This is a genomic window from Legionella shakespearei DSM 23087, from assembly GCF_000373765.1.
In the GTDB taxonomy this organism is placed as follows: Bacteria; Pseudomonadota; Gammaproteobacteria; order Legionellales; family Legionellaceae; genus Legionella; species Legionella shakespearei.
The window spans coordinates 46,826-91,547 of the sequence record NZ_KB892385.1; the positions used below are offsets into that span (position 1 = coordinate 46,826).

The following is a 44,722-nucleotide window of genomic DNA, read 5'->3' on the forward strand; positions in this document are numbered from 1 at the left end:
GGATTTCTGGTGCACGATAAAGTAAATAAGAAAGCACGGAAACCGAGCCGCGACCGTTAGGAAGCGGAACAGTTATACTGGCACGTACTTTGTTTTTTGTACCTGTCATGGAGTGAGTGATAGCAGGCTCCGTGCCTTATAAAAGTTCCGCTCCCTAACGGTCGCGGCTCGGATTGGGTATGATTTATTTATAAAAGCCCACTGCATATTCCTTTGAAGAGTTGGTATCAGATAGTTGGGCATTTACCAGTTTCTGAAGGGACTCTACTTGTTGGGTCAATTGAAACACGGTGTTTTCGAGTTGTTTTACTTTGTGAGTTAACGTACTCATTTTCTCTGCTTCACATGAAAATTCGCGGTTTTTTATACGGTTTAAACTGCTTTTAATGGCAGTAAAACATTTTAGTTCTACTTCATTATAAAAATGTTCTGGCTCAATCGTAGACAAGAAATCAATTATTTTGTTTAACTGCTGTTCTGATAATGTTACTGAAGCATTTCTTTGATCTTGCAGTTTTAACCCTTTAATCAAAATAAAGAGCTCTTTTGATTTAGCATGCATAAGCTCAGATAAAGGAAGCTTGTCTTTATCATTTAAGGTAATCGTATAATAGCTAAACCCCTCGCAACTCAGGTTATAACTCAGGTTTATCTTTAAGTCGTCAAATACTATAGTCAGTGATTCTTTTTGTTCATATGCCGAATCTTTGTAAAAGAAGAGAGCTGTCGCTTCCATAAAAACTCCTGTAAATTGTGAAACAAATGCCCGATAAAAACTCAGGCATTATAGCCAGATCTTTTTATTTCATCTGGTTAGTAGCGGACCATTTTCAGTGGTATTCGGACAATGATGTTTCATAGATCAAGTAATGACAGTTGTATCGACTCGTTCAGGCTTCCCTGTTTCAGCTTAATTCCTACACCCAATAAGCGCACGGGCAGGTTCTGCCTGGAAAAGCCTTCTTCAATTAATTGACGTAAAATGCTGGAATCGAGCTTATCATTCACCCGCTCAACTGTGGTCTGTTGAAAATCATTAAATTTTAATTTCACGAATAAGCTTTGAATACCGTGTATCTCGCCAGCACGCTGTATTCTTGCTTCAAGCCGGGTAATTAGATCTGGCAGCTCTGCGAGACAGGAACCTATATCGGGTAAGTCTTGAACATAGGTTTCCTCAACGCTGATTGATTTTCGTATGCGTTCAGGATTGACTGGACGGTTATCAATGCCTCTGGCTAATTCATACAATCGCTCTCCGATGCTGCCAAATTCAGTGCAGAGGTATTCTATTGAGTGTTGTTGCAGATCGGCACATGTTTTAATGTTGTAGGCATTCAGTCTGGCTTCCATCTTTGGGCCTACGCCAAAGAGTGTGCGTACGGGTAAATCGATGATGAATGTGGCAACATCTTCTGGTTTGATAACCATTTGGCCATTCGGTTTATGCCAATCGCTGGCAATTTTGGCAAGGCTTTTGTTGGGGGCAATGCCGGCACTTGCGGTGAGTTTTCGCGTCTGATAAATGCGAGCGCGTATTTCCTCGGCAATCCAGGTGGCGCTGCCGTGGCATTGGGTTGAATCAGTAACATCCAGATACGCTTCATCCAGTGACAAGGGTTCTATAAGATCCGTGTATTCCGCAAAAATCTCTCTGATGTAGTAGCTCTCCTGTTGATATACCTCCATACGAACCGGGCGCAGGATTAAATGGCGGCAGAGTTTAAGTGCCTTTGCTGTTGGCATTGCCGAACGCACGCCAAATTTGCGGGCGGCGTAATTGCAGGTTGCTATAACACCACGGCGTTTTGCGTCTCCTCCCACGGCAATAGGTTTATTCGCCAGTTCAGGGAAGTCGCGCATTTCAATTGCGGCATAAAAGCAATCCATATCAATATGGATAATTTTTCTTATACGGGACATGAATCAATGGCAGATTTTGAGAAGGATGAGTGTAACACGCAGAGGATAATAACAAAAAGGGCAGAAGTTGACCTGTTGCTTAATTTTTTTATTTTGCACATAATGTGACCGCGCAAATGCCGCAAACATCGGGAAGGGATAGGACTCGATTCAAAAATGGTTTTACAAGGAGTAGATAATGCCAAAATTACAAACCCGTTTGCTAGACCGATTACAGAAGTTTCTCATCCAATACGACATCAGTGTCGATACGGAACTCTTTAATGATGTAGTGTTGCATCAGCTATTAGGGATTCCTGGAGATAGAGGCAAGGGAGGCTTTGAGACTCTGAAATTTGGTGGCAATGATAAAGAGTACCTGCCGCTTACCCTTCCTTCTGTGACAGTAGAAGAATACAGGCAAATTCTGGCTTTTTTTGAAATTCCTGTTGATTCAGCAATGATTGGCGAGGATTTGAAGATAAGCGAAGATCTTTTATTCAGAAAAATTGTACCGCTGTTTGAATCTTTCGTTAAATCTAATCTGGAACAGGGCTCATCGCAATTTGATGGTTATAAAATTGAATCAAAGCCTATATTGGAATCAATGACCATCAAACAAATCGAAAAAGCAGCTACCAAGTTATTAGCTGAATTAAATAAAATTGATGCGATTGAAACCTTAAGTCATAAAGCGAAATCATTAAGCCGCATTCTGTTTGGGATAAGAGGCGCGCTGGTTGGAATAGAAAAAGAGCCGCAATAATATGTATACTTGCTGGCATCTGTGGCTAAACTGGACAAATTCTTTGTATCACATCCCAACATGCGTCAGCAGGAAGGGTTAAAGCCCACTATTGATTTAATTTATGATGGTTTGAATAACTACTCTAAATACACCCGCGCTAAATCAGCTATTGCCGCAGTTAAGTTCCATAGCGATTTGACCGCATATTTACTGTCACATGGCCTTACTGCCAAGGATTCCAATATTCTGGAAGAAACCTTGTTGAAAATGGCGGGTATTAGCACGATGCCACTCAAATCACAATTCAAGACCGGTTATGACCGTACCCGCATTGTTTTTAGTTTTAAAGACATGACCAAGGCTAATGCGGATAAGTTCATTGGCTATTTCAAAAGTCATGGAGATATCACTGCGATTGAAGGTGATGGTTATGGTTCTGGATCTCACTACGTGCCCGAGAGTGCGGCAATGTCAATGCAAGAGGAAGCTGCAGAAAGCGGTCCCGGCCGTAAAACTAAAGAGGTTGAGCGTCACAGTATAGAAGTGGATGCTCTGGTTTTATATGAAACGATCTTACCCAAACTCAAAGCACAAATTGATACCTGGGCAAAAGAATCTCCGGAACTGTTGAAGCCTTATCGGTCAGAGCAATCCCAAAGCAGCCAGGTTAATGCGTTCTCGTTTCATCGTCCTGGTAAAAAAGATGAAAGTAGTGAGAGCAGGGTGGAGTTGCGGGTTTAGATTGATCCATAGCCGTCAGGATGTATTCGTAGCCCGGTCTGCTTGCAGCCGGGATCATGTACAAGTGCAGGAAATAAAGTTTGTGCCAGTATAACTGTTCCGCTTCGTGACGGTCGCGGCTCGGTTTTCGTGCGTTTGTATTTACTTTATCGTGCACCAGAAAACCGAGCCGCGACTGTTAAGGAGCGGAATTTTTAGGCGCTACAGGCTGCATCAAGGCTATCAGGTTTTGCGTTTTGGTGTGGCTTCTTTTTTGTTTTTCATACTGTCTTTTAACAGGGAAATAAAATCCACCACGGCATCAGAGCTTTTGACTTTCTGAGTTACTTTTTTGCCTGATTTTGCTTGTTTTTTCATTTGCTGATCCAGCCATTTTTGTAAGGCTTCACGATAATCATTGTGATATTTCTCTGGCTTCCATTTGGCTGTCATGTCTTTTATCAACTCGGTAGCCATTTTGACTTCCTTTTCAGTCACTTTATATTGGCTTAAAGCTTCTCTGGGCAGGTTCAATTCTTCTTCATCACGTAATTCGTCTTTGAAGTGGATTAAATAAAGCAAAAGGGCGTGATCGTGGGCAAGAATCAGGCTTAAAGACTCTTTGGTGCGAATAATGACTTTTGCCACACCTACCTTGTCTGTCTTTTTCAATGCCTCTCTCAGCAATACATAGGCCTTTTTATTTTTGCTGTCAGGGACAAGATAATAGGGTTTGGTAAAATAAAGGCTGTCAATGTCGTTTAAATCCACGAATTCTTCTATGTCTATGGTTTTAAATAATGCGGGGCTTGCCTTTTCAAACTCCTTTTCATCGACAACAATAAAGCTGTCTTTATCGTATTCATAGCCTTTGACTATATCTTTCCAGGGGACTTCTTTCCCCGTTTCTTCATTTACCCGTTGATAACGCACACGTGCTCTGGTTTTGGAATCAAGCAAATGAAAGTGAATGTCGTTGTTTTCTTCGATGGAAACTAATGAAACAGGGATTGATACCATTCCAAAAGAAATATCACCATTCCAGATTGATCTTGGCATCTTGGCTCCTGTATCTGACAAAGGATTTATCCGAAACCAGGGATAAGGTATTTGTGTGCTGGATAGATTAATTTTAGACTGATAGATGGTTTTTGGTCAAATATTGTCCATTTATTTTGACTCATCAGGTAGCCTCTTCCCAGATCCACATCGTTCTGAGCGCCACTCAGGACGACGTAGATCTATCTACTCCAATTCATCCAACCTCAATGATTGTTTTATTTTCCAAAAATCGCTCCATGGATCTTCTTTTAATTTCTTCAATCGTTGAGGGAGGGTCTTAATGGTGTAAGTATTGTCTTCAATACGGTCACTTAATTCGTCCCAGGCCAGAGGAGTCGATACCGGGGCATGAATTCGGGCGCGGGTTGAATAGCTGCCAATGGCTGTGGCGGTACGTTGGTTTCTTAAATAATCGACAAATATTTTTCCTTTCCTTTTCGCTTTGCTCATATTGCTGGTGTATTCTTCCGGTTTAAGCTGTTCGAGAAATTGCACAAAAATATGGGCAAAATCTTTCACAGCATCCCACTCGTATTCAGGAAGAATAGGTATCACCACGTGCAAGCCTTTACCTCCCGTACTTTTAACAAAAGATTCCAATTCATATTTGGCCAAATGCTGGCGTACTTCCAGTGCACCTGCAACCACCTGACTCCAGGCCACATCAGGGCCTGGATCCAGATCGAAGATGATCATATCAGGCAATTCCATATGTTGAATGGTACTTCCCCAGGGATGAATTTCCAAAACGCCCATTTGGACCAGGCTTAAAAGGCCGTCTTTATTGTTCAGATAAATGTATTCTTCTTTCCCATCATCACTCTCTACTTCAATGGGGTGGAGGGCTTTGGGAGTGGTTTTATTATAATGGCGTTGATAAAAGCACTCGTTATAATCTGAGGGGCAGCGCAGCAGTGTTAATGGCCGGTCAGAGAGAAAGGGGAGTATGTAATCACTAATCGTTTCATAGTAGTTCAGCACGTCCTGTTTTGTGATTCCATCTTCAGGATAGAGGATTTTATCCGGATGAGTAATAGCAAAATTCCCTGCTGATTGTTTCGTTTTCAGAGACTTTGCGGTTACCTCTTTTAACGGAGTTTCCTGTTCTTTTCTCACTTCAGTCGCTTTTTTATCCATGCGCAGTCCTTTGAAACTGGGATGCCTTAGATGGCCATCTTTAGTCCATTCGGTGAATTCCACTTCACCTACGAGTATAGGCTCTACCCAGTGAGCTTGCGAATAGCCTGGTGGTTTCGTGTTAAACGGGTTGGATTGCGCTGCATTTTTTAATAACAGTTTATGTAATTCCTTTAAGGATGCTTCACTAAATCCAGTCCCTACATTTCCGCAGTACCGCAGTGCCCCATCATCATATATTCCCAAAAGAAGGGCACCAAAATCGGTGCGTTCTCCTTTGGGAGAGGTGTATCCGCCAATGACAAATTCCTGTCTTTTCAAGCATTTGATTTTTAACCATTCTTTGCTTCTTTTGGAGGTGTAGGGGCTGTCCTTGTGTTTGGCTATAATTCCTTCCAGGCCAAAGTTACAGGAGTGTTCAAACATTGCCTGGCCTTCATTAAGGAGGTGATCGCTATACTTCAGCATGGGAGGAGCATCTTTTAATATGTTTTCCAATATTGCCTTACGCTCTTCCAGAGGCAATGACCTTAAATCGTATTGGTCGTAATACAAAATATCAAAAAGGAAATAAATGAGACTCCCCTCTGTGGGGTTTTTAATATAATTTTGCAATAGCTGAAAATCTGATTTTCCCTGCTCATCCAGAATCACCACTTCACCATCCAGCACTATATTATTTACTGCCAATGCGCTTACCGCCTCTGCTACAGGGGATAAATCTTTAGTCCAATCAATGTTATTGCGCGATTTCAGCAGGACTTCGGAGCCTTTTTTAAACGTTAAAATTCTGTAACCATCAAATTTGATTTCATAAAGCCATTGGGTATCTTTGGGTACTTTATCGACCAGAGTTGCCAATTGAGGAGAGAAGAATTCTGGAAAAGGGCTTTTATCTATTCTATCGGGAATCTGTATCAGGGGTTCATTTTTTTCAAGTCCACCATGAGTCCAGACGTTTTCAGAATGCCGGGCTATTTGATCCATAGTCTGATGTGTTAAAGCACTCTTATTTAAATCTTCTGTAATGTCGTATTCACTTTGAGGGCAGGCATATTCATCGTCATATTTAATCAGGAACCAATTCCTTTCATCTTTCAAACGAATCAAATCCCAGCGGCCGTGTAATTTTTCGGCATGCAGGATGAAGCGTAAATGTCCTTTTTCATAAGCATGATCCAGGTTTTTATCCAAAGGTTCCCATGTGCCTTTATCCCATAGCATCACCGTGCCTCCGCCGTATTGCCCTTTGGGTATGGTGCCCTCAAAACGCCCATATTCTACCGGGTGATCTTCTACATGTATGGCAAGGCGTTTGACCTGTGGGTCCAGGCTGGGACCTTTTGGTACAGCCCAGCTCTTCAATACGCCATGCAGTTCCAGCCTGAAATCATAATGAAGATGGCTTGCTGCATGTTTTTGGATAATAAACAAACGATGAGCATCTGCTTTAACAGTACCTTTAGGTTCTGGTGTTTTAGCAAAATCTCTTTTCTTATGGTATTGATTTAAACCCATCGCAAGCTCCTTGGTAAAGGGCACTGACTTAAGATTTGAAAAGATAAAGGCCACATGAAAGTGGCCTGGAAGTGACAGGCATGTACGCAAGGTAGGCCATATCACCTATTAAAAAGTGTAGTTAATTTATCCTGTTGTGTCAAAAATTGGATAGGTGTCTTATATATGGTATTCGATAAAATCCCAGCCTATAATTATTCAAGAACCTCAATTAAGGACCAAGGATGAACAAAATAATTCTAAGCCTCATTTTTTCTCTCTGCACACTCAATCTCCATGCCAAATGTCCGGAACGCTCTGATCACCATGTGATAGCCTGGGCGTATGAAGCCATGCTTGCTTCCTATTCATTTAATTTTGCGAATTACAAGCAGCAACTACCCCAAGCACAGCATTATTTCAGCGATACTGCGTACAAAACATATCAGCAAAATTTTGACCAATCAGGTTTGGTTAATCTTGTTGTAGAAAAGAAATTGGTTACTTCGGTGGGAATGGACGGAGGGCCTTTAATTGTTCAAAAAGGCCTGTTGAATAATCAAATGGCATGGAAAATTCAACTGCCATTGATTTTGGTATTGCTGGCAGCTCATGAGAACGTCAAACAATATAAGCTGGTGACTATGACGGTGAGTGAAGAAGACACCTGCCAACTCAAAATCACCGGGTTTACAATTGAAGATAAAAAGCAGGATACTGCTAAGTAAACGTCGTCCTGAGAGTTTCTATTTCCCGTATTACGCTTCGCTAATACGGGCTACGATCCTGCTCGTATCAGGTCTAACTGGCAGGATTGAATGCCAAATAAAATTCCTTTCCCTCTCTCATTTTTTTGTGGTACAACTAAACGGGTATAAATGAGTAACAATTAAACAAGGAATGTTTATGGGTTTAACTTTAGGCATGGTCGCTGATTATTTGGAACAAGTCCCCTCTTTAAAGACAATTAATAATCATCATGTAAAAGATGATAATGGCTGTAAAACGGGACAAATGCCATTAACCATCGAACTTGGCAAACTATTGATTGATGAGCTTTTAGGTGTAGATGATAGCGAAGAGGAACGCTCGGAGGAGTGCACTACTCTAAGCGAAGGAGAGAGGAACGCCTTGACAGGATTGCGTGAGGCGCTGGATAATTTACCAACATCACTGTCGTTTCAATCAATCATGTCGACTTTAACGGGTCTGGACAGTATTCAAAAGCAACTGCTCGAGGCAATCAATGTCTATTTGGACAGCATTGATGAGTTTGAGGAGCATCAATTGTTATTAAAATCGGTTGTTCTGGTGCTTAAAATTCTTGAGTATGATTTAAGTAAAAACCCTGGTCCTGTTACTGTAGGCGCTGGCTTTTTTAAGATTCAGGTTTTGTCGGATAAGCAGAGAATAGAAAATCATGGCACGATTTTGGATTTGTTAAATGACGTTATTAAGCGCTTTGACAAAGAATATAAACAGGAGTCCACATTACAAGCATAAATAGTTAATGTGGGGAGAGCCGGATCAGCGCTGCTATTAAGTTAAGCGCTGCTCCACCGTCCCGCGGCTTGTCCGCGGTATCCAGAGATCTAAGTTCGGAGTGAGATTCCTGGATCCCGCGGACAAGCCGCGGGACGGCGGAATTCTTTAACTTGATGGTAGTGAGCCCAATTGGAACTGTTAATCCGGATTGGACTGATATTTTTATCCTGCATTTAAGGTTTATTTATGTTTTCTGGGGAAAACCTCAGTTTTTAACTCTAATACCTTGTTTTTTAGTCATTTTATTTTTCTTTTAAATTTTAAATCCCTCTTTTTTCCATTTTTCACATTTGCTTATCTACTCTTCCACAACTAAGGTTACAGAGTCTGAAGTTGGACATAAATTTTATAAGGAGATTTAAAATGACTCAGCCATATCAAGATAAAAGGGATTTTCAACAAAATATCCGCGACGATCAAAAAAATAAAAAAGATGGAATGGAGAAAAAACAGCAACATGGTTTTCATAAGCCTCAGGAGCCTGTCCATAAAGGCAAAACCACTGGGAATGAAGAACATCAGCAAAGAACTGATCGTAACAAACCCACTCGCTAATCTATTTTCCTGCCAACCTGGTTGGCAGGATTTCTTTATTTAGTCTATATATTAATATTATTCGTGAGAGCAGCTGTTTCCTGATTTTATCAAGCCGGCAGGCAATAATTGCTGACCCAGTACTTTTAGGCGATATCCAAAATGATAAAAGTAAATGCACATAACAATGCAAGTAATGGCATTGTCTATATCATTGATGATGAGGCAGAAGTACGTGACGCCTTGAAGTTTCTTTTTGAAACAGTTCATTTGACTGTAGAGACCTTTTCTACAGCAGAGCAATTTCTTAAAGCTAATCCTGTTAAGGTTAAAGCGTGTGTCCTGGTTGATGTGAGGCTACCGGGAATGGGGGGCATTGATTTACTGGAATGGCTTAATGGACACGAAGACAGAATTCCCATCATTATGATGACGGGTTTTGGAGATATTGCTACGGCATTGACTGCTATGAAAGCTGGAGCTAAAGACTTTATTGTAAAACCCTTTAATCCACAATCATTGTTAGAAAGTGTGAACAGATATCTTAATGACACCTCTGAATTTGGTAACCATTCTTTTGCCGATGTTGACAGTCGTTATGATACTCTTACTCCCCGAGAACATCAGATTTTAGATTTAATATATGAAGGCAAATTGAACAAACAAATTGCAAGTGAGCTTTCAATTTCGTTATCTACAGTTGAGGCGCATCGGTCTGCGCTAATGGGTAAAATGCAAGTCAAAACCACCGCACAATTAATCAAGCAGCATTTTGTCATGGAAGCAGAAAGGGGACGTAATTCTCGTTAAACCTATAGACCATTCTCTTGTGGTTTTCCCTGATAAGCGCGGGAATACCTTCATTGAGGGAATGGATAAATTATTCCATTATTAAATGATAAACCTGATTAGGTTTTATTCATCAGGGAGTTATTATGGCCCTGAGCAACACATGAAGCAGATGATTCTGATGAGTGTGCAGGATGTACCATTAAGTCATTTTACTTGATGAATTTAAAAAGGAATTAATGATGAATTTACTTGGATTGATTTTGTTGATTGTCATTTTACTGGCAGTCTTACCTACTTGGCCCTACAGTAGCGGCTGGGGTTATTATCCTAGTGGCGGCGTAGGATTACTGGTTATTATATTGATTGTTTTGTTGTTAACTCGTGGTGGTCCGCCATAGGCGTCAAGATCACTGCCATTAAGTTAACGTGAGTTTCGGATAAGAAAGTTGTTTGAGCCGGTCATTACTTCGATGCCGTTCGGGCTGAGGAGGCGCGACAGCGCTGTCTCGAAGCCTTGGTATGGTGCTAAGGCTAAGGCTTCGAGACGAGGCTACCGCCTCTCCTCAGCCCGAACGGCATCGAAGTAATGACCGGCTCAAACAACTTTCTTATCCGGAACTGACGTTAAATTAAGGATTGAAACTTAAAATGTGGCAGGCTCTCGCTCTACTGAATAAAGGGGCTCCGTAGTCTCCGCGGCTTGTCCCTGCCCCTTCTACTCACGTCGTCCTGAGCGCGTCTTTTGGTGCGAAGGATCTCCAAATACTGGCACCATGCCGCTTTCAGGAGGTCCTTCGCGCCAAAAGACGCGCTCAGGACGACGTGAGTAGAAGGGGCACGGACGGGGGAGTGTGCTATAATATAAGTGTTAACTGTTGTAAGGAAAATCTGATGCTTTATAGGTTGTTAGGTTATTATTTAAAAGCGAAATTACTGCGATTGGTCTTAGCCCGAATTAAGGGAACCCGTTTTATGAAGTCAAAAAATTTGAAAACCATGAATTTGATGACTTATATTCTTGAATTGGCCGGTATGTATCTTTTGAAAAAGCGCAAAGGAACTCGCTAATGTACAGATGGGGTGTTATTTTGTTTAAAATGGTACATTTCGATATATTCCCCCTAAAAAAAGCACATAGAGGCCGCCAGAAAACTGGCGGCTTTACGTTACATGTGGGTTCTGCCACTGCCATAATAAGTATTAATGGAATTTCTCCAGGTGGTATTGGACATGTCTGGCCAATGATCTTTATCAAATCCTGGGGAGTTTTTCAGTTTTTCTTTATCCAGTGGAATTTTGAAACAATCCTCTGATGCATCATAAGAGAATATGCTCCAGGGCAGGGCAAAGAGTTTGTCTCCCATCCCTAAGAAACCACCATAAGACAGAACCACATAAGCAACTTGTCCTGAGGTTTTATCGAGCATAATTGCTTCCACTTTACCCAGGCTTTCATTTTGGATGTTTTCGACATTGACACCGATAACATCATCCGCATTGACTATATTGGTATTCATTTTGCTCTCCTTGTTGAAGAAAAAACTCATAGAAACCAGAGCTTAAAATCAGAATTTCTATGGAGATTTAATAAGACTGTCACAGTCCCTGAAGTCTTAGTCTTGTTAAGATTAGTTCATAATCTGGTCGGTTTGTATTAAGGAATTCCCTAGGGAATTAAGGATAACAACAAGTTAACTTATCGCCAGATTTGTCTTGAGTATTGATGGGCAAAGTAAACATAAACCAGGTTCCTGTGTTGTTATCCCCATGCAGGCTTAACTCTCCGCCATGCTCTTCTATCAGGGTACAGCAGATTCCAAGCCCTATACCGGTACCATTGGGTTTTGTCGTAAAATAATTGTTCCATATTTTCTTTCCGAGTTTTGGCGGTATCCCTGGTCCATTGTCACGGACATGGACTTGAATAAAACCTTGAGAACATGTTGTTCTAATGGTTATTTCCGGTCTTTTTTCTGACGCATTGTTTAAGGCTTCAATGCTATTGCGAGCAAGGTTCAGCACTACCTGCATGATGTGAATTTTATTAGTCATTATTGTGGGTGGATTATCCATTAAATCAAGCTTTATCGTTAATTGAGCGTTTTCATCGTTAAGGACAACCAAAGTGTCTTGAATGAGCTGATTAATATCGGTTTTTTCAACATTGCAGTTTCCTGCATGCATTAATTTATTCATATTATGGATAATTTCACCTGCTAATCCCGCCTGTGCTGCAATTTTTTCCAGAGGTTCCAGCAGATGCTTTTTTATATCTTTATCCATTAACTGATTCGCTATGATATGGAGGCAACTACGGCTGTAAGCGGCAATGGCTGTCAGGGGCTGGTTCATTTCATGAGCGAGGACCGTGGCAGAACACATTGGATGTGAAGTGCTCTTATCCGCTTTGGGCTCTTGTCTGGCTTGAGCCAGCTCTTTTTTTAAAGAAAGAAGTTCCTGAGTTAACATTTTATTTTTTAATTTGTAGCCCGTTAATTCAGTTTTTAATTCATCCACTCGCTTTTCCAAATCAGATGACATTGTGACATTCCTTTTCGTGAAATTTATCCCTGAGAATTATATGGGTAGCCTCTGGCAAATTTTGCCTGAAGATAAAGTTTGATCAGTTGAGCAAGATTTCTGGCGTGCATTTTCTGCATAATACTCGCTCTGTGAGCTTCAACTGTTGATATAGATACTGAGAGTTCATAAGCTATTTCTTTAGTTAATTTACCGTCCAATATCAAATCGATAATATTCAACTCTCGCGATGACAAACTGTTAATGCGCTCATTAATGAGTTCCAAGGAGCTTAAATCTTCAGATTGGCTCATGCAGTTTTGTACTGTTTCTAAGAGTGATTGGTCATTTAAGGGTTTTAACAGAAAGTCTTTGGCCCCAGCTTTCATCGCCCGTACAGCCATGTGAATGTCTCCGTAACCTGTGATGATAATTACAGGTAAAGAGCTATTTTGGGTGTTCAATTGTTCCAGTAGTTCAAGGCCGCTCATCCCTGAAAGGCGGACATCTGTAATCAGGCATCCTTGGCTGGCATTAGGGTATTTTTCGAGAAAAAGAGCCGCAGTTTCATAGGTTTCAACAGGTAATTGGATTGATTCAAAAAGACATCTCAATGCGTCCCTTACCTCTGTTTCATCATCAACGATAAATACAGTCTGATTGCTTTTAGTCATTAATTTCTCATCCTGTAACACCAACCAGTTTTAATAATAGTCTTTTTTTGAGTAAAGGGTTAATTCCTGTTACAGAACCCTAATCGAGATGATCCAAAGGGATTGCAGTCGTTTCGCAAACAGAACGAAGTATAAAACTTGAATGGACGGTATCCACGCCATGAATAGCAGTTAATTTGTTTAATAAAAAAGATTGGTAGGCTTTCAGGTCAGGTACCATCACTTTCAACAGGTAATCAGCGGATTGGCCAGTAATTAAATAACACTGAACCACTTCGGGCAGAAAACGCACTGTGTCTTCAAAAGCGCTCATCACTGCATGTTGGTGGTTGTTCAGGCCAACCATGACAATAACGGTCAATTGCAAGCCTAATTGTTCTGGTTCTAAAATGGCTACCTGTCGCTTGATATAGCCATGTTCTTCGAGAAGTTTTACCCGGCGCAGGCAGGGTGAAGGGGACAAGGCTACCAGATCTGCCAATTCCTGATTACTGATTTGACAATTGGATTGTAAAATGTCGAGGATTTTTTTATCGATACGATCCAAGATCATCATGTAACTCCTGAGCATAATATAACAGGGATATATAAAATATTAGCATTATTGACTAATAATATCATTAAATAAGATATTTTTACTCAATAAATTAAAATTTTATAGCAATATAAGCAATTTAATTTCAAATAAACAAGGGTAAAATATGCTCATATTGAGAGCACACTGTTTTTTTGTAGGAGAAATAATGTCCAAGTCACGATTTACCGCCTGGTTTGTATGGATCATTGCATCGGTCTTTTATGCTTATCAATATATTTTACGGGTCATGCCAAACATTATGCTGGATGATATTACCCGGCAGTTTCATATCGATGCTACGGCATTTGGCCAATTTTCCGGGGTTTATTATCTTGGCTATTCCTTAATGCACTTGCCTATAGGCATTATGCTGGACCGGTTTGGTCCAAGAAAAATTATGTCGGGATGTATTTTACTGACAGTAATTGGAATGTTGCCTATAGTCTTCGCCGAACACTGGGTTTATCCTTTGATAGGTCGAGCATTAATCGGGATAGGTTCTTCTGCGGCAATCCTGGGTGTTTTTAAAATCATACGCATGGCATTTAAAGAAGAACACTTTTCACGCATGCTGAGTTTTTCTGTAATGATAGGATTAATTGGTGCTGTTTACGGTGGAGGGCCTGTTAGTGCTCTTTCTGCTAATCTGGGCTATCAGGCAGTTATAGAGATTTTTGTGGTCATTGGCTTAGGTTTGGCTTGCTTAACCTATTTTATTGTTCCGGAAATTGAAGCAGTACCTGCATCTTCGGTGTTAGCTGATGTCAAGGCGGTGTTTACCAACAAAACCATTATTATGCTGTGCTGTTTTGCAGGATTAATGTTGGGACCGTTAGAAGGCTTTTCCGATGTATGGGGTTCCGGGTTTTTGAAAGAGGCTTATGACCTTAATGCTGGAACGGCCAGCTATCTGCCTTCCATGATCTATGTAGGCATGTGTTTTGGTGCGCCGGTTTTAAGTTTGATTGCAGAAAAAACGGGTTACTATATAGGTACTGTTATCGCGGCAGGGGTAATTATGTGTGTCATTTTTACCGGCCTTGTACTGGGTGTCATGACGGTGTCTGGAATAACCTTGGGCTTTATTCTGGTAGGGGTGTGCTGTTCTTATCAGATTTTGGTGATTTATAAAGTCTCTACCTGTGTGCCAGATAATCTGGCGGGTCTGGCTACTGCGATTGCCAATATGATTATCATGATGTTTGGCTACGCATTCCATAGTGTCATTGGTTTAGTCATTAACACGAATGGCGGCATTCATGAGGCTCAGGCTTTTGTTTATGGAATAGGGGTTATCCCAATCACTTTGGCTTTAGGGGTAGTGGGATTTTTGTTTATGTCAGCACCGGCGATATCCTCATTGCATACAGGAAGGGTGGAGCAAGCTTGATATGGTTTTATCCCGTCTCACGGTCATTGAGTTTAGGAGTTCCGCCGTCCCGCGGCTTGTCCGCGGGATCCAGAGATCTAAGCTCAGAGTGACATTTCTGGATCCCGCGGACAAGCCGCGGGACGGCGGAGTGGCGCTTAACTTGCAGTGCGATCCTGTATCACGGCTTATGCCTGATACGGGATAAAGCTTCTATTGAGGGACTGCTACAACCGGTGCAGCACCTGGAGCAAGTAAATTCATAACCAGCAATACTAAAAAGATAACAATAAATAAGAAGAACAGTACTCTGGCGATTTGCGTAGCGGTAGATGCAACGCCTCTAAAGCCAAAGGCACCCGCAACAATAGCTACTATTAAGAAAATCAAGGCCCAATATAACATAATTAACTCCTTGTAATTAAGGCACTTATAAAGTGTAGACGTTTAATTACTGGTTGTAAAATATAGGGAATCATTGCCTGATCCAGGTTATCCCCCGGGGTACGTTGTCCTGTGAACCGAGGTTTGATCACCTCTTGGTTTATGTCCTGCATCAATGCTAAATCTGGCTTTGTGCCGCAACAAATTTTCTGCTTCCTCACGGTCGCGGCTCGGTTTCCGGTGCACGATGAAGTATCTACGAGCGCACGAAAACCGAGCCGCGACCGTGAGGAAGCGGAACAGTTATCCTGGCAGGGACAGTGTTTCTGCCCTGAAGCCCTGGATACCTCGGACAAGCCGAGAGATGTCGGAGTGCTTCCCCGATCCACGTCGTCCTGAGCGCGTTTTTTTGCGCGAAGGATCTCCTGCAAGCGACATGGTGCCAGTGTTGTAGCCCGTATTTATTTAGGAGTCAGAGTATTCGTCAGCATTCCTTTAACTGCCTCGGCTAATCCCTTGAGACTGTGATCTGCTACAGATTGTTCGAAGTTATTCAGTTCCTGGTCTTCAAGTAATCCCACCCTATCTTCCCATTTTTTCATCTTTAAATTGGTGCGTAAGTTTCTTAGCGACGCTATATGATTTCGGTCTTCTATATAAATCAGTCGTCTTTGTACTGAACTGGCGAAGGTTTCTTGCTTTCGGTTGACTATTTCCATATTGTTTTCTGACTGTGCCTGTAATGCTGCAACATCATGCTTTGTTCTGGCTAACCTTACGGGCAGCTTACTGACAATGACTTTAAAATTATAGACATCATCCAGTTCGGAAGGATCTTCAACGCCAGAAGAAACTGCCTGACGGTAAGAGTCTAGCTCCTGGAGCGTTTTATTGGTTGCCTCCTGGTTCTGATGTTCACTCATGTATTCATAAGTGCTTACAAATTCATCCTGGTTGGAAAGCATGGCGACACTGTCGAGAGTAAAATAAGGGCAGGTTTTTCCCGCTTGCTGTAGTGTATCCGTAGCAAGAAAAACAGTTAAATTGCAGTATTTGCTCAAAAAACCAAATCCCAGTGTATTACTTAATCTGGTCGCCAACACTGTGGATTGCTTCAACCCCAAAGGATCACAGACCAGTATATTTAAAGTAGGGGGTGTTTCTGAACCTTTAAAATCAAACTCTAAAAATGACCAGTGGTTCACTATGTTATCCCAATTGGCGTAGGCAATCTGAAAGCGAAAGTCTTTTGTACATTCACTTATCAGGTCTGCAATACTATTTCCCAACTCCTCCACCTCATCATCTTGCATGGCAAAAGCATTAAATTCTATGTTGTTTTCAAGGCGATCCATTTTTTTTAAATGTAAGGCAAAGGCAAGAGCGTCTTTGGATACATGGCCTGGTTTGCCCAGCGCCTGCAATAATTCTTTGATTTCCTGTATGCTTTTCATATAGTAGTTCAAATAAGTAGTTTACAGTAATTATATACTATCAATCTTAAACAATTCTTAAGGAAGGGGAATCATGAGTCATCAGTTCAATCGGATGAACCTGAAAAATTAACCAGGGATTTTTCAATGAAATGAGGAATGCTCATCCTTGAGCGACGTATTTATTTCGAGTTTACTTACGAGGGGGCATATTCAGAACGGGCTTCTTCTTGCTGTTCATCTGTTGATTTGGCAAATAAGCTGCCGACTAAATCGACTGCATTAATGAACGGGCTTGCTAATGCAGCGAGTCCAGCACCTACTGTAAAAAGAGTACAGATCAATAAATCCTCGCCTCTGCTTTTAGCTGTCTTAGTGTCCATTTTTATCAAATTGAAAACCGCATCCAAGGCTATTATCAGGCTTGAGATCATCAATTCAGCAGTAAATATGCTCAGGAATATTGGAGCGGAAGCTACATATGCTGCTCTTTTAAAGAAATTACCTGTAGAAGTATAAGGTTGAAAGAAGACTGGGCCGAATTTTTCGGGATCATCGCTAATTAATTTAGCAATTGCCTGCGCAGTGGTTCCTGAATGTACAAGCAGAAATTCATTCATATCGTCAATGAAAGACATGGTTAAAGCTCCAAAGTTAAGTTTGAGTGACGCATTATTGTACAATAAGTTGGCAGTATTAGCAATAGAGTATTTGGTTTTGCATTCGCTTTATGATTGGAAGGAGCTATAAGGCAGTACAAAAGGGGATTGGCATGAAGAGAGGATATTGCTCATCCTTGAGCAATTAACTATCCGATTATCAGGGTTGAAACGCTGGTACGTGATCAGAACTTTCTTGATCAGATAAGTCTTCTTCCTCTGTAGAAGTTGACGCGCTATTTTCAGATTCTTCCGAACTGCTGTCATTTTGCGTTGCTTCGGATTTAACAAACAGGCTGCCAACCAAATCAACAGAATTAACCAAAGGACTTACAGCCGCAGCAAACAGGGCAATAGCAGTAGCAAGAACACTAACTAACATCCGTTGAGCATTGAGTATTGCATTTGCCATATCCAGAGTTACTAAATTATAAACGGCACGTATTCCTGAAATTAGGGTCAGTGCTGCTACTTCAAGGGCAACTACAGACAAAAAGACAGGCGCTGTAGCTATATATGCTGCTCTTTTAGCAAAATTACCAAGTGACGTGTAGGGCTTAAAAAATACTGGGCCATAGTGTTCAGGGTGCTCGGCGATCAGTTTGTCAATTGATTGACCGGTAGGGCCAGAGTGTTTCAGGAAAAAATCATTTATATCGAAAGACATTGAGAAAACTCCATAATTTAAATTTTGTGGCAACCCATTGTACAATGAATTTATTATACCCGCAATTATTGGTTCATTTGTGATACAATATGTTTCTTTTTGATATTTTTGGTGTGTCCATGTCAAAAACTGAACGAGAGCATTATATTCTGGCTAATGATTTATTACATGAATTATTTGCAGCTGATCCTCATAATCCCATGTTACATTCCATAAAAGGAAACCTGGAGCATGTCTATAACTGGCTGCCTTCAGAAAAGGCTCTATATGATCCGCAGAATAAAAAACATGTGGCTGCCAGGCAATCACTGGAAGCTGCGGTCATTATTTTACAGTCTATAAAAAAATGCAACAGTGAGTACATTCAAACAACTCCGGATCCGCAAAATAACCCTTTATTTAAAAACATGCTTCAAGGAAGCCATGTTCTGATTGATGATAATGGTGCTTTCGTAGACGCCGTGAAATCACAGATTACCCTGGTGAAGCGTTACAGTTCTCACTACAAAAAAGAAAAAATTGCAGAATTAAAAAAGGACTTTCCAGATTTAACTCCCAAACAGTTGGAAGACAAATTTAATCATGCCAAACCTGACTATTCCTTGCGGGCAGAGGTGGTCTTTAATGAGCTTTTAATGGGACAGATCCAGATAGATGAAAAAAAATACAGCTGGCTACAGTTAGAAGGGCATTCTCACCAGCCCCGAACCGTTTATAACTCTACTTTACTTAACGTGTTAGATCGTATGCTGCAATGGGTCAATTACAGTATAGAAAAATTGGGACATCATATGGATTATCTGCGTTATCGCTTTCATGGTCGCACTATGAATATTGGACAATACGGTAAATCCAGCTTTACTGAGTCCAATCCTCTAAGGTTGGATGCGCGTGAAGCAACCTTGGTGTAATTGTAGCCCGGTCTGCTTGTAGCCGGGATGGTGCCACACTTAAGCTTTCTCATCCCGGTTGCGAGCAAGCCGGGCTACTTTGACTAAATCAGTCTCTGTGCCGCAACAAAAATTCCGCTTCCTGACGGTCGCAGCTCGGTATTCGTGCGTTCGCAGATACTTCATCGTGCACCGGAAACCGAGCCGCGACCGTAAGGAAGCGGAACAGTTCGATGCACTCCATTGTTGATTCCTCATTAGGTGTACATCCAAAAGTTCCGCTCCCTCACGGTCGCGGCTCGGTTTTCTTTAGGTAATGAGAGCATAAGCAAACAGAAGAGGTAGTGCTGATAAATAAATCATTTTCGTGGGGATACTTCAGTTCAGGATAACGTTTTGCTAACTACTACCCAGACAGTGGATATAAAATAATCATTGAGAATTTGCACGAAGATTATTATCATGCCCCCTCAAGGAGATGAGCTAAAGAGGGAACAGATTGAAACACTTTATACTTAATCCCACACTGATAAAAGCTGGTGATGAGTGGTCTGCGGGATTGATCAAGACTTTAATAGCCAAAAAGGGAATGACGCCGCTTATCGAACAGGGTCGATATAAACTTAAACTGAATTCTCAACTCGTTGAGGTGACTTTGACTCATGACCTGGCGCCACATTGGCGAGACAAAAAATCAGGCATCTGTCTTGAAGTGTTACCCCAGGAACAGCATTCTTCAGGTGGTCAGGCAAAAATTTTCTGTTCTCTAGGCAAACTCGTTCCTGAGCGCGGTTATTCCTTTACTCCCGCACTGGATGAAGAAAAGCAACGCGTAGTCAAATATTACGATGATGATGAAACCAGTGCTTCTGAATGGAGGCATGTACCCACTTATGCAGGAAAAGCCAGATTTTTCCCCCATTTACATGCCAAACCACCTACTGTTTCCTCAGATAAAGTCACTGTAGTGATGAGAAAAATTCCGGGAATAGATTTATTTTCACTTCTGGATCTTTGCCAGGCTAATAAAATCACACTTACAACAGGAGACCGTTTTAAACTGAGTATCGCATTCATCACCGCACTTCAGAACGAATTCCATAAGCGTGGTTATTTGCACAGAGACATTAAGCCTGAAAATGTGATGGTAGATTTGAAAACTTACAGAGTCACAATGATTGATCCGGATTTTAGTGCTCCATTGGATGCTGAGGGGAAGGTCATTGATAAAAAAATAGTGGGGAGTTATGAGTTTATATCCCCTGAAATTTTGAAAGCCATCAGCCAAAATGTCACAGCAGAACTGCCTTATACGCTGCAAAGTGATTTGTATGCGGCAGGACTGGTACTTGCCCAGATATGGGGGGATTGGTCCTCTTTTCCGGGAATCTATTGGGAGCAACTGCCTTCACAACAGGTTTATGCCTGGGTGTTAAATTTTCATCAACAAAGAAAATGGGATGGGTTGTTTAAAAATACTGCCTTTTCTGAACAAGACACCATGACAAGCGAGATGGCTAAAATCAAAGTGGAACTGGAAAACCTGTTTAACCGATTGACCAACCTTACAGATCCCATAAAACGGGGTACTTTGGACGAGGCTCTTCTGGAGATGGAAATGCTTGATGTCCGCTATCAAACGGAAGTACAGGAAGAGGAGTGGGTAAACAGTTTAAGTGCTCTAACAATTAAATAAGACCTGGTGTAGAATATTTTTAATTAACTCAGTGCAAGGACGGGGATTATGAACAAACTTTTAAGCAGCATCGTACTTTTGTGTGCATTGACTTCTACAACTTATGCCGATCAGGATCAAGATGCCTGTGTCGCCGAGTTTAATAATCAGTGTATGGCTAAATGTCAGGAAACTGATGATATTAATTGTCCAGCGGCCTGCCAGAATCAGGCAGTAAACCAGTGTCAGGATGCAGGTCAATAAATGTCTATATGGTTTAATAAACAGATTGCAATTGACGAGTTGAATCGGCGTGGCAGAAACACCATGTCTGAGTTTCTTGGCATCGAATTTATCGAAATTGGCGATGATTTTTTAACGGCAACCATGCCAGTAAACGAGAGAACCAGGCAGCCTATAGGCATCCTTCATGGGGGAGCCAATGTGGTACTGGCTGAGACCGTAGCCAGCACCGCGGCCAATGCCGTTGTGGATTTAAGCAAATTTTATTGCGTTGGCCTTGAAATTAATGCCAATCACATACGCTCAGTGAAGGAGGGTATGGTTACGGCGATAACAAAGCCAATACATCTCGGGCGTACAACGCAAATATGGGAAATTAATCTCTTTAACGAAGAGGGTAAAAGGACCTGTATCTCAAGAATGACTGCATCCGTTTTAAGCCGATAAACGGATGAGAGATTAAATAACGCAGGGATACTCTGGTTTTAATTGGCTCTCATTGTATTCTTATGATACAATGTTGCCATGATACAAAAATGGCTATGACATCCTCTAATGGAAAAAGATAAAGTTATTAAAGAGTTTCTGAGAATCTCCACCGATTTATCTGAACTGGCAAAACCCCTTGAGCAGGCATCAATCACCTGCTTTTCTTATTTAAAAAACTTTAAACATCAGGCACAGATTAATTTATCATCCCAACCCCAATGGATTGATGATTATTATTCCTTGCAACTGTATAAATCCAGTGAGTATGAAGGATCTCCAATCAATTATAATGAGGAGCTTTCTCTTTGGTCTTCAGTCAATATGGACAGTTCGGTCATTCGACATGGCAAAGATTATTTTAATAGTGATCACGGCATTACCCTTATTAATAAAAGTGAGCAGGGGACAGAGTTTTATTTTTTCTCCGGAGCTTCCGATGATTTGAGTATGCACAATAAACTGATTAATAACGTTAATTTTTTAAAACATTTTGTTTTGTATTTTAAAGATAAAATGAGTAATGAACTTAATGCTCTGGAACGGGATAAATGTTTTATCCAAAAACCATACAATGCCCAAAATGACTATAATTTAAAAATTACCAGCGATGATGTTTCTCTGAAAGTAAACAGGCTTCATTTAAACATTAATAATCAGGAAGTACGATTTTCACCTCGGGAAACAGAATGTATACGGCAATTGCTGAAATTTAAAACTGCCGGACAATTGGCTGAAAGTATGTCGGTAACCATCCGCACAGTGGAATGTTTTATCGAGCAGATCAAACGGAAGATGAATGTGTACAGTAAACAGGAGTTATTGGAAAAGCTGATAAATTTACGCGAATTTTTATAGGGGAAGAGGATGGTGTCCTGGAAAGAAAAAGCCCTTGTACTGGAGCAAGAGTTTTGTCATAGCAGTGGAAACCAGGACGCTTTCGTTACTGCCCTGACACAAATCAATAAGTTAATCGCTTTTCATCTGAGTAAAAGAAAAATGCCCACAATTTTTGTGAGCTATGCCCATCCTGCCTTTAATGAAACAGACACCCAAATCAAAACAATGGCTGAACAGGAGGCCTGGACTCGCAAGGCCATCCATACTATGGCTCATGATCTTTCGGCTTGCGGTTTTAAGGTGTTGATTGATAGAAAGGACAGTCAGGTAGGGGGAAATCCGACCCGTTTTATGGAGTCTGCTGTCAAGAAGTCAGATTTTATTCTTATGGTATGTACCGGTTTATATAATCTGAAATGCAGTTTGTCCACTAAAGAGCATCCCTATTATGTCGCTTATGAATGTGCTAAAGCCATAGAGCGACATCTTGCGCATCCAGAACAGAACATTATCAAACCAATTATGCTGAGCGGCACCTATCAGGAAAGTTGTCAATTTCTAAGGCAAATGCTGCCTGCAGACCAGGCAATTACAACTGAGGAGTTTGCTCTCAACGGGTTTGCTGCTGATATCCAGCAAAGTTATATCGATTCCATGATGAGGGTAATCATCCAAATGTTGCCCGAAGACATACAGGATGTTGTTGCACAGGAGGCGAAAAGTATTTGGCAGGAGTTTGCTGCTCATAGTGAATCCCACGCTAAGGTGCTTAAAGGACTGAAAGAACAAGACAGTGAACTTGCGGCCGCATCCAAATCATGGCCACTAGTCCAAAACCAGTTAATTCAAGCCAATGACATTCCTTTATTCGGCAGAGAAGCTGATTTGGATGCAATTTATGACCGGTTACATTTTTCGCAGGATCCCTTTTTGGTGATTAGTGGCTTGGGTGGCATGGGAAAAACTCTGGTGACCAGACAATACGTGCAGAAATTTCAACATCATTATCGCATGACTTTTTGGCTTAATGCGGAATCAGAAGAACAATTGATGAATGGATTTCGTGATATTGCTTTGCAACTGAACCAAAGTGGCCTCTTGACAGAGGAGCTTAATGTTGGTTGGGGACCATCCCACCAATTGGCGGAACAAGTCATCAAGGTATTGAATAAACAACCAGGCTGGTTGCTGGTTTACGATAATATTGAAGATCAAAGCCTGCTAAAACAATTTTTACCCTCAGGTCATGCAGGACACCTAATCGCTACGTCCCACAATCAGCATTTATCAGCAACAAATACCTTGCAATTAGACGCATTGAGTGACGAGTCGGCTGTTGCACTGCTTGTCCATTACTCAAAAAAGAATGGGTTAGCCGAGGTATCAGACGAGGATAAATTGCATTTAAAAGAACTGGCAAAATATCTTGATTATTTACCGCTGGCTCTTGTTCAGGCAGGGGGAATGATGGCAATAGGTTATTCTGCCAAAGAATATCTGGTTCGCCTGAAAACAAATCATGCCAAATTGATGAAATCGCAACATGCTCTTATCAGACAAAATAAATATCCACATAGCTTGCTTACTGTATGGCAAATGGGATGGGACACATTGTCTGCCCAAACCAAAGAATATCTGGTTGTTTCTTCTTTGCTGGCGGCTGAAAACCAGCCTCGCGCCCTGTTTGAACAGTATAAGGAAGATGACTTTGATGCCGCAGTTCATGAGTTGCAAAAACATTCATTTATTAATTTTTCCTATCGTAATGAACAGACTGTTTATAACTGTCATCGTCTGGTGCAGCAAATGGTTCTGGATAATGTGTCTGAGGAGGAAAAAAATAAGATACTGACACGGCTTATTCATACTATGGCGAAGCAATGTGAGCCTACAGAAGAGGAGAAAAAGCATCAGGATTTTATGTCTGCCCGCCAACGGCGCTTTATGCTGTTAAGCCATTGGGACGTGTTACAACATCATGCCGCAGCACTTAAAGATAAAGAGGCTGTTTGTCTTCTATTGCATAAAATGGCAGGGACATATCATGAGCGTGGAGATGTTAATAAAGCCTTGGACTATTATCACCAGGCTATTACAGTTGCAGAAGAGGTTTATGGCAAAAATAATTTAAAAACGATTGGGATGAAGATTGAACTGGGTGGCCTCTATCGTGATTTACGGCGTGCTACTGATGGCTTGAAGTTATATCAGGAGTTGCTTGAACAATTACAGCAATTGCCTGAAGATACAACTCAGGAAGAGTTACGCTTAAAAACAGGATTAGCCTGTAGTTATTGTGATCTCAACCAGCACGCTCTTGCTTTACCTGTTTTTAAAGAGCTTGTTGCGAAATATACAGAACTACACGGCAGCCAGCATCGTTGGGTGATTATTAATAAGTACAATTTAGGCAGTGCTTCATGGCAAATGGGGAAGACTGATGAGGCGATTAAAATACTCACCGAGGTTGCAAAGCAGGTTCCTGAAAATGACTTGCTATTAAGTAGTGGAGTACGCAACAGTCTGGCTATGGCGCATATTAATAAGAATCAACCAGAACATTTTAAAGAAGCTGAACGCTTATTAAAAGATGCGTTAAAGGCCAGAGTGACGCATTATTCAGAACACCATCCTGAGGTTGGTGCTGTTTATGCAAATCTGGCTACCTTACATTGGTTACAGCACCATGAAAAGCGCGCAAAGAAATATTTTGCACGCAGTATCGATGGTACTGGCAGCCATAATATTCTTCCCTATTGTGTGTATCTTATGTCACAAGGGGATTGGCAAGAGGCAATGCGTCTTTTACAAGACGTTAAAGAGTCGGACAGTTCATCCACATTTACCTGCAGTAAAGAGTCTTCTTACCGGCTGCATGATGAAAAGCTCTTATCGGTGTTATTTTATTTGAATACCTCAGTGGTGACTTTGAAAAATCCACTCTTTGCTCATTATCTGCTGGTCTTGTGTCAATTAAATCAGGGGCAAAATGCTCAGGAATCAATAACTGAATTTTGTCAGCAGGCACAGAAGGATGGTTCGGAGTCAGCTACTCTTTTGGCCGGGCAATTTAATCCTTCATTTTTTTCACAATCACGATCTGAAGCCTCAAAAGAAGCCATCTCTCAAGTAGTCTCTACTAAAAAGAGAATGTGATTGTGAGGCAAGCAGACCGGGTTATGGCTCACTGTCATTAACTTAACGTGATTTTCGGATAAGAAGCTTGTTTTATCCAGTCGTTACTTCGATGCCGTTCGGGCTGAGGAGAGGCGGTAGCCTCGTCTCGAAGCCTTAGTACAGTGCCAAGGCTTCGAGACGAGGCTACCGCCTCTCCTCAGCCCGAACGGATCGAGGTAAACACTGGCTCAAACAACTTTCTTATCCGAAACTCACATTAAGTTAACTCACAACGAAACAAATATCCGTATAAAAGCACGATGTTCTCTAATTAATCAAGTCGTATAATCATAATTCTTTTGTTCATGCTGTTATTCAATTGACAACAGGATGAAACATAAATGAATTATTTAACCAAGGTACGATCATGTATATTCAAAACAGAAAAATTGTAGATTTATCTATAGTGCAATATAAACATTATATTGGCATTGTGAAGAGAACCCTTCATTGGCTGGGATTTCGTTCTTTCTTTGATGAGCCTATTCTGAATTTAATCGCTTTATCTAATGAAACAAAGGGCGATCTGGGCAGTGACGATATTATCACCATTCTTGAATCACCAGATAATAATGACTTGTCTGAATCAGCCCAATTAGTCATTGATAATTTATCAAACATTTATCTGGATACAGCACGTAATGAACAAGAACGCGGATTGCTGAAAGTTAAAGCGTTGACTGAACTGGCCTTGTTTGAAGAGGAGTCGCAAGTAAGCCGCTTTGAGTATTTATTCGGGACTACCAATAAAGCATCTGTTTTCTACCATGGGCTTTTGTCCAGTGTAGAGAGCCTGCTTGCCCGCAAAAGCCTGGAACAGTCAGATTTGGAAGACATCACACGGAGATACGCAGGTGAGAAGCCCTTTTTAAATAAGATGTGGCGCACAGCGATTACTTCTGCTCTGTTGAATTTAAAGCCCGTAAAAGTTGAAACGCACAGTGCTGAACAACAAATGGAAGTGAATGTGGCGCAGGAAGTACCAAGGCCACTATCTCCTGTTGATAGTCCAGACATAGAGAACAATCTGTCAGAAGAAAACGATAAGCAGGAAGAACTCGTTGCATCACCGTCACCTGTTGATGTTCCTGACTTGCAACAGGATGAGGTGGAACAGGAAGAAGCACCAATAGAGACAATGCTGACAATTCCAGAAGATCCTGCACCACTGCCGTTTGTCGATGCTCCTGACTTGCAAGAGGATAAGATGGAACTGGATGAACCACAAATAGAAACAATGCTGTCCGCTCCAGAAGACCCTGCACCACTGCCATCTGTTGATGTTCCTGACTTGCAAGAGGATGGGGTGGAACTGAAGGAATCACAAATAGAAATGCTGTTCGTTCCAGAAGACCCTGCGCCACAACCACCTGTGGATGAAGATATAAATATTCAACCGGTTGTTGCAGAACAGGAAGAACTACAAACAGAATTAATCAAAGAATCAGAGGAAACTATAACATTACCTGTTCATGAGGTGGGTGTTTGCGAACAGGATGCGCCGCAAATAGATAAGACGAATGAATCAGAAACCGTAACACCACAAATCCTGGTCGATGAACACATCAGTGTTCAGGACGAAGTCGTGGAAGAAGCTATAGAGCCTGAAGTAGTGCCACCTGTTGCGAATGCAGTTGATTTCATCCCATTACCGCCGCCGGTTGAACTGCCTGAATTACCTCTTGAAGAAAAAGCTGTAGCTCTTCCTGAACACGCTGATCTTGCTGTCGAATTAACGAAAAAAGATCGTTTTTCCGAGATGGCACATCAATCGCAACGTTTGTTTAAATCCTATTCTTCATTCTTTAGCAAGGTAAACTCTGAAAGGGAAGAACAGGCACTTGCCAAGGTCGCGAATGAAAGCATAAATCAAAAGAGCCGCCAGAGGTTTATAGATTATTGCAAGCGGCTGGAAGAGTTGAAACTGAAAATAGAAAAATTATGCGATGAAGCCATACAACTGGATAGTTCTCTGAAAGAACCACCCGCAGCAGCCTCAAAAGAACAGCATAATAAAAAGCATAAATTTCTAGGTAAAGCTTCTGCAAAGTTTAAAGGATTAGCGGAGAATAACACTTTGGTAAAGAAGGTGACTCAAGCCGCAGATGCGGTACGAGATGCTCAAATAAAATATAAATATAAAAGAGTTCTGAACAGAATTAAAAAGTTACAAAAGACGCAATTCAGAATATTAATTGATACATTAATCCTGAGCCTGATTATTAGTGATGACCAGTTCTTTCTGGCGAATAGCAGCACCATACAATCAATGTGTGCTACTGCTCAAGCGTTGACCAAAGTTGTTACGTTAACTGCGCAACAGCAGCGAGAGCTTAAGGTACTAATTGATGCCTGTAATTTAAGAATGGCACAAGCTCGGGACAATGAGCAGAACACTGAGTCTCAAAATCAGCAAGTGATGCACGTGTCCAATGATGCAACAGATGACGGAAGTACAGTTGTTGCCAGTAACATACCTGTAGCACCTGCTCCTGTAATAACCGAGTTCAAGACTGCATTCCATGTTAAGAGCAGGGTAAATTCAGCTTCGGCCAAAGTACAGGAAGGACAAGACGAATATCAATTGAGAGAGGCGCTTTTATTGCAGATACGTGAAGGAGTACAGCTTAAAAAGAGCGAATCACCAGAGCTCAAAAAGAACAATTCAACGAATTTGCTTCCTAATGGCAGCATTTTGAGTGTGTTGGCATTCAGTTCACTATTGAAATTAAACTCCTCAGAAGATGAAGATATAAGGGATGAATCAGGATGGAGTACCCAGAATTTATCTTACGATGACGATAATGACACACCGCGTTTAAAAAATCATAAGCCTTTAATTAAGACAAAAAAGGTAACACCTCATCAATCATTACCTTCAGCACCGTCAAATGATTCTTTGTCTGATGAATCAGAGGAACTTTCTCTTGATGATCTTCGTGCAGAATTGGCACTTATCAGAGGTATTGTTAAGACTGAAATTGTCATGAAGAATGAGGATGAATGCACAGTCTTGGCCAACGGTTTATTCCCCTCATAAACAGTGAGGGAACTATCTTCCCGATTCAATTTGGCAGCCAGGAGCAGTGTAATGAACGCAAAACAAATAGACATTATTATTCGTATGTATGAAGATAAACTTGGGTATTTACAGCGGAACCATGAGGCTATAAGGAAATTGAAGTCAAGACGTGGTACTTCTGCAGGGAGTGTTCTCTTTCCTTTCTTGAGGTATCCAGCAGGTAGTGACATGCTGGTTGAAGAGGTCTATACCAATATACTTAAAGCTGTATTTGAAAATAGATTTTACCAATTAAAGGATTTAGGGGAGTTTAAAGAAAATCTTGATAAATTGTATGCAGTTATTAACATGCAGGATATTGCCAAATTATTTGGGATGTTCAAATTTGATGAAGAATCCCCAGAAGAGGCGAGGCAATTTCTTTTATCGGGATGCTTAAACATTCTGGGGAATACTACTAAAAAGCCCGATGAGGCACTGGAGATTTTAATTGTTCTTAATAAATACGTGCCTGCTAATCTGGTTATGACAAGACTTGGTTTTGATTTTTACCACCTGTATGGAGAGGTCCTTCGATCTATTGATTCTCCTTTTGAGCTCACAATTTTAGAGTCCAGGCTTTCAACTCAGGAGCTAGAGGAAATACAATCGAATTATCATTGTACAGGTGACATGAATTTTATTACTTTTCTGAGATTAATTGTTGCGCATCATTTAATAAAAAGCGGTAATTATTTGAAAGTCCTTGACTTACGTCCCCTTCAAAGTCAACACAAATATTCCAGCTTATTATCCGATTTGTTTTTTAATGAAAATTTTATCCTTGGCCTTAAATTTTTAATCGACAGGGAGTTATGCTCTCCTCACAATATTTTATGGATTATTGATCTTTATGATAAATCATTTTCGAAACGATTAACGTCAATTGTTAAACTACTGGAAGATAATCTTGCTTTTTTGGAGCAACATAAAGAAACTAAAATGGAGCAGCCATTAGTTTCGTTATCCTGTTTTGCTAACAGAAAGCAACGACTCAATGATCAATCAAAAAATCATCCTGAGAATGAACCACGGGAAGGGAATCACTTCTACCAAAGGGTATAGAGCTAGCTCCGGGCTACGGCTCACTGCCATTGCGATTGATTAAAATATATAAAAAACTGTAGCCTTGATTCCGCTATTGCGCTGAATGATCCTCTCATATTGAGTACCACTCAGACCTATGCAGGATCGCCTTCCCCTCTCCGGGGGAAGGTGCCCGACAGGGCGGATGGGGGATCAAAAAAAGGAGTTTCTATCAAATAGACCATGTTGTTTTAGACCTTTTTACCTTAAATAAGTTCTCTTTTTGATCCCCCCACCCACCCTGTCGGGCACCCTCCCCCGGCGGTGGAGGGGCTACTTGCGATGAGCATCCTGTTTATTTACATCTTTTTACGAGATTAAAATTATGAGAGGAGCACTCAGCGCTGTCGCTGCATCAAGGCTACGCCTATTTTAAGTTAAGCTCTAAAACTTGATGTAAGTTATTGAGTTTCACCTCCTTATCAGCTTAAGATAAATGCCTTATTGGTGAACGTGCCAGAACATATTTATAAAGTTGACGGTGGAGTTACAATGTTATCAACAGAATTACCCGAATATGCAGGAAATGAACAGCAGTCAATACCTTCTGACGATGAGTTGCATGCGCGTGCTCATCAATATATCGCCGAATCAAATCAATTAATATTTCAGGATTTACCGAAAATAATTTCTCAGATTATTGCAAGGGATGTGTGGAAAAAACGAACTAATTCTTACAGAAATTTTGGTGAGTATGCCCTTAATCAGACACCAGACGGCCTTGGTATAGCCAATAATGACATGCTGTGGTTGTTGCGTTCTGCTATGAATGTAAAAACACAACATGCAGGGCACTGGGGCGATGTGCTTGGTGAAGTGGATACCAGTGTCAGAAGTTATGCAAAAGAAAAGAAAATCCCTATCAAGGAGTTGCATGGCGACTTGTCAGAACAGGATGATCCTAATCCTGAACTTTTTGAAGAAAACGTAATTACTTATTTACCCTCCAGATCCCGTTCGAGCGATGGGCAACTGTTAAAGTTGAAAATGAAAGATCCCCAGGCTTATGAACACGTGGTGCAGGGAAAAATGGGCTTGAAAGAAGCGTTTCCGCAAACTCCTAAAAAGAAATTACACCCTATTGAATCAGTCAAAAACAAATTTTCCAGTTTGTCTAAATCCGACAGAGAAGCCTTCCTGGCATGGCTTGAGCAGGAAAAAGAAAATTTGTTGTAGTAGCCATTGATGTATAAGTGCAGGCAATGAATGGCACTTACTTCAGAGGTTTTGTAGCCCGGTCTGCTCGCAGCCGGGATTTGTGCCACTTCGATCCCGGCTGCGAGCAGACCGGGCTACGCACTGTGCTATTTGGAACCACTTTACCCTGAATCCACGTCGTCCCCAGATCTACGTCGTCCTGAGCGCGTCTTTTTGCGCGAAGGATCTCCTGAAAGCGGCATGGTGCCAGTATTTGGAGATCCTTCGCGCAAAAAGACGCGCTCAGGACGACGTAGAGCGGGGAATAGCAAAGATGTGCACAAGAAAACCTTGATTCCGCTATCGCTGCATCAAGGCTACTCCTATTTTGAATAAACCTCTACTCCTTAACTTAAAGGCAGTACCCCTAACGGCAACCATTTACACTATTTATTAGTTTCTCATAAATTTGTTCTTCGTTTAATTTTAAAGGCTTAATTTGCGAATAGAGCGTTGCAACAGGTGCGGCTGCACAGGTGCAAAAGGCAGACACATCTTCTTTCTTGCTGTCATCAGTGACATCATAGGGATAACTGGCCATACACAAGGCTTGGATGTCGACACCTGCTGTGTTCTTCGACAACATTTTATAGCGTATTGCATTTCTCAGCACCGCATAAGGAATACAATTTCTGTCATTACGAAAATCAGCCGCAGCAGCGGGTAGTAAACTCTTCTGCGACGCTTTATAGGCACAAAAGCAGCCATAAATGGCGACATAATTTGCATTTTCTGCACTGATGCCAGGAAAGCGTGCCGCCAAATCTGCCTGGCCATTGGCAAGACAGCTTTTATCCATCATCAGCGAAGAGCTCTTCTCTGTAATGATTTCGGAATAAGTATTGAAAGGCAAAAGAACAACAAACATCAGTAAGAGCGTTTTTAAGATTGAAATGTGCATTCGCTTTCCTTAATTATAAAATCATTCCGTTAACCTGGCTGTCCCACAGCTTTTTAAAATAGCCTTGTTCGTTATTTATCAATTGATCAAATGTACCCTCTTCAATAATTGTACCTCCTTCCATCACCACTATTCTGTCCATATGGCGAATGGTTGAAAGTCTGTGGGCAATCGCTATAACTGTGGCATTATTTTGCTCAAGAATCAAATTAATGGATTGCTGGATTTCCTGTTCTGTAATGCTGTCCAGACTCGAGGTTGCTTCATCCAGAATAATAACAGGAGCTTTTTTTAACATGGCTCGCGCTATAGCAATACGCTGACGCTGCCCACCAGAAAGTTTTACCCCGCGCTCGCCAACCAAAGTGTCGTATTGCTCGGGAAGTGATTCAATAAATTCAGCAATATTGGCCATTTGAGCAGCTAGTCTGATTTCCTCAAGGCTTGCATTATCTTTTGCATAACCTATGTTTTCACCTATCGTACGATGAAAGAGCATTATATCCTGGGGAATGAGTGCTATTTGCCGCCGCATGGCATCTGCGGTAATCAAGTCAGCAGGCTCTTCATCAATGAAAATTGTACCTTTCGTTGGTTTGAAATTTTTTAATAATAAGGAAATTAAGGTGGATTTTCCGGCACCAGAATGGCCAATCAGTCCTATTTTTTCACCTGCCTTAATTTTGAGATTGAGATCGGAAAACACCGGACTTCCTTGCCCATAAGCAAAAGACAAGTTCCTGAATTCAATCTGCCCATGCTGAATGTGGAAGTCTTTTGCAGCTGGATTTTGCGGTTCTTCATGAGCCAACGCCAAAATGGAAAAAGAAGATTTAAAATCGCCAACTTCTTTCATAAAATCACAAAGGCTGCTCATGAAACTCCATAAATCAAAAGAAATAGTAATGGTAGTTAACATGACAAAAAGAAAGTCCCCTGTTGATATTTCAGAGTTTTTTCTCAGATAGATCATAAAAAGGAATACTGTAATGAGCATAAACCAGTACAATACGGCGCCAATGACATTGAATTTAAAATCATATTTGTACAAGTCTAACTGACGGGGAATGTAGTCATTGTCCATTAATTCAGCGGCACGCTTTAGTTCAGACTTTCTTTTGGCAAAATAAAACAGGGAAAATATGTTGGTAATATTGTCAGCAAAAAAGCCTATGACCTGATGTTTGCTTTCTGCAGCTTCATTAGAGTAGTCATTCAGTTTTATAGCCATAGGCAGCATAATGGCGATAAAGAGGATGCACCAGGCCAGTAGAAACCAGAACACACTGACATTGACTATCAATAGAACAAATATAGACACAACAATGACACAAAAGTGCTTTCCAACAACATGATGCACATTGGAAAATATACTGTTATAGCCATCCAGTAAGCCTTTTAATTTACTGATAATTGTTCCGCTGGGCGTGTTTTGAAAATATTGAAAAGAATGGTATTGCACATAGTCAAATGCGTTTAAGAGCAGGCTTTTACGCACATAAGGCTCAGCTTTCCACTCTGCAAAATCACTGATTCGCCAAATCACATCCAGAGTAATTTGAGCAATAATAAACAAGGTGATTGGGAATATTAAATGGTGGTATTCAATCGTTGACCCTGTAGAAAAGTTATCAATTAATAACTTTAAAGAGTAATTGTTAGCAAAGATATACAGGGCTGTTAGAACCGGAGCCTGAAACATCAAGACATACCACCAGCGATAAGGTTTGATGTTCTGCCATAAAAATTGCCAGGGGGATGAGTAGGGGCTAATTAAGTCTTTATCTTGCACAGCAGGCTCCAAATAATTCCTGAGCAGTATAATGGAGCTGTCGTTTAGAAGAAAGCCTGTATTGGTACGCAGGCAGAATATTAATCCCGTTTGTGGTATAATAGTGACCAGTAATTGGAGTTTATGAATGTATTCATTATTTGATCAAAAAACGAATTGTTCTGTTCAAAACCGTATACTGGTTCTGTATGAAAAAGAGAGAAGAGCAAATCGGTTAATCCTCAACGATGAGGTTGCAAAGGCCAATTTACTGTTTAAGGTTTTTTTAAAATTCATTATTGATAATAAATGGACTTATTTTCCGGATGGGAATGGCCTCACTGCTGAGCATATTCTTCCCTTGAATTGTTCAGAAGCGCAGAATTTGAATTGTTTTGAATTATCTGAGGCGTTCATGGCTCTTTGCAAAAAAATTGGTATTCGTGATGTGTCTAAAGTGACTACCAAACATAGGGCGAGTAAAAAGTTTGGTGAGAAATTTTCAGAGACCAGTCCACCATTGAAGCCTTTTGATCCCTTTCCTGATCTTTTTGTTAATGATCAGGTTATCTTTAGTCAGCACTGTGTAGTGAGGGTAGGGGGACGCTTTTATGATTTGGTATTTTCCACTTATTATGACGACATTAATGCACCTTACGATAATTCCCTGTTTGGGCAAATTGTTTCTCTTATTGATGCCGGAAAAGAACAGGCTGCTCTCCGGTTATTAAACAAAAAAAAGCTTGATGATGTGGATGCTACCTTTGAGGGATGGACCTTTTTACACCGGGCGGCTCATTTGGGGCTTTACCATGTAGTTAACCGCTTGCTGGATTTGGGAGCTGATCCCAACAGGCAATCAGAAGGATTCATGGGCGGTATTCCGCTGGAATGTATTCAAATTAATTCTATGGACGATCTTGAAACGCCACTTTTTAAACTCCTGTCCCTAAACATTGATGCATCAAAGGTACAACAAATTAAAAGCCGGGAACTGCACTTTTTGGCGATGAAGATGATCGCTGCAGATGATTTTAAGGGCTTACGTACTGCTCTGGCAAAAGGTCTGGATATAAATGCTCAGGACGGAGAAGGCTGGACTTTATTGCATCAGGCAGTAGTTTTCACTCGGCAAGAAATAGTTCACTGGCTGCTCGAACGTCATGCTAATGCGACTATTAAAAACAATGACGGGGCTATTCCTTTGCAATTGAATTATGATGTGCGATTACCAATATTTAAAAAACTGGTCTCTAAAACAGACGAAAAAACTTTGCAGCTGTTAATTAGCAGTGGAACAGGGCAGGACTTGATAATACTGTACGCTTTGTATTTGGTGGAACAAGGTCGATTAGATGAGTTAGCGTATTTGATAAATCTGGGTTTAGACGTTAATTGCTGCAATGAGGATGGATGGACTTTATTGTACCATGCCACGCTTTATGGTCAGTTGGAAACAGCATCCTGGTTGTTGGAACATGGGGCAGATGCTGAGTTTCGGACTAATGAGGGCAGTGCCGCTATAGAAATATGTGATATAAATTCAGAGTTGTATTCACTGCTTCATGAAGCCTCTGAAATATCACGGAAGGGTTGGAGTTCCTGCCATTTATGTTAAGCTTTTGTAGCCCGTATTAGGTGTCAGCCGTAATACGGGATCGAAGTGGCAATGAACTCATTCCCGTATTACGGCTACGCCTAATACGGGCTACGAAATCTGAAGCGGCACAATCCCGGCTGCAAGCAGACCAGGCTACATCATTCATACGGGTGATTTTCTTTTGATCTATGTGATCCAATATTGTATAATCTATGTTTTGCAAACTGTTACAGTGAATCGTTGTTAAGGGATGAATATGCAAGTCAGACGTATTATGCTCGTCCTTGATTTGGATGAAAATCTAATCAGTACAGAAGCTTATCCAGATGCGCCTAATCATTTAAGGAATAGTGCTGAATTAACTTTAAGTCCGGAAGGAAGTGAAGGTTGTGTCAGGGGAGCGAATTGCACTGAGGGTTTAGTTGTTTACAGGATTCGTGCTTTAAGCCACGATTCATGGAAAGAAGTTTTTGAACGTATTGTGGAAATCAATGAAGAGTACTATGAACGAACAGGGGACATGCAGCGGTTAATCAGTTGTATGATTCTGACTAATGCCCGCTATGAGCGTCATCTCATGATGCGCATACTAGGGCAAATGTATGGTGAGGATCTGATTAAAAAACTGTTTCCTTCACAAGGGATGAATCTGGATTTTTTCAATATTAACAGGCAAAGATTTTTAAATTGCTCTGATAAAGGCATGCTTTTAAACTACATTTGGACTAATTTAAAATACGGATTTGGTATCGCCAATAAACAAGATGTTATGCTCGTTGACGATAATATTTATAACATCACGCAAGCAACAGGCCAAGGATTTCAGGGATTGTTAAATCCAACTGCCCCAGCTAATGGTGATCTGGTTTTTTTCAAAAGTTACAGTGAATTTCTCCCAAGTCTGTTTGAAAAGATAATGAATTTCATTGAGGAGGCCAGAGTGCAAGCACTGCCGGCCAATGATGCAATGGTTTTATAAAGCTTTTGAACACTGCCGTTAAGTTAAGCGCTACTCCGCCGTCCCGCGGGATCCAGAGATCTAAGTTCGGAGTGAGATTCCTGGATCCCGCGGACAAGCCGCGGGACGGCGGAATTCCTTGACATAGCGTGAGTTATGGATAAGAAAGTTGTTTTCTCCAGTCGTTACTTCGATGCCGTTCGGGCTGAGGAGAGGCGTTAGCCTCGTCTCGAAGCCTTAGCACCATGCCAAGGCTTCGAGACAGCGCTATCGCGCTTCCTCAGCCCGAACGGCATCGAAGTAACGACTGGATCAAACAACTTTCTTATCCGAAACTGCCGTTAACTTAATGGCAGTGGGTCTCTGAATCCGTCCTGGCGAAAGATATCGGTATTACAGTGATTATGGCTATTTTTATCACACCTGCAGATTGGTGAATTTGGAAACATGCAAAATGATGCAGGATTTATATGGTGATAAACATTCTGTTCACAGGATTATCCACAGATTTTGTGGATAATTAAATTAATTTTTGTGACAGGGAAAAAGCGTTATAAAGCAGTAGGTATCTGGGCTTTTACTGTATTTCTTTTTAAATTGATAATTTGATTTGCATCAGTGCTTGAGAAGTTATCCACAAGATGGAACATTTCAGATTGAGGGATGAACCTAAGTATCTTAACAAAGAAAAAAATAAAAAACAGTCTTGACTTCGTGATTTTTGAAAATATTTTTTAACTTTAAAAATTTGTTCTATGCAGAACTGCCAGCAAGGGAATCTATTGATAATGTCTCATTCTCTGCTTGACTTTAAATTTGCTTGTAAGCTAATTTGACACGACTGAATGTGAATCAGCATAAGAATAACTCCTGCGCTCTGTTCAGGGTCAGTATGTCGTTGATTTTTATAAGGATGTAAGAATGATAAGAGTAAAGAAGACAAAGGGTTCCCGCTCAAGCAATGCAACAGCAGCGGAACGTAACAACAATTTTTATGAACCTGTATACCATAGACTATACGGCCAATGTCTGGAATCCAGATTTCGGCCAATGGTTTCAATAATGTCATCAGACAACAATCAACTGTCGGTCACTTTTCCAATCCATCACCAAATACACAAGGCACATCTGTTGGATTTTTTTAATGCTCAACCGCCTCATCTTTTTAGTCAGGATAATGACTCCCGTATGACGTTTGTGTTTACTAAGGCTGATGGGAAATATTTTATTAAATTTAACTCCAATACTTATACCGATTTGGCCGACTATAACCTGACGCCACTATTAGAGACCTTCGTGGGGCCCAATCGTCCCAGATACTCTTATGAACGCGAGAAACATTACCAGCCATTGAGAATAAATCGCCATGAAGGCTTCTTGTCGACACAAGACTTGAAAGTGCCCTTTAGCAATGTAGAAAATCTGGACGACTTAGACTTTGACGATACTTATACAGGAGAATGTTTAAGAGCTCTGAGAATTTTCAAAAATAAATGCATTAGCCCCTTTATTAAAGCGACAATGAACAGTTCGACTTTAGGCCAGGATCTGGGGCAAATGATCCATTTAATAGATAAAAATTACAAAAGCATCAGTGATGAGCAATACCACGGTATTTTGGCTAAGCTGGATGAATTCGAACAGTCCTCTTTTTATAAGGATAATCCGGCTCTGCAATTTCACTTTACAATCGCCATTCACAGTTACAGCAATCCGCCTGCCGATGAAGTGTTGCTGTATGATTTGGCAAAAGTACGTGAATCAATAACATTCTTGAGACAACAAGCCTTAAAGAGTGGGCGCGGTTCTGAAGTTACTGTGGGACAAATCCATAATATGCTTAGCATCCTGTACCGGCATGAGGGAGCGAAACCCACTGACGGGCAGTGGTTCCCCGATGGCAGTATTGCCATTCTAAGCGAGCAGCTTGGTTATTTTTTTCCGACTTTAAATCAGGCTCAAAGCAGCATAAATTTTTCTCAGGCCAATTGATCTTTTTTGACGAAGTAACAGATCTTTGACGCTGTTACTTCGTTGTTCTCAATGTCGCACAAAAAATCATCATTGTATTTATAGGAATGCTATACTCAGAATAGTGAGGGGAGCAGAAATATCAACAGGGATGGGGGACATCGTGAACGCTTGCAAACGACTTGGCTTCGTGGTTGGAATGTGTCTGCTTGCTTTTATCATCGCACCGGCATGGTCCGTCATAATCCTTGACAGCACGTTTAAGCAATCCGGATTTAAAAAGGCTGAAGCATTGGCTTTGGCTCCTCAATTTGCCTCATTAATTTATCTGAAGTCTGATTTAGTTTGTGGTTCCGGATCCTGGATTGGTAATTACGCCGGCCATGGTTATGTCTTAACTGCGGGGCATATGTTCCCAGAGGGGCGAAAGGCCAATGCCTTTTCTTATCTGACCATAAATGGCCGTGAGTACAAGGGGGATGCTGTTTATTTACATCCCTTATGGAATGAGAATAATGATGAGAGGACAGGGTTTGATTTTGCTATTGTACGCTTGAACAAAGAAGTGACTGGTGCAGGAGATCAACCCGCACTTTATGATGGGACTGATGAACAAGGTAAGATGCTCACTTTTATTGGTTATGGCTGGCGTGGAACCGGTGTTAAAGGGGAAGACACTTCTATAGATACGGAGGATAAACCTGCCGCCGCTGTTGGCTTAATCGAGTTTGTCGAAAATGCGGTTACCCCTCTACCAACTAAAGGGGATGCCGGAAGTTATTTCGGAGTGTGGCTGCCTAAAGAAGATGGATCAATGCCAAATCCTCTGGATGAAGAGGGAATTCAAAAACCCGTTTCACCGCTTAGCGGCATTCTTGGATCTGGAGACAGCGGTGGTCCGGCATGGATTGAAACTAAAAATGGCTGGGCAATAGCTGGCATCAATTCGGATGGAAGCGGTAATGCGGCATATGGGGATGTTTCATGGTTTCCACGGGTAAGTTATGTACGTGCATGGATTGAAGAGGTAATGCCTAAAGTACGTTTTATCAGGTAATTTAATATTGTAGCCCGTATTAGGCGCTAGCCGTAATACGGGATCTAGGTATGAACCATCCCGTATTACGGCTAGCGCCTAATACGGGCTACGAACTCCAATTATGTGTAAACAATCACAATGTACTATAATTAGACATCTAGCAAGACATTCTGTTTTACCTCTCGTTAGACGAAATAATGATTTTTTATTAATGCAGCAGGCCGTTGTACCAGCCTCATTTTTAATAAAAATTTGATAAGGAGATTGTCATGTTAAAATATTTAATAGCCTGGTTGTTAGGGGTTCCTGCCACTATTTTAGTACTGATCTGGCTGGTTTCTCATATATTTTAATCAAGATTAGGGATGAACATCATGAACAATGAAATTGAACTGGAACATGGACACTGCCATCACCATTTTAGACGTATTAGCTGGTCTGCCATTGTAGTTGGCGCTTTGGTTGGCGTGGGTCTGGGCTTTTTACTCAATCTGTTTAGTCTGGCCATTGGGTTAACAGCCTTTAATTTAAATCAGGGGGGCGCAATTGTCCTTGCTGCAGGAGGTTTTCTTGGCCTGATTATTGGTGTTATTGCTTCCATGTTTGTAGCGGGTTATGCAGCAGGCTATCTTGGCCGTTTTTATTGTCCGCAAAGGAACCTGGGCATTGTCTATGGTTTTACAACCTGGAGTTTGGCTCTTCTTTTCGCAGCAGTACTGGGCGCTCAGATGAGTTCTTATCTTTCCAGTTATTCAAGCAGTATCTCAAAATCAGTGTTGGTACTGTCTCCTGTAAATCAGGCGGAAAATCCCTCGGCAGAGCCTGTTGTGATTAAATCGGTATCTGTACCTAATACAGATGCTCAAAAAGCGGTTACTGTTACTGCTCCTGCCAGCAGTCTATCTTGCGGTGCCTTTTGTGTTTTTCTGTTGTTTTTCATAGGAGCAGTATCTGCCTGTGTGGGAGGATGTTGTGGAATGAGTTGCAAACGGGAGGATTAACTGGATTGCTTGAATGTACCTTGAGGCAGTATCTGCCTCAAGGTTGTTATAACTATCTGTAACAGCGTAATTGACCCCAGGCATTGCGCCAGCAACCTGGATGATAAGGTGCGGGTCTGGCACCAGGACCGGGATGGTTCAAAATACATCCACCATAAATACTTTGATGATAACCAAATCCACATCCCTGAGCGGCATTAGAAACCGATGTGAAACTTGTTGCGACAAATAACAGACCTACCATAGCTATAAGACGAAAAACCCCCGCAAAACACAGTGCGCGTGTGTTCATAACAAATCTCCTTTGGTGTGTGCTTATTTTGTCCTACATGGATAAGTATAGGTTCAATTTATTTTTTGATGTGTAAATTATGTGCAAATATTGTAACTGTTCATTGCGGATTGCGGTGATTTGTAGCCCGGTCTGCTTGCAGCCGGGATGGTGCCACGTCGATCCCGGCTGCAAGCAGACCGGGCTACGGCATTGTGCTACATCTTGTGGAAAGCAGCCTATACTTAATGGAACTTATCTCATATTGTGTTGCGATGAACACTGATTTGCTAACGGTACTAGCGGGCTTTCTGGAAGGTTTTGTCCTGATCCTTTCTCCTTGTATCTTATCCATTTTACCTATTATTCTTGCCGGTTCTTTATCTGGTTCAAGGCGTCGCTCTTTTGGGATTATTATTGGCTTTATCTTCGTTTTTGCTTTGTTTGCATTATTCGCACGACAATTAATCTCTTATTGGGGAATTGATTCAAGCAGCGTCCGTTATACAGCTTATGGCCTGTTATTTTTATTTGCGCTTATCCTGTTTTCCAATTATCTGACGGAACAGTTTAATCGTTTAACCCAACGCTTTGGTTCAATTGGTTCTGCTATCGCGCCTCATCAAGAGGAACGTGGCTTTTGGGGTGGGGTTTTATTAGGTGGCCTGGTTGCAATCATCTGGACTCCCTGCGCAGGTCCTATACTGGCCACCATTATTGTTCAAATCGTAATCCAGCAAACAAACCTTATGAGCTTTTTTACACTATTAGCCTTTGCCGCAGGTGCGGCTATTCCCATGCTGATTATTGCCCTTTATGGTTTCAAAATCCGAGAGTTGTTCCCTGTCTTTAAACGACATGCCGGACTCACCCGAAAAATCCTGGCTGTGATTCTTTTCCTCAATCTTGGGTTTATGATTGCTCAGGAAAAAGGCCTGATTTCATCGTCAATAATAGAGCAGACCCCAATAAGAACAGCGAATTTTCTCGAACAAGGGGTATGGCGTCCTTATGAGGCTCCTGAAATAGGGGGTATAGAATCCTGGATTAATTCCTCTCCTTTAAACTTGACTGATTTGCAAGGCAAGGTTGTATTGGTGGATTTCTGGACTTACTCCTGTATCAATTGCGTGCGTACTTTACCTTATTTAAAGGATTGGTATAACAAGTATCATGACCAAGGATTGGTGATTATCGGTATCCACACTCCTGAGTTTGATTTTGAAAAAGAGGCGGATAATGTTCGGGCTGCAGTTAAACATTACGGCATCCACTATCCTGTTGCCCTGGATAATTCTTTTACCACCTGGCAAAATTTTTCCAATCATTTTTGGCCAGCGCATTACCTCATCAATAAAGACGGGAAGGTGGTGTACGAGCATTTTGGTGAGGGTAATTATGATGTAACGGAAAATAATATTCGCTTTTTGCTTGGTTTAAATAAAACGAATACGCCTATGCCCATTGACAGCCTGGCGTCTTATTTTATCACTCCTGAAACCTATCTTGGTTACAAACGAGCTGATGTTGCGCTGAGCCCGGAAATCATTACCGATCAAACAAAAACGTATCAGTTTCCAGCTTCGCTGACTGAAAATGCCTGGGCTCTGGCCGGAGAATGGTTGGTTCAGTCTGATAAAATTACCAGCCAGGGAAATGCCGCCCTGAAATTTCATTTCAAAGCGGGTAAAGTGTTCATCGTTATGGGGAAAAGTGGCAACAAGCCTATTCCGGTCAAACTCTTTCTAAACGGTAAACCTCTTATAGAAAATAAAGGTAAAGATGTGGTGGATGGCACAGTTGTAGTTGATAAATATGGCTTATATGAAGTGGTTGATTTAAAGCAATCTGAAAGTGGCGTATTGGAGTTACGCACAGAAGCTCCAGGGCTTGAACTATACACTTTTACTTTTGGGGGATAGACGTTCCGCCGTCCCGCGGCTTGTCCGCGGGATCCAGAAATGTCACTCCGAGCTTAGATCTCTGGATCCCGCGGACAAGCCGCGGGACGGCGGAGTAGGTTTTCCTTAACTTTCATAACATTAGGAATATGAAAACCTTGATTTCGCTATCGCTGCATCAAGGCTACAGTTTTTTTTAATATCTAATGCTATGATTAATCATTAGCTTGATTATAAAGGATTATTCATGAGTTTAAAAAAGAAAGTGGCTATATTGGCGGGGTCTAGAACTCCATTTGTTAAATCTCATACTCACTATATAAGTAAAACAAACCAGGAGTTGCTTAGTGCTGCAGTCAATGATTTGGTGAGTAAAACACATCTGGAAGGTCAGTTGATAGGTGATTTTATTAGCGGTGCTGTAATTAATCATCCCCTGGATTGGAATTTAGCTCGCGAAGTGGTTCTTGGCAGCGCACTTTCTGCAGACACTCCAGGTATGAACATCCAGCGGGCCTGCGGTACCGGACTGGATGCTGCCAATTTGATTGCTTTAAAAATTGCAGGTGACCAAATTGAGGTAGGAATTGCTGGCGGTACTGATACCAATTCAGATGTACCTCTGATTGGCAACCGTAAATTAACCCAATTCTTGCTGAATTTTAAAAATGCTAAAAGTTTTAAAGAGAAAATGAGTGCCTTGGGGAAATTTCGCTTCGGTATGTTAAAACCGAAATTACCCGCAGTGCGTGAACCCAGGACAGGATTATCCATGGGAGAGCATTGTGAACGTATGGTTAAAGAGTGGAAGATAAGCCGCGAGGCGCAGGATGAATTGGCTTTTCGTTCCCATCAAAATGCTGCCAAAGCCTATGATGAAGGCTTTTACGATGGTCTGATTACCAGCATTGACGGCTTGAAAAGAGACACTATTACCCGTAAAGAAACCAGTATGGAAAAGCTTGCTCAATTAAAACCTGCTTTTGATCCATCAGAACAGGGTACTTTAACTGCAGGCAACTCGACTCCTCTGACCGATGGTGCTTCCGCCGTTTTATTAAGTACTCCAGAATGGGCTAAAGAGCACAACCTTGAAGTCTTGGCCTATTTTAGCGACTGTGAGGTAGCTGCTGTTGATTTCGTGCATGGTGCAGGTCTATTGATGGCTCCTACCATTGCCGTATCACGATTACTTGAGCGCAATAAGCTGACCCTGCAGGATTTTGATTATTATGAAATCCATGAAGCATTTGCAGGACAGGTTCTTTGTACGCTTAAAGCCTGGGAATCTCCTGAATATTGCAAAGAGGTGTTGGGGCGGGACAAACCACTTGGATCCATCGATCAGGAAAAAATGAATATTAAAGGCGGCAGCCTGGCACTGGGTCATCCTTTTGCTGCAACGGGAGGGCGTCTTGTGGCCAGTGCTGCTGCTATCTTAAAAGAAAAGGGTAAGGGGCGTATTCTTTTGAGTGTTTGTACTGCCGGCGGGATGGGGGTTGCGGCGATTATTGAGAGGTATTAATCTGGACTACAGATATAAGGATATTCCAAACATGCGATACACGGCTTTTTTTCCAGCGCTTTTGTTAGTTTCTTCTGTTCATGCATCCACCTGGCATGCAGAAGTGGCTCCTTATCTTTGGGCTAGTGGTTTAAAAGGGACGGTACAAATAGCGGATAAGCAAGTTAACGTAGATGAACGCTTTGTGGATCTGATTAAAGAGCTGAAATTTGGCGCCATGCTCTGGGCTCAGGCCTATAATGATGAGGTGGGCGTGTTTTTTAATGGTTTATATACCAAAGTATCTGACGCACAGACAAGAGACAAAATGAGTATTGATTCAACCAGCCAGATGACTATTGCGGCGGCTGGAATGTCTCGAAGAATTTACCTGCAACAGACTAAAACGCATTATCTTGAGCCTTATATTGGGGTGCGATATACCAATAATACTACAGAATTATCTATAGGAAGGTTTCATGCAGGGCAAAGGGAAGCATGGACAGATGGTATTATTGGTTCACGCTTTAACTACATAGTGACTCCTGCCTTTAATCTTGAGGCCATGCTTGATTTTGGTCGAGGGAATAATTCTTCCAGCTATAATTGGGGCGCTTTTGCCGGTTATCAATCTCCTAACCATTTCAAAAATACCCGCTTTTATTTGGGCTATCGCTTTTTACATCAAAACTACAGTCATGGACAGGGCATCCATTATTTCAAATGGAATATGAATATTGCAGGACCGGTTGCAGGTTTTGCATATCATTTTGGATGATTCGGGGCTTCTTGGATGCGTAGCCCGTATTAGGCGTTAGCCGTAATACGGGAATGAACTTATTGCCACTTCGATCCCGTATTACGGCTGGCGCCTAATACGGGCTACAAATCCTGCCTGGATTTAGGCAGCGTATTGACTGTGGTGCTCTG

The 44,722-nt window shown here is 41.4% G+C and carries 41 protein-coding genes; 26 read left to right on the forward strand and 15 right to left on the reverse strand.

The window, feature by feature from the left end; genetic code table 11:
- Positions 1 to 184: 184 nt before the first annotated feature.
- Together B094_RS0103225 and dinB are read right to left on the reverse strand one after the other, a co-directional pair.
- The gene (locus B094_RS0103225; protein WP_018576358.1) at positions 185 to 736 is read right to left on the reverse strand and encodes a hypothetical protein; all 552 of its coding nucleotides are present in this window, start codon (positions 734 to 736) and stop codon (positions 185 to 187) included.
- Between the two features lie 119 nt (positions 737 to 855).
- Positions 856 to 1,923 (reverse strand): DNA polymerase IV, encoded by a 1,068-nt coding sequence (gene dinB, locus B094_RS0103230; protein WP_018576359.1) that lies wholly within the window; start codon positions 1,921 to 1,923, stop codon positions 856 to 858.
- Positions 1,924 to 2,101: 178 nt separating this feature from the next.
- Between dinB and B094_RS0103235 the strand changes: the two genes are divergently transcribed.
- A complete protein-coding gene (locus B094_RS0103235; protein ID WP_018576360.1) occupies positions 2,102 to 2,668 on the forward strand; it encodes a hypothetical protein in 567 nt (188 codons plus the stop codon).
- 21 nt (positions 2,669 to 2,689) lie between these two features.
- Positions 2,690 to 3,391, forward strand: coding sequence for a hypothetical protein (locus B094_RS0103240; RefSeq protein WP_155823540.1), 702 nt, complete (start codon positions 2,690 to 2,692; stop codon positions 3,389 to 3,391).
- Between the two features lie 222 nt (positions 3,392 to 3,613).
- On the opposite strand, the gene ku is transcribed toward B094_RS0103240, so the two are convergent.
- Both ku and ligD read right to left on the reverse strand, forming a co-directional pair.
- Complete coding sequence (gene ku / locus B094_RS0103245; RefSeq protein WP_018576362.1) at positions 3,614 to 4,429, reverse strand: non-homologous end joining protein Ku; 816 nt, start codon at positions 4,427 to 4,429, stop codon at positions 3,614 to 3,616.
- 186 nt (positions 4,430 to 4,615) lie between these two features.
- Positions 4,616 to 7,087 carry a DNA ligase D gene (gene ligD, locus B094_RS0103250; RefSeq protein WP_018576363.1) on the reverse strand — a complete coding sequence of 824 codons (2,472 nt, stop codon included), beginning with the start codon at positions 7,085 to 7,087 and terminating at the stop codon, positions 4,616 to 4,618.
- Positions 7,088 to 7,311: 224 nt separating this feature from the next.
- Here ligD and B094_RS0103255 point away from each other — a divergent pair, with 224 nt between their 5' ends.
- The 6 genes from B094_RS0103255 to B094_RS17240 all read left to right on the forward strand — a co-directional run bounded on the left by B094_RS0103255 (position 7,312) and on the right by B094_RS17240 (position 11,005).
- Entirely contained in the window at positions 7,312 to 7,794 is a 483-nt protein-coding gene (locus tag B094_RS0103255) for a DotI/IcmL family type IV secretion protein (RefSeq protein ID WP_018576364.1), read from the forward strand.
- A gap of 178 nt (positions 7,795 to 7,972) precedes the next feature.
- Positions 7,973 to 8,569, forward strand: coding sequence for a hypothetical protein (locus B094_RS0103260; protein WP_018576365.1), 597 nt, complete (start codon positions 7,973 to 7,975; stop codon positions 8,567 to 8,569).
- Positions 8,570 to 8,974: 405 nt separating this feature from the next.
- The gene (locus tag B094_RS0103265; RefSeq protein WP_018576366.1) at positions 8,975 to 9,166 is read left to right on the forward strand and encodes a hypothetical protein; all 192 of its coding nucleotides are present in this window, start codon (positions 8,975 to 8,977) and stop codon (positions 9,164 to 9,166) included.
- A gap of 141 nt (positions 9,167 to 9,307) precedes the next feature.
- Positions 9,308 to 9,955 (forward strand): response regulator transcription factor, encoded by a 648-nt coding sequence (locus B094_RS0103270; protein ID WP_018576367.1) that lies wholly within the window; start codon positions 9,308 to 9,310, stop codon positions 9,953 to 9,955.
- A 218-nt stretch (positions 9,956 to 10,173) separates the two neighbouring features.
- Entirely contained in the window at positions 10,174 to 10,335 is a 162-nt protein-coding gene (locus tag B094_RS16715) for a DUF3309 family protein (RefSeq protein ID WP_237762322.1), read from the forward strand.
- Positions 10,336 to 10,828: 493 nt separating this feature from the next.
- The gene (locus tag B094_RS17240; protein WP_018576369.1) at positions 10,829 to 11,005 is read left to right on the forward strand and encodes a hypothetical protein; all 177 of its coding nucleotides are present in this window, start codon (positions 10,829 to 10,831) and stop codon (positions 11,003 to 11,005) included.
- A gap of 98 nt (positions 11,006 to 11,103) precedes the next feature.
- Here B094_RS17240 and B094_RS0103285 read toward each other — a convergent pair whose 3' ends face one another.
- From B094_RS0103285 to B094_RS0103300, 4 genes are all read right to left on the reverse strand, one after another.
- Complete coding sequence (locus B094_RS0103285; RefSeq protein ID WP_018576370.1) at positions 11,104 to 11,454, reverse strand: PRC-barrel domain-containing protein; 351 nt, start codon at positions 11,452 to 11,454, stop codon at positions 11,104 to 11,106.
- Positions 11,455 to 11,611: 157 nt separating this feature from the next.
- Positions 11,612 to 12,478, reverse strand: coding sequence for a sensor histidine kinase (locus B094_RS15615; RefSeq protein ID WP_018576371.1), 867 nt, complete (start codon positions 12,476 to 12,478; stop codon positions 11,612 to 11,614).
- Between the two features lie 23 nt (positions 12,479 to 12,501).
- Entirely contained in the window at positions 12,502 to 13,131 is a 630-nt protein-coding gene (locus B094_RS0103295) for a response regulator transcription factor (protein WP_018576372.1), read from the reverse strand.
- Positions 13,132 to 13,210: 79 nt separating this feature from the next.
- Positions 13,211 to 13,684 (reverse strand): Lrp/AsnC family transcriptional regulator, encoded by a 474-nt coding sequence (locus B094_RS0103300; RefSeq protein WP_018576373.1) that lies wholly within the window; start codon positions 13,682 to 13,684, stop codon positions 13,211 to 13,213.
- A gap of 190 nt (positions 13,685 to 13,874) precedes the next feature.
- On the opposite strand from B094_RS0103300, the gene B094_RS15620 reads away from it, so the two are divergent.
- Positions 13,875 to 15,098, forward strand: a complete 1,224-nt coding sequence (locus B094_RS15620; RefSeq protein ID WP_018576374.1) for an MFS transporter — start codon at positions 13,875 to 13,877, stop codon at positions 15,096 to 15,098.
- 192 nt (positions 15,099 to 15,290) lie between these two features.
- Here the strand turns inward: B094_RS15620 and B094_RS0103310 are convergent, their stop codons facing one another.
- The 4 genes from B094_RS0103310 to B094_RS0103325 form a co-directional block, all read right to left on the reverse strand.
- Positions 15,291 to 15,482: a DUF1328 domain-containing protein gene (locus B094_RS0103310; RefSeq protein WP_018576375.1), complete on the reverse strand. Its 192-nt coding sequence runs from the start codon at positions 15,480 to 15,482 to the stop codon at positions 15,291 to 15,293.
- Positions 15,483 to 15,922: 440 nt separating this feature from the next.
- Positions 15,923 to 16,915, reverse strand: coding sequence for a hypothetical protein (locus tag B094_RS15625; protein ID WP_018576376.1), 993 nt, complete (start codon positions 16,913 to 16,915; stop codon positions 15,923 to 15,925).
- A 176-nt stretch (positions 16,916 to 17,091) separates the two neighbouring features.
- Entirely contained in the window at positions 17,092 to 17,514 is a 423-nt protein-coding gene (locus B094_RS0103320; RefSeq protein WP_155823546.1) for a hypothetical protein, read from the reverse strand.
- Positions 17,515 to 17,713: 199 nt separating this feature from the next.
- Positions 17,714 to 18,220 carry a hypothetical protein gene (locus B094_RS0103325; protein WP_018576378.1) on the reverse strand — a complete coding sequence of 169 codons (507 nt, stop codon included), beginning with the start codon at positions 18,218 to 18,220 and terminating at the stop codon, positions 17,714 to 17,716.
- A gap of 119 nt (positions 18,221 to 18,339) precedes the next feature.
- Here B094_RS0103325 and B094_RS0103330 point away from each other — a divergent pair, with 119 nt between their 5' ends.
- The 9 genes from B094_RS0103330 to B094_RS0103370 all read left to right on the forward strand — a co-directional run bounded on the left by B094_RS0103330 (position 18,340) and on the right by B094_RS0103370 (position 30,854).
- Positions 18,340 to 19,131, forward strand: a complete 792-nt coding sequence (locus B094_RS0103330; protein WP_155823549.1) for a hypothetical protein — start codon at positions 18,340 to 18,342, stop codon at positions 19,129 to 19,131.
- 478 nt (positions 19,132 to 19,609) lie between these two features.
- On the forward strand, positions 19,610 to 20,806 hold the full coding sequence (locus B094_RS0103335; RefSeq protein ID WP_018576380.1) for a protein kinase domain-containing protein: 1,197 nt from the start codon (positions 19,610 to 19,612) through the stop codon (positions 20,804 to 20,806).
- Positions 20,807 to 20,854: 48 nt separating this feature from the next.
- Positions 20,855 to 21,049, forward strand: coding sequence for a hypothetical protein (locus tag B094_RS15630; RefSeq protein WP_018576381.1), 195 nt, complete (start codon positions 20,855 to 20,857; stop codon positions 21,047 to 21,049).
- Positions 21,050 to 21,475: a hotdog fold thioesterase gene (locus B094_RS0103345; RefSeq protein ID WP_018576382.1), complete on the forward strand. Its 426-nt coding sequence runs from the start codon at positions 21,050 to 21,052 to the stop codon at positions 21,473 to 21,475. It begins immediately after the preceding gene.
- 108 nt (positions 21,476 to 21,583) lie between these two features.
- Entirely contained in the window at positions 21,584 to 22,372 is a 789-nt protein-coding gene (locus B094_RS0103350) for a helix-turn-helix transcriptional regulator (protein ID WP_018576383.1), read from the forward strand.
- A gap of 9 nt (positions 22,373 to 22,381) precedes the next feature.
- The gene (locus tag B094_RS0103355; protein ID WP_018576384.1) at positions 22,382 to 25,510 is read left to right on the forward strand and encodes a tetratricopeptide repeat protein; all 3,129 of its coding nucleotides are present in this window, start codon (positions 22,382 to 22,384) and stop codon (positions 25,508 to 25,510) included.
- 388 nt (positions 25,511 to 25,898) lie between these two features.
- Complete coding sequence (locus B094_RS0103360; protein ID WP_018576385.1) at positions 25,899 to 28,571, forward strand: hypothetical protein; 2,673 nt, start codon at positions 25,899 to 25,901, stop codon at positions 28,569 to 28,571.
- A gap of 51 nt (positions 28,572 to 28,622) precedes the next feature.
- The gene (locus B094_RS0103365; RefSeq protein ID WP_018576386.1) at positions 28,623 to 29,657 is read left to right on the forward strand and encodes a hypothetical protein; all 1,035 of its coding nucleotides are present in this window, start codon (positions 28,623 to 28,625) and stop codon (positions 29,655 to 29,657) included.
- Positions 29,658 to 30,170: 513 nt separating this feature from the next.
- Positions 30,171 to 30,854 (forward strand): hypothetical protein, encoded by a 684-nt coding sequence (locus tag B094_RS0103370; RefSeq protein WP_018576387.1) that lies wholly within the window; start codon positions 30,171 to 30,173, stop codon positions 30,852 to 30,854.
- Between the two features lie 388 nt (positions 30,855 to 31,242).
- On the opposite strand, the gene B094_RS0103375 is transcribed toward B094_RS0103370, so the two are convergent.
- Entirely contained in the window at positions 31,243 to 31,776 is a 534-nt protein-coding gene (locus tag B094_RS0103375) for a hypothetical protein (RefSeq protein ID WP_018576388.1), read from the reverse strand.
- A gap of 13 nt (positions 31,777 to 31,789) precedes the next feature.
- Complete coding sequence (locus tag B094_RS0103380) at positions 31,790 to 33,568, reverse strand: ABC transporter ATP-binding protein (RefSeq protein ID WP_051078195.1); 1,779 nt, start codon at positions 33,566 to 33,568, stop codon at positions 31,790 to 31,792.
- Positions 33,569 to 33,695: 127 nt separating this feature from the next.
- Between B094_RS0103380 and B094_RS0103385 the strand changes: the two genes are divergently transcribed.
- From B094_RS0103385 to B094_RS0103410, 5 genes are all read left to right on the forward strand, one after another.
- Complete coding sequence (locus tag B094_RS0103385; protein ID WP_018576390.1) at positions 33,696 to 35,165, forward strand: ankyrin repeat domain-containing protein; 1,470 nt, start codon at positions 33,696 to 33,698, stop codon at positions 35,163 to 35,165.
- Between the two features lie 238 nt (positions 35,166 to 35,403).
- Positions 35,404 to 36,126 (forward strand): hypothetical protein, encoded by a 723-nt coding sequence (locus B094_RS0103390; protein ID WP_018576391.1) that lies wholly within the window; start codon positions 35,404 to 35,406, stop codon positions 36,124 to 36,126.
- 900 nt (positions 36,127 to 37,026) lie between these two features.
- Entirely contained in the window at positions 37,027 to 38,097 is a 1,071-nt protein-coding gene (locus tag B094_RS0103395; protein ID WP_018576392.1) for a hypothetical protein, read from the forward strand.
- A 142-nt stretch (positions 38,098 to 38,239) separates the two neighbouring features.
- A complete protein-coding gene (locus tag B094_RS0103400) occupies positions 38,240 to 39,133 on the forward strand; it encodes a trypsin-like peptidase domain-containing protein (protein ID WP_018576393.1) in 894 nt (297 codons plus the stop codon).
- Positions 39,134 to 39,489: 356 nt separating this feature from the next.
- Positions 39,490 to 40,116 carry a hypothetical protein gene (locus B094_RS0103410; RefSeq protein ID WP_018576394.1) on the forward strand — a complete coding sequence of 209 codons (627 nt, stop codon included), beginning with the start codon at positions 39,490 to 39,492 and terminating at the stop codon, positions 40,114 to 40,116.
- A 52-nt stretch (positions 40,117 to 40,168) separates the two neighbouring features.
- Here B094_RS0103410 and B094_RS0103415 read toward each other — a convergent pair whose 3' ends face one another.
- Positions 40,169 to 40,408, reverse strand: a complete 240-nt coding sequence (locus B094_RS0103415) for a GCG_CRPN prefix-to-repeats domain-containing protein (RefSeq protein ID WP_018576395.1) — start codon at positions 40,406 to 40,408, stop codon at positions 40,169 to 40,171.
- A 227-nt stretch (positions 40,409 to 40,635) separates the two neighbouring features.
- On the opposite strand from B094_RS0103415, the gene B094_RS0103420 reads away from it, so the two are divergent.
- The 3 genes from B094_RS0103420 to B094_RS0103430 all read left to right on the forward strand — a co-directional run bounded on the left by B094_RS0103420 (position 40,636) and on the right by B094_RS0103430 (position 44,570).
- On the forward strand, positions 40,636 to 42,309 hold the full coding sequence (locus B094_RS0103420; RefSeq protein WP_248619528.1) for a cytochrome c biogenesis protein DipZ: 1,674 nt from the start codon (positions 40,636 to 40,638) through the stop codon (positions 42,307 to 42,309).
- A 226-nt stretch (positions 42,310 to 42,535) separates the two neighbouring features.
- Entirely contained in the window at positions 42,536 to 43,813 is a 1,278-nt protein-coding gene (locus B094_RS0103425; RefSeq protein WP_018576397.1) for an acetyl-CoA C-acetyltransferase, read from the forward strand.
- Between the two features lie 31 nt (positions 43,814 to 43,844).
- A complete protein-coding gene (locus B094_RS0103430) occupies positions 43,845 to 44,570 on the forward strand; it encodes a hypothetical protein (RefSeq protein WP_018576398.1) in 726 nt (241 codons plus the stop codon).
- The last annotated feature ends 152 nt before the right edge of the window (positions 44,571 to 44,722 follow it).

What these genes read in the sequence shown, in the direction of transcription:
- B094_RS0103300 (WP_018576373.1), bottom strand. Translation starts at nt 13,684, where the DNA reads ATGATCTTGGATCGTATCGATAAAAAAATCCTCGACATTTTACAATCC.
- B094_RS0103320 (WP_155823546.1), bottom strand. Translation starts at nt 17,514, where the DNA reads ATGAATGAATTTCTGCTTGTACATTCAGGAACCACTGCGCAGGCAATT.
- dinB (WP_018576359.1), bottom strand. Translation starts at nt 1,923, where the DNA reads ATGTCCCGTATAAGAAAAATTATCCATATTGATATGGATTGCTTTTAT.
- B094_RS0103225 (WP_018576358.1), bottom strand. Translation starts at nt 736, where the DNA reads ATGGAAGCGACAGCTCTCTTCTTTTACAAAGATTCGGCATATGAACAA.
- B094_RS0103415 (WP_018576395.1), bottom strand. Translation starts at nt 40,408, where the DNA reads ATGAACACACGCGCACTGTGTTTTGCGGGGGTTTTTCGTCTTATAGCT.
- ligD (WP_018576363.1), bottom strand. Translation starts at nt 7,087, where the DNA reads ATGGGTTTAAATCAATACCATAAGAAAAGAGATTTTGCTAAAACACCA.
- B094_RS0103370 (WP_018576387.1), top strand. Translation starts at nt 30,171, where the DNA reads ATGTTATCAACAGAATTACCCGAATATGCAGGAAATGAACAGCAGTCA.
- B094_RS17240 (WP_018576369.1), top strand. Translation starts at nt 10,829, where the DNA reads ATGCTTTATAGGTTGTTAGGTTATTATTTAAAAGCGAAATTACTGCGA.
- B094_RS15620 (WP_018576374.1), top strand. Translation starts at nt 13,875, where the DNA reads ATGTCCAAGTCACGATTTACCGCCTGGTTTGTATGGATCATTGCATCG.
- B094_RS0103410 (WP_018576394.1), top strand. Translation starts at nt 39,490, where the DNA reads ATGAACAATGAAATTGAACTGGAACATGGACACTGCCATCACCATTTT.
- B094_RS15615 (WP_018576371.1), bottom strand. Translation starts at nt 12,478, where the DNA reads ATGTCATCTGATTTGGAAAAGCGAGTGGATGAATTAAAAACTGAATTA.
- B094_RS0103285 (WP_018576370.1), bottom strand. Translation starts at nt 11,454, where the DNA reads ATGAATACCAATATAGTCAATGCGGATGATGTTATCGGTGTCAATGTC.
- B094_RS16715 (WP_237762322.1), top strand. Translation starts at nt 10,174, where the DNA reads ATGATGAATTTACTTGGATTGATTTTGTTGATTGTCATTTTACTGGCA.
- B094_RS0103270 (WP_018576367.1), top strand. Translation starts at nt 9,308, where the DNA reads ATGATAAAAGTAAATGCACATAACAATGCAAGTAATGGCATTGTCTAT.
- B094_RS15625 (WP_018576376.1), bottom strand. Translation starts at nt 16,915, where the DNA reads ATGAAAAGCATACAGGAAATCAAAGAATTATTGCAGGCGCTGGGCAAA.
- B094_RS0103360 (WP_018576385.1), top strand. Translation starts at nt 25,899, where the DNA reads ATGTATATTCAAAACAGAAAAATTGTAGATTTATCTATAGTGCAATAT.
- B094_RS0103395 (WP_018576392.1), top strand. Translation starts at nt 37,027, where the DNA reads ATGATAAGAGTAAAGAAGACAAAGGGTTCCCGCTCAAGCAATGCAACA.
- B094_RS0103255 (WP_018576364.1), top strand. Translation starts at nt 7,312, where the DNA reads ATGAACAAAATAATTCTAAGCCTCATTTTTTCTCTCTGCACACTCAAT.
- B094_RS0103325 (WP_018576378.1), bottom strand. Translation starts at nt 18,220, where the DNA reads ATGTCTTTCGATATAAATGATTTTTTCCTGAAACACTCTGGCCCTACC.
- B094_RS0103295 (WP_018576372.1), bottom strand. Translation starts at nt 13,131, where the DNA reads ATGACTAAAAGCAATCAGACTGTATTTATCGTTGATGATGAAACAGAG.
- B094_RS0103330 (WP_155823549.1), top strand. Translation starts at nt 18,340, where the DNA reads ATGTCAAAAACTGAACGAGAGCATTATATTCTGGCTAATGATTTATTA.
- B094_RS0103345 (WP_018576382.1), top strand. Translation starts at nt 21,050, where the DNA reads ATGTCTATATGGTTTAATAAACAGATTGCAATTGACGAGTTGAATCGG.
- B094_RS0103365 (WP_018576386.1), top strand. Translation starts at nt 28,623, where the DNA reads ATGAACGCAAAACAAATAGACATTATTATTCGTATGTATGAAGATAAA.
- B094_RS0103430 (WP_018576398.1), top strand. Translation starts at nt 43,845, where the DNA reads ATGCGATACACGGCTTTTTTTCCAGCGCTTTTGTTAGTTTCTTCTGTT.
- B094_RS0103420 (WP_248619528.1), top strand. Translation starts at nt 40,636, where the DNA reads ATGGAACTTATCTCATATTGTGTTGCGATGAACACTGATTTGCTAACG.
- B094_RS15630 (WP_018576381.1), top strand. Translation starts at nt 20,855, where the DNA reads ATGAACAAACTTTTAAGCAGCATCGTACTTTTGTGTGCATTGACTTCT.
- B094_RS0103235 (WP_018576360.1), top strand. Translation starts at nt 2,102, where the DNA reads ATGCCAAAATTACAAACCCGTTTGCTAGACCGATTACAGAAGTTTCTC.
- ku (WP_018576362.1), bottom strand. Translation starts at nt 4,429, where the DNA reads ATGCCAAGATCAATCTGGAATGGTGATATTTCTTTTGGAATGGTATCA.
- B094_RS0103265 (WP_018576366.1), top strand. Translation starts at nt 8,975, where the DNA reads ATGACTCAGCCATATCAAGATAAAAGGGATTTTCAACAAAATATCCGC.
- B094_RS0103355 (WP_018576384.1), top strand. Translation starts at nt 22,382, where the DNA reads ATGGTGTCCTGGAAAGAAAAAGCCCTTGTACTGGAGCAAGAGTTTTGT.
- B094_RS0103375 (WP_018576388.1), bottom strand. Translation starts at nt 31,776, where the DNA reads ATGCACATTTCAATCTTAAAAACGCTCTTACTGATGTTTGTTGTTCTT.
- B094_RS0103390 (WP_018576391.1), top strand. Translation starts at nt 35,404, where the DNA reads ATGCAAGTCAGACGTATTATGCTCGTCCTTGATTTGGATGAAAATCTA.
- B094_RS0103260 (WP_018576365.1), top strand. Translation starts at nt 7,973, where the DNA reads ATGGGTTTAACTTTAGGCATGGTCGCTGATTATTTGGAACAAGTCCCC.
- B094_RS0103385 (WP_018576390.1), top strand. Translation starts at nt 33,696, where the DNA reads ATGTATTCATTATTTGATCAAAAAACGAATTGTTCTGTTCAAAACCGT.
- B094_RS0103350 (WP_018576383.1), top strand. Translation starts at nt 21,584, where the DNA reads ATGGAAAAAGATAAAGTTATTAAAGAGTTTCTGAGAATCTCCACCGAT.
- B094_RS0103310 (WP_018576375.1), bottom strand. Translation starts at nt 15,482, where the DNA reads ATGTTATATTGGGCCTTGATTTTCTTAATAGTAGCTATTGTTGCGGGT.
- B094_RS0103425 (WP_018576397.1), top strand. Translation starts at nt 42,536, where the DNA reads ATGAGTTTAAAAAAGAAAGTGGCTATATTGGCGGGGTCTAGAACTCCA.